Source organism: Nitrosomonas supralitoralis, from assembly GCF_003011925.2.
Lineage (GTDB): Bacteria > Pseudomonadota > Gammaproteobacteria > Burkholderiales > Nitrosomonadaceae > Nitrosomonas > Nitrosomonas supralitoralis.
In genome coordinates this window covers 1-57,671 of record NZ_PXXU01000014.1, presented here as the reverse complement: position 1 = coordinate 57,671, position 57,671 = coordinate 1, and the positions used below count along the sequence as shown (strand labels likewise).

General features: G+C 44.1%; 52 protein-coding genes (1 of these 52 running past the window's edge). 24 read left to right on the top strand and 28 right to left on the bottom strand.

What is annotated here, in order from left to right; all coding sequences use genetic code 11:
* From C7H79_RS06515 to C7H79_RS06505, 3 genes are all read right to left on the bottom strand, one after another.
* Positions 1-447 carry the 5' portion of a CbbQ/NirQ/NorQ/GpvN family protein gene (locus tag C7H79_RS06515; protein ID WP_106706490.1) on the bottom strand. It extends 360 nt beyond the left edge of the window, so 447 of the gene's 807 nt are visible here — the first part of the coding sequence; the start codon lies at positions 445-447; its stop codon lies off the left edge, out of view.
* Between the two features lie 106 nt (positions 448-553).
* A complete protein-coding gene (locus tag C7H79_RS06510; protein ID WP_106706489.1) occupies positions 554-910 on the bottom strand; it encodes a ribulose bisphosphate carboxylase small subunit in 357 nt (118 codons plus the stop codon).
* 79 nt (positions 911-989) lie between these two features.
* Entirely contained in the window at positions 990-2,411 is a 1,422-nt protein-coding gene (locus C7H79_RS06505) for a form I ribulose bisphosphate carboxylase large subunit (protein ID WP_106706488.1), read from the bottom strand.
* 186 nt (positions 2,412-2,597) lie between these two features.
* Between C7H79_RS06505 and C7H79_RS06500 the strand changes: the two genes are divergently transcribed.
* The 4 genes from C7H79_RS06500 to rimO all read left to right on the top strand — a co-directional run bounded on the left by C7H79_RS06500 (position 2,598) and on the right by rimO (position 6,812).
* Positions 2,598-3,515, top strand: a complete 918-nt coding sequence (locus C7H79_RS06500) for a LysR family transcriptional regulator (protein ID WP_106706487.1) — start codon at positions 2,598-2,600, stop codon at positions 3,513-3,515.
* Between the two features lie 884 nt (positions 3,516-4,399).
* Entirely contained in the window at positions 4,400-5,008 is a 609-nt protein-coding gene (locus tag C7H79_RS06495) for a DUF1003 domain-containing protein (protein ID WP_242447175.1), read from the top strand.
* A gap of 19 nt (positions 5,009-5,027) precedes the next feature.
* Complete coding sequence (locus C7H79_RS06490) at positions 5,028-5,252, top strand: hypothetical protein (RefSeq protein WP_106706485.1); 225 nt, start codon at positions 5,028-5,030, stop codon at positions 5,250-5,252.
* A 195-nt stretch (positions 5,253-5,447) separates the two neighbouring features.
* Entirely contained in the window at positions 5,448-6,812 is a 1,365-nt protein-coding gene (rimO, locus tag C7H79_RS06485) for a 30S ribosomal protein S12 methylthiotransferase RimO (RefSeq protein WP_106706484.1), read from the top strand.
* 159 nt (positions 6,813-6,971) lie between these two features.
* Here rimO and truB read toward each other — a convergent pair whose 3' ends face one another.
* From truB to rimP, 5 genes are all read right to left on the bottom strand, one after another.
* Complete coding sequence (gene truB / locus C7H79_RS06480) at positions 6,972-7,931, bottom strand: tRNA pseudouridine(55) synthase TruB (RefSeq protein ID WP_106706483.1); 960 nt, start codon at positions 7,929-7,931, stop codon at positions 6,972-6,974.
* A gap of 41 nt (positions 7,932-7,972) precedes the next feature.
* The gene (rbfA, locus tag C7H79_RS06475) at positions 7,973-8,356 is read right to left on the bottom strand and encodes a 30S ribosome-binding factor RbfA (RefSeq protein WP_106706482.1); all 384 of its coding nucleotides are present in this window, start codon (positions 8,354-8,356) and stop codon (positions 7,973-7,975) included.
* A gap of 25 nt (positions 8,357-8,381) precedes the next feature.
* Positions 8,382-11,045, bottom strand: a complete 2,664-nt coding sequence (infB, locus tag C7H79_RS06470; protein WP_106706481.1) for a translation initiation factor IF-2 — start codon at positions 11,043-11,045, stop codon at positions 8,382-8,384.
* 87 nt (positions 11,046-11,132) lie between these two features.
* A complete protein-coding gene (gene nusA / locus C7H79_RS06465) occupies positions 11,133-12,605 on the bottom strand; it encodes a transcription termination factor NusA (RefSeq protein WP_106706480.1) in 1,473 nt (490 codons plus the stop codon).
* A 23-nt stretch (positions 12,606-12,628) separates the two neighbouring features.
* Entirely contained in the window at positions 12,629-13,057 is a 429-nt protein-coding gene (gene rimP / locus C7H79_RS06460; RefSeq protein WP_106706479.1) for a ribosome maturation factor RimP, read from the bottom strand.
* Between the two features lie 288 nt (positions 13,058-13,345).
* Between rimP and acs the strand changes: the two genes are divergently transcribed.
* Both acs and C7H79_RS06450 read left to right on the top strand, forming a co-directional pair.
* Complete coding sequence (acs, locus tag C7H79_RS06455; RefSeq protein ID WP_106706478.1) at positions 13,346-15,316, top strand: acetate--CoA ligase; 1,971 nt, start codon at positions 13,346-13,348, stop codon at positions 15,314-15,316.
* Between the two features lie 50 nt (positions 15,317-15,366).
* Complete coding sequence (locus tag C7H79_RS06450) at positions 15,367-16,335, top strand: MBL fold metallo-hydrolase (RefSeq protein WP_106706477.1); 969 nt, start codon at positions 15,367-15,369, stop codon at positions 16,333-16,335.
* Between the two features lie 98 nt (positions 16,336-16,433).
* Here C7H79_RS06450 and C7H79_RS06445 read toward each other — a convergent pair whose 3' ends face one another.
* Together C7H79_RS06445 and C7H79_RS06440 are read right to left on the bottom strand one after the other, a co-directional pair.
* The gene (locus C7H79_RS06445; RefSeq protein ID WP_106706476.1) at positions 16,434-16,652 is read right to left on the bottom strand and encodes a C4-dicarboxylate ABC transporter; all 219 of its coding nucleotides are present in this window, start codon (positions 16,650-16,652) and stop codon (positions 16,434-16,436) included.
* A gap of 107 nt (positions 16,653-16,759) precedes the next feature.
* On the bottom strand, positions 16,760-16,954 hold the full coding sequence (locus tag C7H79_RS06440) for a C4-dicarboxylate ABC transporter (RefSeq protein WP_106706475.1): 195 nt from the start codon (positions 16,952-16,954) through the stop codon (positions 16,760-16,762).
* A 353-nt stretch (positions 16,955-17,307) separates the two neighbouring features.
* On the opposite strand from C7H79_RS06440, the gene C7H79_RS06435 reads away from it, so the two are divergent.
* Both C7H79_RS06435 and C7H79_RS06430 read left to right on the top strand, forming a co-directional pair.
* A complete protein-coding gene (locus C7H79_RS06435; RefSeq protein ID WP_106706474.1) occupies positions 17,308-17,547 on the top strand; it encodes a hypothetical protein in 240 nt (79 codons plus the stop codon).
* Between the two features lie 33 nt (positions 17,548-17,580).
* A complete protein-coding gene (locus C7H79_RS06430; protein ID WP_106706473.1) occupies positions 17,581-17,781 on the top strand; it encodes a DUF2905 domain-containing protein in 201 nt (66 codons plus the stop codon).
* Positions 17,782-17,792: 11 nt separating this feature from the next.
* Here the strand turns inward: C7H79_RS06430 and C7H79_RS06425 are convergent, their stop codons facing one another.
* From C7H79_RS06425 to C7H79_RS06410, 4 genes are all read right to left on the bottom strand, one after another.
* Entirely contained in the window at positions 17,793-19,271 is a 1,479-nt protein-coding gene (locus tag C7H79_RS06425) for a Ni/Fe hydrogenase subunit alpha (RefSeq protein WP_106706472.1), read from the bottom strand.
* A gap of 5 nt (positions 19,272-19,276) precedes the next feature.
* Positions 19,277-19,834 (bottom strand): NADH-quinone oxidoreductase subunit B family protein, encoded by a 558-nt coding sequence (locus tag C7H79_RS06420; RefSeq protein ID WP_197714598.1) that lies wholly within the window; start codon positions 19,832-19,834, stop codon positions 19,277-19,279.
* Between the two features lie 379 nt (positions 19,835-20,213).
* Positions 20,214-20,654, bottom strand: a complete 441-nt coding sequence (locus tag C7H79_RS06415) for a DUF2231 domain-containing protein (RefSeq protein WP_106706471.1) — start codon at positions 20,652-20,654, stop codon at positions 20,214-20,216.
* A 17-nt stretch (positions 20,655-20,671) separates the two neighbouring features.
* On the bottom strand, positions 20,672-21,010 hold the full coding sequence (locus C7H79_RS06410; RefSeq protein ID WP_106706470.1) for a hypothetical protein: 339 nt from the start codon (positions 21,008-21,010) through the stop codon (positions 20,672-20,674).
* Between the two features lie 120 nt (positions 21,011-21,130).
* Here C7H79_RS06410 and C7H79_RS06405 point away from each other — a divergent pair, with 120 nt between their 5' ends.
* Entirely contained in the window at positions 21,131-21,775 is a 645-nt protein-coding gene (locus tag C7H79_RS06405) for a helix-turn-helix transcriptional regulator (RefSeq protein WP_106706469.1), read from the top strand.
* Between the two features lie 54 nt (positions 21,776-21,829).
* Here the strand turns inward: C7H79_RS06405 and smbP are convergent, their stop codons facing one another.
* On the bottom strand, positions 21,830-22,183 hold the full coding sequence (gene smbP, locus C7H79_RS06400) for a small metal-binding protein SmbP (protein WP_106706468.1): 354 nt from the start codon (positions 22,181-22,183) through the stop codon (positions 21,830-21,832).
* A 511-nt stretch (positions 22,184-22,694) separates the two neighbouring features.
* Between smbP and C7H79_RS06395 the strand changes: the two genes are divergently transcribed.
* Positions 22,695-25,751 carry a bifunctional diguanylate cyclase/phosphodiesterase gene (locus C7H79_RS06395; RefSeq protein ID WP_106706467.1) on the top strand — a complete coding sequence of 1,019 codons (3,057 nt, stop codon included), beginning with the start codon at positions 22,695-22,697 and terminating at the stop codon, positions 25,749-25,751.
* Between the two features lie 284 nt (positions 25,752-26,035).
* On the opposite strand, the gene C7H79_RS06390 is transcribed toward C7H79_RS06395, so the two are convergent.
* The 3 genes from C7H79_RS06390 to C7H79_RS06380 all read right to left on the bottom strand — a co-directional run bounded on the left by C7H79_RS06390 (position 26,036) and on the right by C7H79_RS06380 (position 29,279).
* Positions 26,036-26,773, bottom strand: coding sequence for a 2Fe-2S iron-sulfur cluster-binding protein (locus C7H79_RS06390; protein ID WP_106706466.1), 738 nt, complete (start codon positions 26,771-26,773; stop codon positions 26,036-26,038).
* 3 nt (positions 26,774-26,776) lie between these two features.
* The gene (locus C7H79_RS06385; protein WP_106706465.1) at positions 26,777-28,540 is read right to left on the bottom strand and encodes an NAD(P)H-dependent oxidoreductase subunit E; all 1,764 of its coding nucleotides are present in this window, start codon (positions 28,538-28,540) and stop codon (positions 26,777-26,779) included.
* Positions 28,541-28,610: 70 nt separating this feature from the next.
* Positions 28,611-29,279: a DUF1614 domain-containing protein gene (locus C7H79_RS06380; RefSeq protein ID WP_106706464.1), complete on the bottom strand. Its 669-nt coding sequence runs from the start codon at positions 29,277-29,279 to the stop codon at positions 28,611-28,613.
* A 326-nt stretch (positions 29,280-29,605) separates the two neighbouring features.
* Between C7H79_RS06380 and C7H79_RS06375 the strand changes: the two genes are divergently transcribed.
* Together C7H79_RS06375 and C7H79_RS06370 are read left to right on the top strand one after the other, a co-directional pair.
* Complete coding sequence (locus tag C7H79_RS06375; protein WP_106706463.1) at positions 29,606-30,196, top strand: cytochrome P460 family protein; 591 nt, start codon at positions 29,606-29,608, stop codon at positions 30,194-30,196.
* Between the two features lie 339 nt (positions 30,197-30,535).
* Positions 30,536-30,796, top strand: a complete 261-nt coding sequence (locus C7H79_RS06370) for a DUF5062 family protein (protein ID WP_106706462.1) — start codon at positions 30,536-30,538, stop codon at positions 30,794-30,796.
* Between the two features lie 418 nt (positions 30,797-31,214).
* Here C7H79_RS06370 and C7H79_RS06365 read toward each other — a convergent pair whose 3' ends face one another.
* The 3 genes from C7H79_RS06365 to C7H79_RS06350 all read right to left on the bottom strand — a co-directional run bounded on the left by C7H79_RS06365 (position 31,215) and on the right by C7H79_RS06350 (position 34,217).
* Complete coding sequence (locus tag C7H79_RS06365) at positions 31,215-31,658, bottom strand: nitrosocyanin (protein WP_106706461.1); 444 nt, start codon at positions 31,656-31,658, stop codon at positions 31,215-31,217.
* A 784-nt stretch (positions 31,659-32,442) separates the two neighbouring features.
* Entirely contained in the window at positions 32,443-33,498 is a 1,056-nt protein-coding gene (locus C7H79_RS06355) for a metal-dependent hydrolase (RefSeq protein ID WP_106706459.1), read from the bottom strand.
* Between the two features lie 8 nt (positions 33,499-33,506).
* Positions 33,507-34,217: a ubiquinone biosynthesis protein COQ9 gene (locus C7H79_RS06350; protein WP_106706458.1), complete on the bottom strand. Its 711-nt coding sequence runs from the start codon at positions 34,215-34,217 to the stop codon at positions 33,507-33,509.
* A gap of 645 nt (positions 34,218-34,862) precedes the next feature.
* Here C7H79_RS06350 and C7H79_RS06345 point away from each other — a divergent pair.
* The 6 genes from C7H79_RS06345 (at position 34,863) to C7H79_RS06315 (ending at position 41,553) form a co-directional block, all read left to right on the top strand.
* On the top strand, positions 34,863-35,699 hold the full coding sequence (locus C7H79_RS06345) for a class I SAM-dependent methyltransferase (RefSeq protein ID WP_106706457.1): 837 nt from the start codon (positions 34,863-34,865) through the stop codon (positions 35,697-35,699).
* Positions 35,700-35,933: 234 nt separating this feature from the next.
* Positions 35,934-36,350, top strand: a complete 417-nt coding sequence (locus tag C7H79_RS06340; protein ID WP_242447174.1) for a GNAT family N-acetyltransferase — start codon at positions 35,934-35,936, stop codon at positions 36,348-36,350.
* A 306-nt stretch (positions 36,351-36,656) separates the two neighbouring features.
* Complete coding sequence (locus tag C7H79_RS06335) at positions 36,657-37,265, top strand: MotA/TolQ/ExbB proton channel family protein (protein WP_106706455.1); 609 nt, start codon at positions 36,657-36,659, stop codon at positions 37,263-37,265.
* Between the two features lie 651 nt (positions 37,266-37,916).
* Positions 37,917-38,723: an MlaA family lipoprotein gene (locus C7H79_RS06325; protein WP_106706453.1), complete on the top strand. Its 807-nt coding sequence runs from the start codon at positions 37,917-37,919 to the stop codon at positions 38,721-38,723.
* Between the two features lie 113 nt (positions 38,724-38,836).
* Entirely contained in the window at positions 38,837-40,834 is a 1,998-nt protein-coding gene (shc, locus tag C7H79_RS06320; protein ID WP_106706452.1) for a squalene--hopene cyclase, read from the top strand.
* The gene (locus C7H79_RS06315; protein ID WP_242447173.1) at positions 40,825-41,553 is read left to right on the top strand and encodes a phosphorylase family protein; all 729 of its coding nucleotides are present in this window, start codon (positions 40,825-40,827) and stop codon (positions 41,551-41,553) included. Before shc ends, C7H79_RS06315 begins: the two co-directional genes overlap by 10 nt.
* 2 nt (positions 41,554-41,555) lie before the next feature.
* Here C7H79_RS06315 and C7H79_RS06310 read toward each other — a convergent pair whose 3' ends face one another.
* The 4 genes from C7H79_RS06310 to C7H79_RS06295 all read right to left on the bottom strand — a co-directional run bounded on the left by C7H79_RS06310 (position 41,556) and on the right by C7H79_RS06295 (position 46,265).
* Positions 41,556-43,328, bottom strand: coding sequence for an ABC transporter transmembrane domain-containing protein (locus C7H79_RS06310; protein WP_106706451.1), 1,773 nt, complete (start codon positions 43,326-43,328; stop codon positions 41,556-41,558).
* A 353-nt stretch (positions 43,329-43,681) separates the two neighbouring features.
* Positions 43,682-45,109 (bottom strand): calcium-binding protein, encoded by a 1,428-nt coding sequence (locus C7H79_RS06305; RefSeq protein WP_106706450.1) that lies wholly within the window; start codon positions 45,107-45,109, stop codon positions 43,682-43,684.
* A gap of 311 nt (positions 45,110-45,420) precedes the next feature.
* A complete protein-coding gene (locus tag C7H79_RS06300) occupies positions 45,421-45,939 on the bottom strand; it encodes a toxin-activating lysine-acyltransferase (RefSeq protein WP_106706449.1) in 519 nt (172 codons plus the stop codon).
* 41 nt (positions 45,940-45,980) lie between these two features.
* Positions 45,981-46,265, bottom strand: coding sequence for a peptidylprolyl isomerase (locus C7H79_RS06295; protein WP_197714599.1), 285 nt, complete (start codon positions 46,263-46,265; stop codon positions 45,981-45,983).
* A 278-nt stretch (positions 46,266-46,543) separates the two neighbouring features.
* Here C7H79_RS06295 and C7H79_RS06290 point away from each other — a divergent pair, with 278 nt between their 5' ends.
* The 5 genes from C7H79_RS06290 (at position 46,544) to C7H79_RS06270 (ending at position 53,963) form a co-directional block, all read left to right on the top strand.
* Complete coding sequence (locus C7H79_RS06290; RefSeq protein WP_106706447.1) at positions 46,544-47,209, top strand: ABC transporter ATP-binding protein; 666 nt, start codon at positions 46,544-46,546, stop codon at positions 47,207-47,209.
* Positions 47,206-49,755, top strand: a complete 2,550-nt coding sequence (locus C7H79_RS06285; RefSeq protein WP_106706446.1) for an FtsX-like permease family protein — start codon at positions 47,206-47,208, stop codon at positions 49,753-49,755. The genes C7H79_RS06290 and C7H79_RS06285 overlap by 4 nt, the downstream gene beginning before the upstream one ends.
* Positions 49,755-50,849, top strand: coding sequence for a lipocalin-like domain-containing protein (locus tag C7H79_RS06280; protein ID WP_106706445.1), 1,095 nt, complete (start codon positions 49,755-49,757; stop codon positions 50,847-50,849). The genes C7H79_RS06285 and C7H79_RS06280 overlap by 1 nt, the downstream gene beginning before the upstream one ends.
* A gap of 1,047 nt (positions 50,850-51,896) precedes the next feature.
* Positions 51,897-53,129: an AI-2E family transporter gene (locus C7H79_RS06275; RefSeq protein WP_106706444.1), complete on the top strand. Its 1,233-nt coding sequence runs from the start codon at positions 51,897-51,899 to the stop codon at positions 53,127-53,129.
* A 201-nt stretch (positions 53,130-53,330) separates the two neighbouring features.
* Positions 53,331-53,963 carry a DedA family protein gene (locus tag C7H79_RS06270; protein WP_106706443.1) on the top strand — a complete coding sequence of 211 codons (633 nt, stop codon included), beginning with the start codon at positions 53,331-53,333 and terminating at the stop codon, positions 53,961-53,963.
* 62 nt (positions 53,964-54,025) lie between these two features.
* Here C7H79_RS06270 and C7H79_RS06265 read toward each other — a convergent pair whose 3' ends face one another.
* Positions 54,026-55,597 carry an amino acid permease gene (locus C7H79_RS06265; protein ID WP_106706442.1) on the bottom strand — a complete coding sequence of 524 codons (1,572 nt, stop codon included), beginning with the start codon at positions 55,595-55,597 and terminating at the stop codon, positions 54,026-54,028.
* A 376-nt stretch (positions 55,598-55,973) separates the two neighbouring features.
* Here C7H79_RS06265 and yidD point away from each other — a divergent pair, with 376 nt between their 5' ends.
* Complete coding sequence (yidD, locus tag C7H79_RS06260) at positions 55,974-56,213, top strand: membrane protein insertion efficiency factor YidD (protein ID WP_106706441.1); 240 nt, start codon at positions 55,974-55,976, stop codon at positions 56,211-56,213.
* A 576-nt stretch (positions 56,214-56,789) separates the two neighbouring features.
* Here yidD and C7H79_RS06255 read toward each other — a convergent pair.
* Together C7H79_RS06255 and C7H79_RS06250 are read right to left on the bottom strand one after the other, a co-directional pair.
* Positions 56,790-57,104 (bottom strand): HPF/RaiA family ribosome-associated protein, encoded by a 315-nt coding sequence (locus C7H79_RS06255; protein WP_106706440.1) that lies wholly within the window; start codon positions 57,102-57,104, stop codon positions 56,790-56,792.
* Positions 57,105-57,148: 44 nt separating this feature from the next.
* Positions 57,149-57,586, bottom strand: a complete 438-nt coding sequence (locus tag C7H79_RS06250; RefSeq protein WP_106706439.1) for a host attachment protein — start codon at positions 57,584-57,586, stop codon at positions 57,149-57,151.
* Positions 57,587-57,671: the final 85 nt, after the last annotated feature.

The following is a 57,671-nucleotide window of genomic DNA, read 5'->3' as shown; positions in this document are numbered from 1 at the left end:
AGAAATGACAATTTGGAAGTCGGCGTGGGCATGAATGAGTTCGCCTTTTTTTTCTAATGGCAGCACACGACGATTGTCCGTTAACGGATGAATGACGACCGTAGTGTCTTGACGTGCTTCGACCACTTCATCCAGATAGCAGATTGCGCCGTAACGTGCAGCTACTGCCAACGGCCCATCCTGCCAGCTTGTGCCATTAGCATCTAGCAGAAAACGTCCCACCAAATCTGAAGCTGTCATGTCTTCGTTACAAGCAACGGTAATCAGTGGTTTTTTTAATTTCCAGGCCATGTACTCAACAAAACGAGTTTTTCCACAGCCGGTTGGGCCTTTCAGCATCATGGGCATGCGTACAGAATAGGCCGCTTCATATAATTTCACCTCATCAGCTACAGGATGGTAATAGGGCTCAGTGGTTACATGGTATTGATCAATGATTTTGCTCATGATGAACTCCTGTTATTGCTATCTGAAAAGTATTTTATTTTGATCAAAAAAAAACCCCCGATCCTGTTACAGGTGAGGGGGCTCCTGGGTACGAAACCCGTTGTGTCTAAACAGTCTTGCCGCGATATATCACCATGGCCGTGCCTTGTGACTGGTTGAAATTGTTGTAGCCAATCAAGCGCACATGATTATTCGGATTAGCTTTATGGCACGCGGCAGCCTCAGCCAGCACCCGCTCCACATCAGTTTCACCAAACATGGGCAGCTTCCACATATACCAGTAAGAGTCCATTATATATTCAGGCTCTGTATGCTCAATGGCTGGATTCCAGCCTTTACTGATTAAATACTCCACTTGTTTCTTAATATCTTTGTCAGCCATGGCAGGCAGGTATGAAAATGTTTCGAACTTGCGGCTTGCTGGATCACTGACTCGTGATTTGTAATCTATTACTTCGGTCATAATTTATTCCTCATTTTTAGAGAGATGAAGAAGAAAAGCATGGTGAACCATCAGCCCTTCTCCTTCAGTTATGCATTGCTTACTTGTGGGCTACATCTAGCTTGTCAACAGTATCAAACTCGAACTTAATCTCTTTCCATGTTTCCATGGCAATTTTTAGTTCAGGACTGCTTTTGGCTGCCTTGGTCAGAATAGTTTTGCCTTCTTTTTCGATTTCAACACCTTGGTTACGTGCTTCTACGCAGGCTTCTAATGCGACCCGGTTAGCAGCAGCACCAGCAGCGTTACCCCATGGATGGCCCAAGGTACCACCGCCAAACTGCAAGCAGGCATCGTCACCGAAGATCGCGACCAGTGCAGGCATATGCCAAACGTGAATACCACCTGAAGCAACCGGGAATACTCCTGGCATAGATCCCCAGTCCTGGTCGAAGAACAAACCGCGACTGCGGTCTTCCTTGATGAATTTATCGCGCATGGTATCGATCCAGCCAAGAGTTGCTGCGCGGTCACCTTCCAGTTTGCCGACCACAGTACCTGAATGCAGGTGATCGCCACCCGATAAACGAAGCACCTTGGTTAAGACGCGGAAGTGAATACCATGATGCGGATTGCGATCGAGCACAGCGTGCATAGCGCGGTGAATGTGCAGCAGCATTCCATTGTTGCGGCACCAGTTTGCCAGACCCGTATTGGCTGTCAAACCACCCGTTAAGTAGTCATGCATGATGATTGGCGCGCCTAATTCCTTAGCAAACTCTGCGCGTTTATACATTTCTTCTGGAGTGGGCGCGGTTACGTTAAGATAGTGGCCTTTACGTTCCCCGGTTTCTCGCTCGGCTTTCTGGCAAGCTTCCACCACGAATTCAAAACGATCGCGCCAGCGCATGAAAGGTTGGCTGTTAATGTTCTCATCGTCCTTAGTCAGATCCAAGCCGCCGCGCAGACATTCGTATACGGCACGGCCGTAGTTCTTTGCAGATAGACCGAGTTTAGGCTTAATGGTACATCCCAATAGCGCGCGGCCATACTTATTAAAGCGATCGCGTTCCACTTGAATACCTGCAGGAGGTCCACCGCAGGTTTTGACATAAGCAATCGGGAAACGGACATCTTCCAAACGCAATGCACGCAGTGCTTTAAAACCAAATACGTTACCTACGAGCGAGGTTAATACGTTAACTACAGAACCTTCTTCAAACAAATCGATTGGGTAAGCTATGAAAGCATAAAAACAAGTGTCGTCTCCAGGCACGTCTTCAATCTTATAAGCACGCCCTTTGTAGTAATCTAAATCGGTCAGCAGATCGGTCCATACCGTAGTCCAGGTGCCTGTAGAAGATTCTGCAGCTACAGCGGCTGCTACTTCTTCACGAGGTACTCCGGGTTGTGGCGTAATTTTAAAACAAGCCAGAATATCTGTATCTAATGGGGTGTAATCAGGGGTCCAGTAAGTTTGTCGATATTCTTTTACACCTGCATTATATGTTTTTACTGCCATAATTTTTCTCCAGTTAAATTCCACTCAACTTCAGTCAACAGCTCGGACAGAAACGAGAGGAGGTTGCGTTACAAACAACACATATGACTACTTAAAACGATGGATCAACTATAACGTTATTTATATATAAGGACAAATCAATAATATTGATATGTATAATAAGGTTTTACTTATATTATTCTATACATGCTGCATCTTACATTACGTCAATTGCAAGTATTTGAATCGGTTGCTCGGCACCTGAGTTATTCGCGTGCGGCTGATGAGCTTTATTTGACCCAACCTGCTGTTTCTATGCAGATTAGACAATTGGAAAACAACATTGGCGTACCATTATTAGAGCAACTTGGTAAACGAATTTATCTGACCGAAGCAGGGCGTGAACTGTATCATTACAGTCGATTAATTGCCCAGCAATTATCGGATATGGAAGTGGCATTAGATGAATTAAAAGGGATGGAGCGTGGCAAGCTAAATATTTCAGTTGTCACTACGGCGAATTATTTCGCGCCACATTTATTAGCTAAATTCTGCCAGCGTTACCAAGGTGTTACAGTGAGTTTAAATGTTTCTAATCGTGAAGCAGTTTTAAAACAATTGGCGGATAATTTGATTGATCTTGCGATCATGGGGCAGCCTCCCGAGAATCTGGATATTGACAGTGAATCTTTCATGGAGAATCCATTGGTTGTTGTGGCGCCACCGGATCATCCATTGTGTAGTGAGCGATTTATTCCGGTAGAACGATTGGCCGAGGAGATCTTTTTAGTGCGGGAATCCGGTTCCGGCACACGCAGTGCCATGGAACGCTTTTTCGCCGCACATAAAATCACGATCAATAAAGGCATGGAAACAGACACGACTGAAGCTATCAAACAAGCTGTGCAAGCAGGCATGGGTTTGGGCATTATGTCGCAGCATACTGCGGAACTGGAAATTGAAACGAATCGGTTGAAAATTCTGGATGTTCAAGGTTTTCCCATTGTGCGTTATTGGCATGTCGTAAATCGGAAAAATAAACGTTTATCCAGTGTTGCAAATGCATTTAGAGTGTTCTTGCTGAAAGAAGCAGAAAAACTGATGCTAGCTTCAAAGCGATCATAATATTTTATGGCTCTATGTCATTTGCAGTTTAATTAGGGAATGAATCAAACTTGTATTGATTAATCCCGAGAGTAGTTCGATTTTCCTTATCTGTCGGTTGAAACATTAGCAAAATTCATTGAGTTACAGGTGTAATATATTGTGACGATACGCCGTGCTATATACCCGACAAATAAGCCTTGAGGTTGCCGATGACTATTTTATAACCAAGGTAATCATTGCCTGCTTTTTTCGGGAGGGGTCACATGTGCGGGATGACCCTGCGTTTCACTAATCTCTGCTACTAAACGCAATGCACTGCTGCGCATCTGTTGATCAGGAGAAAGATGTTGTTTGACAGGCCGTTGAAAACCATCTGCGTTTCTGATACGGTGTTATAACAGGCCCAAAATGCCCGTTTATTAAGTACAAACTGCGCTTTTTTGCCTGTTTCTGCCTTGTATCAACTGTTTCGAAAACGTTTTTCCTACGGCCTGTTAACTGTAGTTCATGATATGTTGATTTGTTAGGATAAACGCAGTGAAGACAACGGAAATCTTGAGACCAGTGTTACCAAAACAACGGGTTAGTGCACAGGCCCACTCTGTTTTATATCGCTTTTGCGAATCCTGCAAGTTAGTCTCTTTCCTTTTCATTACCAGAATTAATATCTTATTCAACTTTATAAAGAGGTGAGAAAAACTGAAAATGGCTCGTCAGCATATAATACTTTGACTAAAGATGAATTATCGCTCATTCTTAAGACGTACGAATTTTCCGGCTATTAGTTAAGTATAGTGCTAATGATTAATCTACCCTAGATTGATAAAACTGCTTTCGACGTGAGTAAATCTACTACAGTAATTGTTAATTTGTGGTGCGGGTTAAGTGCACTATTGATTTTAATGGTTGATTTTATAACCCCACTGGGTATTGCCAGTGGAGTCCCCTATATCATTGTAATCTTAATTTCATTAAAATCACCTTACAAACGCTTCACCATAGCGGCCGCAATGCTATGTACCGTACTAGTTTGGATCGGATATGTAGGATCGCCGCCAGGTGATGTCGATACATATCAAATTTATATCAATCGTTTTCTGAGTATTTTGGCAATCTGGGTCACAACCATTTTGACATTGTCGCAGCGCGACAGCATTAACCAATTACATCAAGAGCGACTAAGAAACTTACAGTCGAGAATAGAAACAGAGATTCAGCAAGAAAAATTAAAAATGCTCAAAGCGACTATGAGAACGGTACATGATATTATTGGCAATTTCTTGAACAATCTACATTTCTTCAAATTGGAGATTGATAGAAATAGTACGCTGTCAGCCGAGTCAATCAAAAAGCTTGATCAATTGACTCAGGAAACAACGCAGCGATTAGACAAATTAGCAAGTGTGGATGAAATACGCGAAAAAAAGATGGCGGGAGATATGGTTGGTATCGATTATGAACTCACACCTAAAGGTGAAGAAACGACTGGTACGCAAAATAAGCTGGTGTAATAAATAAAGAGGATGAATAATGGCAGGGCAGGGATCGGGTGGAAATGTTATAGCTGCAGTATGCAGTTTTTTTATACCGGGATTAGGACAGTTAGTACAGGGGCGTTTGCTGCCAGCTTTTTTGTTTTTTGTTATTTGTGGTACTGGCTATTTTTTTGCGGTACTGATTATTCCCGCAGTAATTGCCGGAATTTTTCATCTCTGGTCGATTATTGATGCAGCCAGATTTATCGGATCTAGGTAATCAATCCTCGTTGAAGCTCTAATTAGTCTCTCGATGGCTCTTTTCGAGTCTGTAGCATGTATGACTCAATTGTCACCCCTTTCTAAAAGATTATATGGTTACTTTTTATTGCGGAATGACAGAAAAGAATTGTTTTAATTCGTATTCAGATACAATTCGATGTTTTCACAATAGCTATTCCAAACTAAATATTTTATGTCGTCAGCTAAGCAGGTTTCACAGAAAGTTGGTTTCGTCTCTCTAGGGTGTCCCAAGGCCCTGGTTGACTCCGAGCAAATATTGACTCAGTTACGTGCCGAAGGTTATGAAATATCGGCTTCATACCAAGATGCCGATCTGGTCGTGGTCAATACGTGCGGGTTTATTGATAGTGCTGTTGAAGAATCTCTGGATGCCATTGGTGAAGCTCTGGCAGAAAATGGTAAAGTGATAGTGACAGGCTGCCTCGGCGCTAAAGAAGATGGTGATGTGGTCAAAAAAGCGCACCCTCAAGTGCTGGCAGTTACCGGACCTCATGCATTGCCGGAAGTCATGTCCGCTATACATACGCATTTGCCGCAACCCCATGATCCTTATATTAGCTTGATTCCACCGCAGGGAGTTCGGTTAACACCGAAACATTATGCGTATGTGAAAATTTCCGAGGGATGTAATCATCGGTGCACGTTTTGTATTATCCCGTCAATGCGTGGTGATTTGGTTAGCCGTCCAATTCATCAGGTGATGCAGGAAGCCGAACACTTAGTTAATGCCGGTGTTAAAGAATTATTGATTATTTCGCAAGATACCAGTGCATACGGCGTTGACGTGAAATATCGAACTGGTTTTTGGCAAGGGAGGCCAGTGAGAACACGCCTAACCGAGCTTACGCAGGCCTTGGGGTCGTTGGGTGTGTGGGTGCGGTTGCACTATGTTTATCCTTATCCGCATGTGAATGAAGTCATTCCGCTGATGGCCGATGGAAAAATTTTACCTTATTTAGATGTGCCGTTCCAGCATGCAAGTCCACGCATTCTGAAAATGATGAAGCGGCCGGCAAGTGTTGAGAATAATTTGGCGCGAATTCAACAATGGCGGAAAATTTGTCCTGATATTACATTGCGGAGTACCTTCATTGTCGGCTTTCCGGGTGAAACAGAGGCGGAATTTGAAGATCTTTTAGACTTTTTACAGGAAGCGCAATTGGATCGAGTCGGTTGCTTTACGTATTCTCCAGTTGAGGGTGCTGTTGCCAATCAATTGCCTGATCACATACCCGAGGCAATCAAACAAGAGCGTCGAGCACGTTTCATGCATAGACAGGAAGAGATCAGCCGCCTTCGATTGGCTGCGAAAGTAGGCCAAAAAATGACGGTCATGATTGACGAATTGACTGAGAATGAGGTGATTGCTCGTAGTAGTGCGGATGCGCCGGAAATTGATGGATTGGTTTATGTAAAAAATGCCGAACAGATGCAGCCCGGTGATTTCATCGAAGTTCAAGTTACTGGCTCGGATGCACATGATTTATTTGCTGTTGCGCTAGATAGTGATACTTCACGTCATAGCAGCGCTCACTAAATTAATAAATGTAATCTGATACCAGACTCAACAACTGAGCTTATGAATCATTAAGAGAAAATTATCGCACCTAAATACAAGTTGATTTTGAAGCTATCTTGTCACATCGGTAACGAGATTGCTGACGTAATTGATCTGTTAAGAACAAAAAATTTTACCTTATCCGGGAAGATTCTGTGCTGCATATTCTAGTAAATAAGCATCTGAAAGCAACCGCTTGGGTGCGATTGTTTGTTCTGTTGTAATTTCTCCCAGCCCCAAGAATTGATGCTGCTCGGTATATAATCGTACTAGTCTTTCATCCTTCTTCGTTATATGGATGTCTGATGGACATAAAATGTTGCGGCCCTGCTGTATATGTAAAGCACCTAATTGGTCTAAAATGACTGATGGATAATCTTGTAACAAATAATCGATAGGGAATAATGAATTGTCCCGCTCAGGTACGCTCATATTTTCAAGCGCGATTAAGGAGTGTGCTAGTGATAGATCAAAACGATTAATTACAGTACGGCGTAAACCAGTCAAATAAGCACCGCCGTATCCAAGTGCTTTGCCAATGTCTTCAGCAAGTACCCGGATGTAAGTGCCAGTGCCGCATTGAATTTCTAACTGCAATTCATTTTGGCTAAGTGACTGAATTTGAATTCCATGAATGACTATTTCGCGTTCCTGACGCTCAATGACTTCACCATTTCTTGCATAAGAATAGAGTGGTTTACCCTGATGTTTAAGTGCGCTAAACATAGGAGGTACTTGTTTTGTTTTGCCGATGAATTGCGTAAGTGTCTGTTGACACTCATGTAATGTCGGATTCTGAGCAATTGTTGTAACCTGAGTGATTATGCCTTCCGCATCCCCTGTAGTGCTTATATAGCCAACTTTCAATGTTGCTTCATAGGTTTTGTTGGCGTTCAGCAATATCGACGAGAACTTGGTGGCTTCACCAAAACAAATCGGGAGTAATCCGGTTGCCATAGGATCCAGTGTGCCGGTATGCCCACATTTGGCAGCAAAGAAGAAATTTTTTGCTATTTGTAATGCCTTATTGGATGAAATTCCATAGGGCTTATCCAATAATAAAACGCCACTAATATTACGTTTTCTTGGTTTACTCAAATTATTCAATGAAATGTTTACAACTAATCAATTGAAATTGATTAGTTGTCTGAATCTGTTTGATGGATGTCTTTTTCTTGAGCAATGGCTTCATCGATTAATTTTGACAAGCGGAAGCCACGCTCAACCGACTCATCATAAACAAAATGTAATTGTGGTACAACGCGGAGTTTCATACGGTGAGATAAGTTTGAGCGCAAAAAACCTTTAGCGTGCTCCAGACCTTTCTCTATCAGAAAATTTTCATCCCGCTGAACTAATGTGGTGTAAAAAATCTTGGCGTGACTATAATCACGAGTTACTTCGACGGCCGTAATTGTAATATGCTTGACGCGCGGGTCCTTGATTTCATTTTGTATTAAGTCAGCTATTTCGCGCTGTATTTGGTCAGCAATTCGTAAGCTACGGGAAAAATCTCTGGACATGTGCTATAGGTCGTATAAACGCTCGTTACAGGAAACGTGCAGTTTCGACAATTTCATAGATTTCCAATTGATCGCCTACTTGAATATCATTAAAATTCTTGAGCGATAAACCACATTCAAAGCCTTCTCTAACTTCTTTCACATCATCTTTAAAACGCTTCAGTGAATCCAGCTCGCAACTATGGATTACCAAGCCATCTCGCAGTACTCTGACCAATGAATTTTTTTTGACAGTGCCATCCAAGACGTAACATCCTGCGACTACACCAACTTTAGGTATGCGATAAACTTCACGAATGTCAATCAAACCCAGGATGCTTTCTTTACGTTCAGGCGACATCAATCCTGAGAGTGCCGCTTTTATCTCATCGACTGCTTCATAAATAATATTGTAATACCGCACATCAATGTCGTTGGACGCTATCAATTTGCGCGCACTTACATCCGCACGAACATTAAAACCGATAATCACAGCTTTTGATGCTAAAGATAGATTGACGTCTGATTCAATGATTGCCCCCACTCCGCTGTGAATGATATTGACTTTGACTTCATCGGTTGCAAGTTTTTGCAAGGCATATGCCAAAGCTTCACAGGATCCTTGAACATCAGCTTTAATGATCAGCGATAGAATTTTTACATCTTCTTGTTGATCAAAAACGTTTTCAAGTTTTGCGGCATGTTGTTTGGCAAATTTTACATCCCGGTATTTACCTTGGCGAAATAATGCAATTTCTCGTGCTTTCCGCTCATCGTCCAGCACTAGCACCGTCTCGCCAGCCTCGGGTACTTCGGATAAGCCTTGAATTTCAACTGGAATAGATGTTCCAGCTTGTTTTATGTTTTTGCCATTTTCATCGCTCATGGCCCGCACCTTGCCAAATACCGCACCCGCTATTAGTATATCGCCACGATTTAACATTCCTGATTGCACCAGGATTGTAGCGACGGGTCCACGCCCTTTATCCAAACGAGATTCAATCACAACCCCCTTGGCAGGCGTGTTGGTTGGTGCCTTGAGTTCCAATACTTCAGCTTGCAGCAATATAGCTTCCAGTAAGTTATCAATACCTTGACCGGATTTTGCCGAAACTTCAACGAACATTGTATCCCCCCCCCATTCTTCAGGCAGAACCTCGTGGGCAATCAATTCCTGCCGAATTCTTTCGGGATTTGCTTCCGGCTTGTCAATCTTATTAACTGCTACAATAATAGGCAGCTTTGCCGCTTTTGCATGATGAATAGCTTCAATAGTTTGAGGCATAACACCGTCATCTGCAGCGACTACGAGAATAACAATATCGGTAATTTTTGTGCCGCGGGCACGCATTGCGGTAAATGCTTCATGACCGGGTGTATCCAGGAAAGTAATCATGCCATGATCAGTTTCTACATGATAGGCGCCAATATGCTGGGTAATGCCTCCAGCCTCGCCCCCGGCAACACGCGTACGACGAATATAATCCAACAACGAAGTTTTTCCATGATCCACATGTCCCATAACAGTGACTACGGGAGCTCGGGCTACCAATTCGGACTCAGTTATCGAAGATTCATGATCAGTAAGGAAACTCTCTGGATTATCCATTTCGGCATATTTTGGAATATGCCCCATTTCTTCAACGACAATCATGGCAGTGTCTTGATCCAACATTTGATTGATCGTCACCATGCTGCCCATTTTCATTAATACCTTGATAACGTCAGCAGCTTTGACCGACATTTTCTGCGCAAGCCCACTCACGGATATGGTTTCCGGAACCATGATTTCGCGCACAATCGGCTCAGTCGGGGCGGAGAATCCATGAATATTTTGTTCCTCAGCAGCGTGTACAGGTTTACTATGCTTCTCTCTACGAGTTCTCCAACCCTGCCCACCGGAAAGATCGCCATGAGTTTTAACACCTCGCTTCTTGGCATTTTCATCTTTCCAAATGACTTGCTGTTTGGCTTGCTTCTTTTTCTTATCCGCTTTTTCTTCAGGCTTTACTATAGGCTTATGTAATGTGCCGTCAGTCGAGCTGGATTGTGAGTCTAAATTGCTCTGTTGCTCACTTTCATTGGTCTTTGCAGTGATTAAGTGCTCATCAGTTACAGACTTAGTCGAGTCTGATGGCTGTGATTTTATTGTAGTTGGAGTTTTATCAATAATTTTTTCCGATTCAGCTATTTTCTTTTGCGTTTGATCGGTCGTTTCTAAGTTTTTGCGTGCTCTTTTTTGTCTTACTTCTTCAGCCTGGCGAGCCATCAATTCCGCTTGTTTTCTTGCTTCTTCATTGCGTAACGCGAGTTGATCTTCATCAATCACAGATCCAGAAGCAGGTTGATTTGTAACATCTAGTGATTTGCTTGTTGTTGTCGGTATGGCATCGACATCTGCATCTGCAGCCATTGCTGGCTTCGTAAGGATGCGCCTTTTTCTGACTTCTACTTGAATGGTCCGTGCTCGGCCGGTACTGTCAGATTTTCGAATTTCAGAGGTTTGTCGGCGTGTCAGAGTAACTTTACTTTTGGTTTCGGTTGTGCCGTGTGTTTTTCTAAGATAATCAAGTAACAGTGCTTTATCTTGCTCGGTCAGACTGTCTTCGACTACCATTTTTTTTACGCCAGCAGCCCTAAGCTGCTCCAGCAGTACTGCTGGTAGCAGACCCAGTTCATTCGCAAATTGTTCCACACTCATTTGAGCCATTTATAACCTTTCAACAGTCAGAACTACAGACAGGTTTCACTATAAAATAAATAAACCGATCAATCCATTATCAACCAGTTATTAAAATTAAATAAACCATGGTTCACGTGCTTTGATAATTAATTGATTTGCACGTTCAATATCAATACCAGTTATCTCTACCAAGTCATCAGCAGCCAAATCAGCTAAATCAGCTTGAGTCTTAATACCTTTTGCTGCTAATTCTCGGATAATATTGATATCCATGCCTTCGATGGAAAGCAAATCCTCAGCAATATGTTCAACTTTTTCTTCATTAACAATAGCATCTGTTAACAATACATTTCTTGCTCGATTTCGTAACTCATTTACTGTTTCTTCATCCAAGGATTCGATTTCCAGCATCTCGTTTAACGGAACGTAGGCTACTTCTTCAATAGAAACAAAACCCTCTTGCACAAGTATTTCTGCAATTTCTTCATCAACATCCAGTTTTTGCATAAAAAGTTGACAGATTTGGGATGTTTCCTGTTCGTGTTTGGTTTTAGATTCCTCTACGGTCATGATATTGAGCTCCCAACCTGTCAGCTCGGAAGCTAATCGTACGTTTTGCCCACCCCGCCCGATAGCTTGAGCCAGGTTATCATCATCAACAACAATATCCATGCTGTGTTTTTCTTCATCAACCATGATGCTGCTGATTTCTGCGGGTGCTAGTGCATTAATTATAAAAGTGGCAGGATCATCAGCCCACAGGATGATATCAACACGCTCGCCAGCCAGTTCGCTAATAACTGCCTGCACTCGAGATCCACGCATACCAACACAGGTTCCGATTGGGTCAACACGCTGATCGTTCGATTTCACGGCAATCTTGGCGCGCGATCCGGGGTCGCGTGCTGCTGCTTTAATTTCTAATAAGCCTTCTTCAATCTCTGGTACTTCCAATTCAAATAACTTCATCAGAAATTCTGGAGAGATACGTGAGAGTTTTAGCTGAGGTCCTCTGGCAGCGCGATCAACTTTGTATAAATAGGCGCGCACACGATCACCGACACGCAAGTTTTCTTTCGGTATCATCTGGTCGCGCGGCAATTCCGCCTCAATTTTTCCTGATTCAATAATGGCATTGCCGCGTTCCATGCGTTTGATCGTGCCGTTAATTAAATAATCTTCTCGTTCAAGAAAGTCATTCAAAGTTTGTTCACGTTCCGCATCACGAATTTTTTGGAAAATTACCTGTTTTGCTGCTTGCGCTCCGATACGACCGAATTCAATGGGCTCCAGTGTTTTTTCAAGATAATCGCCGACTTGGATATTAACATCCGTTTTTATTGCTTCACTTAAAGCAATCTGACGTGCTGGATCTTCCACCGATTCGTCGCTTACAACCAGCCAACGGCGGAAAGATTGGTGATTTCCTGTTAATCTGTCGATAGCAATGCGTGTTTCAATATCTTCTTGAAACCGTTTCTTGGTAGCGGATGATAATGCAAGCTCCAGCGCTGTAAAAACAATTTCTTTTTCAACTGCTTTCTCACGCGCTAATGCATCAACTAACAGTAATATTTCGCGGCTCATAATCCTCCAGTCAAATCTCTATCCTACAATTTTGGAACCAAACGAGCTTTTCCAAGGTTACTTAATTCAATGTCTAATATCTTTCCTTCGGTTTCAAGTTTTATAATGCCATTATCCACTTCTCGTAAAATTCCAACAAAATTTTTTTGACCTTGTAAAGGGACACGCAGCTTTAATTTGACTGCTTCTCCTCTAAATCGAAGGAAATCTGCTTCTTTTCGTAAAGGTCTGTCGAGCCCCGGCGATGAAACTTCTAATCGACCATAATCAATATTCTCAACCACCAGTAATCGGCTCAAGTGATTGCTGATGGTCACGCAATCATCAATGCATATGCCTCCTGCCTTATCTACAAATATTCTTAGCAATTTGTTGTGTGCTGATCGCTCCACTTCAACCAACTCATAGCCCATGCCTTCCAGAGTTGATTCCAGTAATTCTTCCAGTGCCATAGCTCCACCACAAATAAAAAATGGGCTGAAAAAGCCCACCCCAACTACTACGTTAATTTTAACAAATATTTATAAAATATGAAACATAAACTTACTTCGAAAATGGCAGTGCCTTAGCGATTTTCGGCGTTATTGTTCGTGTTTCTGCTTTCAGCCAATTTGAGAGATTCCATAAGCTATGCGCAATTTGCTATCTCTAAAAATAAGAGTTCCGTATCGATTGGGAGCCAATGATACAATCCTGATCCACTATATTGAAATATTTAGTACTGAAACTGGAGATTAAGCATGTCGACCATTGAATCAATATTAAATGAGGCTCGAGTTTTTCCACCATCTGACGCGTTTGCCAGCAAAGCTAACATACCCAGTTTCCAGGCATATGAAGCTTTATGTGCGGAAGCTGAACAGGATTATCAGAAATTTTGGGCAAATCGAGCAAGAGAACAAATCGTATGGCATAAGCCTTTTACGCAAGTACTGAATGATCAGAAAGCACCGTTTTTTGAATGGTTCGGCGATGGTGAGTTAAACGTTTCTTATAATTGTCTTGATCGACATTTGGAAAAGCAAGGCGATAAAATCGCCATCATTTTTGAATCCGATGACGGTGAAGTAATACGAACAACATACCATGACCTTCATCAACGAGTTTGTCAGCTTGCCAATGCATTGAAATCACAAAATATCAGAAAAGGTGATCGAGTTGTCATATATATGCCAATGCGCACTGAAGCGGTTATTGCGATGCAGGCTTGCGCGCGCATTGGCGCAATTCATTCGGTGGTGTTTGGTGGTTTTTCGGCCAAAAGCCTGCATGAACGCATCCATGATGCCGGTGCAGTTGCAGTTATTACAGCCGATGAGCAGATACGCGGCGGTAAACGAAATCCACTCAAAGCAATTGTTGATGAAGCCTTGAGTAAGACTGACGATATTTCTGTGCGATTGGTTGTGATTTATCAACGAACAGGTGCGGACATAGAATTTAATCCTGCGCGTGATGTCTGGTGGCATGAGCTTACGAAAAATGCCAGCTCCCAATGTGAACCCGAATGGGTAAGTGCTGAACATCCATTGTTCACACTGTATACCTCTGGATCTACTGGCAAGCCTAAGGGTGTTCAGCACTCCAGCGCAGGGTATTTACTTGGAACTAAGGTAAGTATGCAATGGGTTTTTGACTATAAACCTACAGATGTATTTTGGTGTACTGCCGATGTTGGTTGGATTACCGGTCATAGTTATGTTGCTTATGGGCCTCTGGCGATGGGTGCTACCCAAGTGATTTTTGAAGGAATACCTACCTATCCTCATGCCGGACGTTTTTGGGAAATTATTCAGAAACATCAAGTCACGACATTTTACACGGCGCCTACTGCAATTCGGTCATTGATTAAGCTGGGTGCTGATTTGCCGGAACAATTTGAACTTTCATCATTGCGTTTGCTGGGCTCAGTAGGTGAACCGATTAATCCAGAAGCATGGATATGGTTTTATGAAAAAGTGGGGCGGTCACGTTGTCCGATTGTGGATACCTGGTGGCAAACGGAAACAGGTAGTCATACGATTGCGCCAATGCCAGGAGCGGTCGCGCTCAAACCCGGCTCATGCACTTTTCCTTTGCCAGGAATTTCCGCGGCTGTTATTGACGAAACTGGGCAGGATGTTGAAAACGGCAAGGGCGGTTTTCTAGTGATCAAAAAACCTTTTCCTTCGCAAGTACGTACTCTCTGGAGTGATCCGGAACGTTTCAGAACGACTTATTTTCCAGACGAAATTTGTCACGGAAAATATTATCTGGCGGGTGATTCCGCGTATCGTGATAAGGAGGGTTATTTCTGGATCATGGGGCGTGTTGACGATGTGCTGAACGTATCAGGACACAGGTTGGGAACGATGGAAATTGAATCGGCGCTAGTAGCGCATCCATTAGTTGCGGAGGCCGCTGTGGTTGGCAAGCCGCATGAAGTTAAGGGAGAGTCCGTAATAGCTTTTGTGGTGTTAAAAGGTCAATATCCGCATGGAAAGGAAATTGAGCAGATTGCCCATACTTTGCGCGAATGGGTAGCCAAAGAGATTGGCCCAATTGCGAAACCTGATGAAGTTCGCTTTGGAGAAAATCTACCAAAAACCCGATCTGGTAAAATTATGCGCCGACTGTTGCGCACACTTGCCAAAGGCGAAGAAATTACTCAGGATATTTCCACGCTGGAAAATCCAGCGATTCTGGAACAATTAAAATATCCAACAAAATAACGTTCTAAATCGCAATGTACGCGTAAGTTTTACGAAAAAACCGGAGAGATATGTCATTATCACTTGTTACCGATTATAAATATGGGATCAGTGCCATTGATGCACAGTTTCACCGTCCTGGACGAGCAGCGATACATTTGATTGTCGAAAAGGGAGTGGCCGCATTAGTGGACACAGGCACATCTTTTTCCATTCCAGGTGTGGTTGCAGCACTCAAGCAAAAGAATATTGCTACTGAAGACTTGGCCTATGTAATTTTGACACATATTCATCTCGATCATGCTGGCGGCGCAAGTGAATGCATGCGACTTTTTCCGCGTGCCAAGCTAGTTGTCCATCCCCGTGGAGCAAGCCATATGGCAAATCCGGCACGACTCGTTGCCGGTGCAATGAGTGTTTATGGAGAAGCTGAATTTAAGCGTGTGTATGGTGAGATTATTCCGATTGATGTCGAACGGATTGTGGAAGCGCCTGACGAGAGTCGAATTGATCTCAATGGGCGCTCGTTATTGTTTCTCGACACGCCGGGTCATGCACGTCATCATAATTGCATCTATGATGAACGCAGCCAGTCTTTTTTTACGGGCGATACTTTTGGAGTTTCGTATCGTGAGTTCGATGTGGATGGAAGAGAATTTGTCTTTCCGACTACCTCGCCTGTGCAATTTGATCCTGTAGCGGCACATGCATCAATTGACCGCATTATAAGCTATCAGCCGCATTATGCGTATTTGACGCATTACAGTCAGATCGGTAGTTTAGAAAAACATGCGCAATCACTGCATGATTTGATTGATGCGCACGTTGAAATTGCACAACGCGCAAAAAATAATGGAACTGATAGAAAGGCAATCATTTCCAAAGCATTAAGCGAATTGCTGTTGAAAAAGTTGTCAGAACACGGTTGTCAATTACCGTTGCCTGAAATCAATGAGCTTCTGAGTTCGGACATTCGGTTGAATGCACAAGGATTGATCCATTGGCTTGATCAGCCATCTGAAAGATTCAAGCAACTATGATTCATCCAACTTAATTGATGTTCAGGGTTCTGAATAAATTAAAGAGATGGGGTTAATGCAAAATATTCAATTGCTTTAGCCCCATTAAATTGGAGAGTTTATGCAATAACTTTTTTGCTCGGGTAGTATGTTCTGGTTTTTGATGTGTTACTTAGCATGACAATTACCAGATAATTGATGTACAAAATTGCGCCGAGAATTATATCAGAAATAACCCACTGCGTCATAGATTCCGGTAAGTCAAACACCGACAGAATACCGAAAAATGTGGCTGTAATGACTACTGCTGAAATTGCAAAAATTTGACTTGTTTTCATAAAATCTCCTTTTAGGTAAAGATTATTAAAATTGCGTGTTAAGCGAATCTCACACTAGGTGTAGTGTCGTTATTCTCTTAACACGCTTTCTTGTGCCGATTTTTAAATCAACGCATTCTTGGCTTGGAAGGTCCTTGGAATACACCTATTGCTAGGTAGCTTATATAAAGGATGATTGCAAGCGCACCATCAGTGATTATCCATTCCAGAATTGATTGTGGTAATCCAAGCATCGCTACGATTCCAAAAAATATCCCGACAATGACTAAAGCCGTGATAGCAAAAACTTGATTGGTAGTCATGAGCATCTCCTTGCTTAAAAATTATTGAAATTGAAAAAATATATTGTACTGCTTATGACGGATAACTTCACAAAAAGTTCACACATATTTCACACTTATTTCACAATAATTTTTGAAAGGCTTGAACCTAACAGGCCGTTGAAAAACTATCTGCGTTACTGTTACGGTGTTAACAACAGGCTCAAAATACTCATTTATTAAGCATAAACTGAGCTTTCTCGCCTGTTTTTGCCTTGTATCAGTCGTCTCGATAACGTATTTCAACGTCTTGCTAGTTTGGCCATGTAACGATTCGTTGTTGAATTTGATAACGAAAGACTTATATCAATTAACTCAAGTATTTTATTAAAAACATGATTATCTTCTGGAACGCATCTGCAATTGACTTTACCCGTGCAAAGTTCTCGGCACGTATGTTGTATTTGAACTGGACCGGGAAGACTATCCGCTTTCGTGACGAGCTATGGCAAATCATATCTATGGTTGTTAGGAAGCACAGCCGGGGTTACGAAGAATTGAACGATTGGTTTGAGCAACAATCCGATGCATTGAGTTTTTCAACTGATCAGTTGATCTTTCCACAACAAGATTGAATCGATTTAATTAATTTGATTACAATATACGCCATGCAACAATTATTTATTTCCCTAGGAATCCTGCTACTTGTTTTGGGCTTATTGTGGCCTTGGTTGTCGCAATTGCCATTAGGTCGCTTGCCTGGCGATATTCATATTGAACGCGAGAATTTCAGCTTTTATTTTCCGTTAATGACAGGATTGTTGTTCTCGGCAGTGTTGACATTGATATTGTGGTGGATACGCAAGTAAGAAATTTCCGGTTATCGGGTTATTTCTCCCGCCATTCCTTTGGTTAATTGATCGACTACACTGCCGTTCATATCCTGCAACGTGACTTGCAACGGCATTTTACCCAGTGCATGTGTGGCACAGGAAAGGCAAGGATCATATGCGCGTACCGCTACTTCGAGATGATTTAATAATGCTTCGGTGATTTCCTGGCCATCCAGATATTGATTCGCAACGGCGCGTATCGATTCATTCATGGCTTGGTTGTTGCTGGTGGTTGATACGATAAGATTGGCTTGGGTGATCAAGCCTTCTGCGTTGACCTGATAGTGATGGAACAGCGTGCCGCGCGGTGCTTCGATGACACCGATGCCTTGCGACTGGTGTTCACCTTTGTCAACCATTAATTCGGTGTCGGTGATGTCTGCATCGTGTAGCAAAGCGTGTATTGATTCGGCGCAGTGCAGTGCTTCAATCATGCGTGCCCAGTGATATGCGAGCGTATCGTGCACTAATCCGCCTTGGCCAAATGCCTTGAAACGCTGGCGGGCATTTTCGGCCAGCGGGGTAGAAATGCTATCGCAGTTATTGATGCGAGCCAGCGGACCAACGCGGTACCAGCCTTGCTCCGTGCCTAATGCGGTGAAGTAGGGGAATTTCATGTAGCTCCACGGACGCACTTCTTCACGCAGGATGTGCTGATAATCGCAGTAGTTGAATTGGTCGAAAATAACGCTGCTATCGGCGGTACGCGCGCGCAATCCTCCATGATAGAACTCCAGTTCGCCGCTGGTTCCGGTCATGCTGAGGAAATGGCTATGCAGCGTGGCGAAATCGCGATGCTCCGGGTGCTCAGTGTGAATGTGTTCGTTCAGCGACAGCGCTTCCCCGCTCCATTGCAGAATATTATCGACATCTGCGAGTAACGTATCACGTTCGGTGGGCGTCAGTGGTTTGTTCATGCCGCCTGGTACGGTGCCGGTGCCGTGAATGCGCTTGCCGGTAATGGCTTCGATGACTTGCTGGCCGAATTTGCGCAACTTGACGCCTTTCAATGCGATTTCCGGATAATGTTCCAATACACCGGCGATATTACGCTGTGCCGGGTTACTGCCGAAGCCGAATAGAAAATCAGGAGAGGAGAGATGGAAAAAATGCAGTGCATGCGATTGCAGAATCTGGCCAAAATGCAACAATCTGCGCAACTTGGTAGCTGTTGGCGTGAGTTGCTGCATCCCCACGATTTGATCCACCGCTTTGGCTGCTGCCAATTGATGGCTGACTGGGCAAATGCCGCACAACCGTTGCACAAGAAACGGAACTTCCCAATACGGACGGCCTTGGATGAATTTCTCAAAACCACGAAACTCGACAATATGCAACCGTGCCTCGACGATGTGATTGTTTTCGTCCAGCATCAGTGTGATTTTGCCGTGTCCTTCGACGCGAGTGACCGGGTCGATGGCGATGCGGCGGGTGACCGGTGGTGATGAGGATTTATCTGGTTCCATAACGATTAATCGTAATGCAACTGCGATTTTTGAATGATCGGTTTCTGTCCGGCCAATAGCGACTCCAGCAGTTGCAAGAAAGCATCGGCGGATGGTGGGCAACCGGGCAGAAAATAATCGATGTGCACCACTTCGCTGATGGGGTAGACCTTGTCCAGCAGCAGCGGCAATTCAATATCGTCGGGAATTTGAGGGTTCGTGACACCGACTCCGTTCAGATAGACTTCCTGAAGGCATTCCTGCAAGTCAAAATAATTGCGCATCGCGGGCACACCGCCATTGATCGCGCAAGCGCCGACAGCCACTAGCGTGGTGCAGTTGGCACGGAATTCGCGTAACACGTGCACATTTTCGGTTGTGCATACGCCACCTTCGATCAAACCAATGTCGCATGACCCACATTTCTTGATATCAGTGAACGGCGAACGGTCAAATTCAATTTGCTCAAGCAAGCCAGCCAAGCATTCATCCATATCCAGAAAAGACATGTGACAACCAAAGCAACCGGCCAGTGATGTGGTCGCGATTTTTATTTTGTGTTTGATGGCGTATTCAGTCGTCATTGTTCATCTTGCTGCTCGGCGATGTGTTCTTACAAACCGGTTTCCAGGATCTGTGCTATCACAACTGCACTGCTAGTTTGCCCAGCATGCTCAGATCTTAAATAATAGCATGGCAATCAAAAAGAGCTATGAAGAACTTTTCATGAATGGACTTAAAAGGGGTGGATAATCTGGTAGAGACCGCTATGTATCAATGAAGATAATCTTTCGGTCATGACGAGCAACTGATAAATTGAGAGAAAGTATAGTCTTGATCCTCTTGTTTAACCAAACTCAGAAAACCGGATGAAAGGCTATGCTGTATGTATTACAATTAGACTCTAGCGGAGCAGTCAATAAACCAGATCACAAGTATTACAAGGAAAAGTGCATTGTGCAGCTACTGATTTAATTTTTCTTTGTTTAGATAATGGATGCCAACACCATGCTCATAGACAAGTTTTCCTCCCATCCATCCTGCATAACAAAGAAAAATGAATCCAATAATGGAAAAAGAAATGGCAATTAAACCGGGCTGTTCAAGATTTGTGCCATTCAGCCGCAGAAACAAGCTGACCGCATAAAAAGACCAGCTGATCATGATAAGTATCATGTGTTGATTCGCTATCTTGATTGCAGGGCTTTGTGGGTCAATTTTTCCAAGTTCTAATAGCCCGGTCATCATAGCAAACAACGCCGTGACTGTTCCAGTGACAAGTAACACCCCAGCGACCCAACCTACTTGTTCATTTGTAAATAGACTGGCAACGTCTGCTATTGTTGCAAGAAACCAGGTTGCTATTGGAAAATGAACTAGCATCGGATGGATGGGGTGTTTCATGTTTTTACCTTTATTTATTAAATAAACAAACTCAGGAGCGTAAGGAAGCCTGCCACTGCTACGCCCGCATGGATGAGCACTACATTTTTTGGTGCAACGCTACCTTTTACATGTATTGAAGCAAGATAGAATCCACCTAATGCAGCGACAACAAGCAGGCCAAGTGCAGCCGTTAAACGCGCATCTCCTGAACCTTCCAGAACCAGCATAATCAACATGACCAAGCCTGTTGCACCTAATAAAGCATGAATAATGGATAAAGGCCACGGCGCCAACTGACCGGAAAATACTTTCATGGCTAATGCAACACCGCCGACAGCCGCAATTGCTAAAACTATGATTAAATATGTAAGCATGAATTTTCCCTCTTTCCCTATAATTAATAATGTAAGGACTTATACTTTACTTTATATTTTGAGACTTTTGCAATAAAAATATGTCAAAACTGCCAAGATCAATTTTTACAAAAATTTAAAATGTCCACTCTATCGTTTCTGGGTCAGAGTCAGCAATCATTAGTCACGGCTTTACTTCGGCACCGTAATGGACTTACGGTGGATGAGTTGTCACATTTATTATCTATCTCTCGTAATGCAGTAAACCAGCATCTATCCAGTCTTGGAAGTAGCGGTTTTATTCAGAGCGCAACACTGGAAAGTACAGGAGGCAGGCCAGGTAAAATTTATTCATTGTCTCCCAGTGGCTTAGAACTTTTCCAAAGACGCTATTCGTTTATTGCAAAGTTACTTCTTTCCTGGGTTGATAAAAATCTGGGCGAGCAGGAATCACAGCAGTGTTTGCGGTCACTTGGAGAACAAATGGCTGGAGAGTTTGAGAATCGAATGTCGAAACAGCTATCATCTGCAGACAGGCTTGGTGAAGTGGTGGCCATCATGTGTGAGCTTGGCTATGATGCAAGTGTGAAAAGGATTTCGGAGAATTATGCCGAGATTGTTGCGAATAACTGTATTTTTTATAAACTTGCTGAGGAGCACCAGGGATTTTGTGCTCTCGACCTGAGTTTCCTGGCTGCTTTGTTAAAAACTGATATTCAGCATAAAGAATGTATTGTCAAAAAGGGAAATTACTGTTGTTTTTCGATTGCGAACCATGCCGATTAGAAATTTACATATGTACCCCCGGTGATGCCGGGGGCACATGGTTTGTTGCCAAAATTAATAACTGTGTGTTCTGCCACCTGATTCATGCATATGACTGTGCGCTTCTTCCGCGTGTTTCGTTGCTTCATCGGCATGTCCCATTTCAGCATGTTTTATAGCTTCATCTAAATGTTTGACAGCTTGTTCCATATGAGCATCTGCGCCCGCTGCCAGTGCAGCTTTGGCATCATTTCTGCTTTCCTTGGCATGTTCGAGCAACTCTTTGGCATGCCCCATTTTTCCGTGCTTGATAGCTTCATCAATATGCTCCATTGCTTTCATCTTCTCAGGCGCATCCGATGCAGAGGCTTGAGCGCTCAAGAATAACGCCAATATTCCCATTGCAATAATAGTTGATATCGCTTTCATGACCATTCTCCTTATTTTGTAAAAGATAAATAATGTCAAATCATACTCGAAAAGATCGTACTAGCAAGCTAGCTGCGTATGCAACTGCTATGTAAAAGTAATCCGGTCGGTTACATCTTTTACATAACATGACTCTTAACACGCATACTCTTTATATCATATATCGCAGAAAAACAATAACGCTAATAATCGAGTTACAGTTTTGAACCTAAATTCGCGCGACACATGCTTATTTCCTTCAGCGCACGCCTACCTCAATCAGATTCATCGTTGTTAGCAGAGTTATTTTAGTTTGCCGTTCGATGAATTGAAGATCAAAGATGATGGCAGGAGCTGCGTACCAAAATTGTTAAAATAACCTAAGTTTATCAGTGCATGATGACTATTTTATTAAAGCTTCATAGTCTGTATAGTTCGCACTGGAAAAAATAATGCCTGGGCATCATTAAATATATAAAGCTAATGGCTTTATTGTCGAAATGTTGTGATATGAGATTTTATAATTAAACAGATGAACAAAAAGAAAATTGCAACATTGGGGGCGCAGGCGTTAGGAATTGTTGTATTGGCCGCGGCATATTTTATAACTGGAAAATTGGGGTTGATGTTTCCCTATATGGGATCGAACATCACCTTATTCTGGCCTCCAACCGGAATAGCTCTTGCAGCCCTCATGATCTGGGGATGGCGATATTGGCCTGGCATCTTTTTTGGTGCACTCCTAGTCAATCTGACCACGGGCGACCTTATGTTATCCACTGCTAGCATTATTGCATTAGGTAACACGCTAGGGCCGATTTCATGTGCGTTACTCCTTAAAAAAGCGGTGGGTTTTCACCATGACTTTACACGCGGTCGCGATATAGTGGCTTTTATCTTCATCGTGCCGCTTAGCATGCTTCTGTCCTCTAGCTTTGGTGTGTTGGCTTTATTTACTAGCGGTAACCTGATAGCAGATCAGATACAGCAAGCCTGGCTTAGTTGGTGGTTTGGCGATATCGTGGGCATACTGATTTTTGCTCCGTTAATACTGGTCTGGGCGGCTCATTTTAAGAATAAGTCTATTCGCCAAGAAGCTGCGAATGTGGAATCCGTCTTAATTATAACTATCTGTGCCGTTATTGCGTGGTCAGTATTCGGAAGTGTTCTGTCAATCGGAGAATTTAAATTATCACTGGCTTTTATGGTATTTCCCCCATTAATTTGGGCAAGTTTGCGCTTGGGTCTATTTGGGGCTGTGCTGGCGGCAACGATCATTTCCATGATTGCAGCCTGGGGTACTGCCCAGGGTTTGGGACCCTTTGCAAAAAATCCTACTTCATTAGGTCATTTGATTCTGTGTATTTTTGTCGGCACCATTATGCTGATGTCATGCGCGATCACCGGTATCCAGATTTTGCGCAAGAGTGCCGATCGAGAGTTGCATGCGAGCGAATCGCGTCTGCGTCTGGCGCTAACTGCGGCCAATCAAGGCTTGTGGGATCTCAATGTGCAAAACGGTGAGGTCTTAGTAAGCCCAGAATATGCTTTGATGCTAGGCTATGTCCCGGATACATTTGTGGAAACCCACAGTAAATGGAGAGATCGGCTGCATCCGGATGATCGTGAGCGGGTATATAAAATCTTTCAGGATTACATCAACGGTTTGAGTGAAAATTTTCAGGTGGAATTTCGGCAACTTACTCAACAAGGTACCTGGAAATGGATATTGTCGCTTGGCAAGATGGTTGAATACGACGACCAAAATCGCCCGTTGCGCATGTTGGGCACACACGCTGATATTGAAGAACGCAAAACCCGGGAAATCGCTTTACAGCGAAGTGAAGAAGCACTGAGCCATTCTTTGGAAGACTTGAAGTTGTCCGAAAAGCATCAACGTGACCTACGCATTCTGGCGGAACGCGAACAACGCCGCATGGGTGCACTGCTTGCAGCCATGAATATTGGCATTCTGTTTGAAGACAACGAGCGCCGTGTTGAGTACGTGAACCCGGCTTTCTTGAAAATGTGGTTAATCAACGAACATGACGATCTGACAGGGTTACCCACAAAAATCGTGCTGGAGCGATCCACCGAACGATTTGCACAGCCGACGCATGCTTCTAAGTTTGTTCTTAACATCATGAATACTCATGAAATTAGCGAGCGCTTCGAGCTCGAACTAAGCGATGGTCGCATGCTAACTCAGCTTTCCTATCCGGTTACTGATGCAGAAGGGAAGATCCTGGGACGATTATGGATTTATGAAGATATTACTCAAGAACGCCAAACTGCTCAACAACTGCTATATCTAGCCGAGCGTGACCCTTTAACCGGTCTATACAATCGGCATCGTTTTCAGGAGCAACTTGAATCTCTGATCGCGAAGTCTCTGCGTAACAAGGGTAAGTTTGCTTTGCTGTATTTTGATCTGGACGACTTCAAATATATCAACGACACTTTCGGACATAGTGCGGGCGATACAGTGCTTGTTAGAGCCGCCGGAGAAATAACCAGCATAATTCGGCAAATCGAAATTTTCGCTCGTTTGGGCGGTGACGAGTTCGCCATATTAAGTCTTATCAATCCAGGCGAAGATATCAGTGCTTTACCATCTCGTATTGTCACTGCGATTGCATCAATTCCATTGCGTTTTCACGGCACCAATATTCGTCTGACGAGTAGCTTGGGTGTGGCGATCTTTCCAGAACACGGGGAAACCACCGAAGATTTGATCGCGCATGCGGATACCGCCATGTATCAGGCTAAAACTCAGGGCAAAAATACATGGGCAATCTATGATTCGTCACGTGATGATTCGGAGGCTATGTTACGACGAATGACGTGGCGTAACCGGATTGCCCAGGCTTTAGAACAAGATCTGTTCGAGCTGCATTTTCAAGGCGTATATTTAACGAGTGATAAAACGCTCAGCCATGCTGAAGTGCTGATCAGAATGCGCGATCTGGAGCAACCGGATCACTTGATCATGCCAGGTCAATTCATTCCGATCGCAGAGAAAAGTGGTCAAATTTTGGATATTGATCGCTGGGTCGTGAAACAGAGTATCGAGAAATTGGCCAATGACTCCAATATGCCGTCACTGGCGATCAATATTTCCGGGCGAACATTTGATGAACCTTCTTTGCCGCAGTATATCCGGCAGTTGTTGGTGGAGCGAAACGTCGAGCCAAGTCGATTGATTATTGAATTGACCGAAACGGCAGCCGTTTCCGATATTCAGGATGCTCAACGTTTTATTGAATCGATTCATCAAGCAGGTTGTAAAGTCTGCCTGGATGATTTTGGCAGCGGTTTTTCTACCTTTGGTTATCTGAAGTATTTAGGCGTGGAAATCTTGAAGATAGATGGCTTATTCATCAGTGATCTACATAATAATCGGGACAACCAGGTTTTTGTTAAAGCTATGGTAGATGTAGCACATGGGCTAGGTAAAATAACCGTGGCGGAATATGTTGAAGATGAAGATACTTTTAAAATGATTAAAAAGCTGGGTATAGATCTTGCGCAGGGGTATAACTTCGGTAGACCCAGTAAAATTTTACCTAAATTAAAATATCCCACTTAAAAATGGAAATTAACCCGAATAGTTCAAAGTTTCTGTGTTTCGATGTGAAGATACACATGTGTGAATAGATTTAAATGACTGATCGCTCGTTTGAGTAAGTTTTTCCTCGCAACCGCAGAATCTGGCCGCAATGCAACCAACGACCTAGTTTGTCTGCTATCGGCTTGAATTGCTGCACACCAACTCAGTGTTCATGCATGTCGAGCAGTGCATGTAGTAACGAAAGCAACTGGCTAGCGACGAGGTCGTGATTTTAATTTTCTGTTTGGTCGCGTATTCAATCGTCATTTTTCATCGTGTTGCTTCGTGATGTTTTCCTGCAAACCGGTTTCTCGAATCGTTTGTTGATCATAAATGCGTTGACCAATTGGGATTTGATAACCTTGTTCTTTGATCAAAATCGCACCAACCGGGCAGATGGTCGCTGCCAGATCGGTCTTCGCTATCGGGCTGTCGACCAGTTTACCGCTCGGGGAATTGACGATTAAATGGGCCTGTGTGCCGCGTCCGGCAATAGCAAACACATTTTTTCCGTCCACTTCGCTGCTGGCGCGTACGCATAAATCGCACAGGATGCAGCGTCTGCGATCAAGCAGGATATCGGGGTGTGATGCATCGATTTCGCGGCGCTGATAAAACGGTGGGAAGTGATCGTCCAGCAAGCCGAGATAATAAGCCATAGCCTGCAGTTTACAATTACCGGTTTTTTCGCACGATGGGCAAATGTGATCGCCTTCCACGAATAGCATTTGCGTGAGCGCTTTGCGTGCTTGGTTCAATTCCGGTGTGTTGCTGTGGATTTCTTGACTTGCTGCCGCTGGTGTAATGCATGCGGCGACGCTGCGATTTCCAATTTCCACTATGCATAAACGGCAATTGCCGCTCGGCGACAAACCGGGATAGTGGCATAAATGCGGAATATAAAGCTTAGCAGCTAATGCGGCATCCATGATCGTTTGTCCCGGTGTGAACGGAATTTCCTGACCGTCAATGCGAAGCGTGTTTTCGATTACTGACATCATGATTTAATCCAGATGAGCTGCAGCATCGTCGCGGTGCGTAATCTGCCGAGCATTTTTAAGTGCCTGATCAAGATCGAATTGTGCGGTGAAATGCTGTTTCAGATGGGCTGTAAAAGCTTGCGGAAAATGCTGCAAACTGTCCATTACATGATTGGCGGCAGTATGCCCCAGGCCACAGTGCGAGTGATGCTGAATCAAAGAGCTGAGTTGTTTCAGTTCTTCGATATCATAAGTTGTGCCGCGTCCTTCGGCGATTTTATCCAGATTGTTTTTCAGAAGTTGAGTGCCGACGCGACAAGGAGCACAAAAACCGCAGCTCTCATGTGCAAAAAAATGCGCAAAATTACGATGAATTGTCAGCAAATCACGTGGCTGTCCAAAGACTAGAAACGATCCACCGGTGGATATATCTTCAAAACTGATAGTGCGGTCGAATTCAGTCACGTTGATCAGTTTTCCAGCAGGACCGCCTATTTGCACCGCTTGAACATTCTGCGCGCCACAATCATCCAGAATTCGTTGAATGCGTACGCCAAACGGATATTCGTAGATTCCCGGTAACTGGCAATCACCACTGACGCTGAGAATTTTGGTCCCCTTTGATTTCTCGGTGCCGACGGAATTGAACCATCCACTGCCATGCTCGACGATATGTGCTGCAGCAATCAAGGTTTCAACATTATTAACTACTGTGGGTTGCCCTAAATAACCATGAGTGACTGGAAACGGCGGACGGATACGTGGGATGCCGGGCTTGCCTTCAAGTGATTCGATCAGCGCCGATTCCTCGCCGCAAATATAGGCACCTGCACCCACGACAATGTCAATGTCAAAGTGAAAATCCAAATGATTCAGAATGTGCCTTCCCAACAATCCTTGAGTTCGCCGACGTGCAAGAACAGCTTGCAGGTGAGATTGCAGATAGCGGTATTCCGCGCGCAGATAGACAAAGCCCTTTTTTGCGCCGATAACAAAAGCACACACAGACATGCCTTCAAACAGTGCTTCGGCGTGATCGCGAAGTAACACGCGATCTTTAAACGTGCCGGGCTCACCTTCGTCGGCGTTGCACACGACATAATGTGTATCACCGGGCGCCTCGCGGCACAACTGCCATTTCTGACCTGTATTGAATCCGGCGCCGCCGCGACCATTTAAGCCGGACTGTTGGATGATTGCCAATGTTTCCGCTGCACCGTGAATTATTGCCTTTTGTAGCGCGTCATATGGCACAAGCGGTGCTGTCAGCAAAAGGTTGCGTTGATAGATTGTGTCATTTATTTCAAACCACTCAACTGGCCACTCAGCCGTCGGTATATGGGCTGTAATCCGCTGCGCGATTTGTGCAATTTTGTCCGGACTCAAATGAGTAAGAGGTATGCCATTGACCAGCAACGATGCGCCCTGATTACATAACCCGATACAGGAAGTTTCGTCAATGCTGACCAATCCATCCGCGCGCGTTTGGCCGGGAGTGGCATGCAACTGCTGGCTCAACAATTGCATCAGGTTTTGTTCATCTGACAGATAGCCGCAACTGGTGCAATTACTGAACAGTATGTGAAAACGGCCACATGGTTGTGTGGAAAAGAACGAATAAAACGCCACTACCGCAGCTACTTGACTGAGCGGCAAATTAAATTCTGTCGCAACCTGTTGCATGGCCTGTGGTGAGATATGCAGAAATTCCTGTTGCAACGCATGCAGTCGATGCAGAAAGTGCTCCTGCGGTAAATGTAAAGAACTGTGCTGGCATGAATTCTTCATGTCAATGAGTATAGCGGGATTGACCTTAAAGTAACAGGAACAGAACAGGGAATGCCTAATGATGAGGGCTTCAAGCCAGCAGAGCCGCTACAATACCGGTGATAAAAATTCCGTCAAATGTACCTGCTCCTCCGATCGAAGCAAACGGTGTGCCAAGTCGGTAAATATCTTTCATGCGTAGTAAATCTGCGCCAATCAATACTCCTAAGGTGCCGCTTATATACGCCAGCGGAGCGCTTTGTTCCGGACTGATTGATAATCCCACTAACGCCGCACAGATTGGAGCAATCAAAATCGGCATGCCGATGCCAAGTCCTTGAATCGGGCGACTGAAAACATAGCTCACACTGCTGATAATAGCGATCCCCAGCAGAGTGGAAGATAAGCTCAGGGCGCTATTGGAGAATAAGTAAATCGATAGTGTCACCGGTATCAAGCAACCACCTAGATTGATGAAAATCTGCGTTTCATTATGGATCGGTTGCACGGGTATTCTAAGCAAGCCTCTATAAACAGGCTGTGTGGAGGACTGCCCCGTTGCACTGTTTTTAATTCTTGTAACCGGCAGATTTACGGCGCTGCCGAGTAAGGAAAGAAACAGTATCATCAATCCGAAATCAGGCGGCAATCCAAGTTTTACGAAAGCAAAGGATAATAGCTCTACCTGGATCAATATTACTAAGATGCCAAGCAAAGCAATAAAAAATAACAGGTGAATCGGGGAAAAATAATTTTTCATCACGTATTAGTATGAGATATGGTATCAAGTGGTAATTATTTATCAAATACAGTAAGAAAACATTTGATTATGCTGTTCTTGTAAAGGCTAGTTTAACCTGAATTTATGATTAATAAATTGAGAGCGATCAGGAATTTAGCTGTACTTCAATTAGAATTAGACTAAACAATGATCGTTCGCCCTTAAGTATTAAGGAGCTATGCTCATAGCATCGAAAGGATAATACCTTGACGAAGATACTTTGTCTGACTACCATAAAAAAGGAAGGCAGTACAAGTGTCATTGCTGTTTTCTTTATGTTTCTTTAACCAATTTAAGGGCTTATTATGTTACTTTTTAAGAAAGCGTTATTAAGCAGTATCGTCCCAGTATTGTTGTTCATTGCGCTGGCAAGCCCAGCGATTGCTTCTGATGCTCATCATGCACACAAAGGGCTTAATTATGGTCACTTTACTAAAGAGAATGTATTGCTAACTCCAAAAGATTATCGTGAATGGGTTTTTATTGGCGCAGCCGTGACGCCCAATGAATTAAATGATGATAAGGCAGCCTTTCCGGAATTTCATAATGTCTATATTGATCCTACAAGCTGGTTTCACTGGAAAAAAACAGGTGAATTTCGGGATGGAACCGTTATCGTTAAAGAATTAGCTAGCATAGGAAGCAAAGAAGCTCCTAGCGGGCATGGATATTTCCCAGGGGAATACAATGGCATTGCCGCTATGGTGAAAGATTCCAAACGCTATCCTGAAAGACCCGGTAACTGGGCATTCTTTGGTTTTGAATCGTATGAAGCCAAACAAGGCATTATCCAGGATGATGAGTCATGTGCTGCCTGCCATAAGGAACATGCTGCACACGATATGGTATTTACCCAGTTTTATCCCGTTTTACGTGCGGGTAAACCCAGTAAATAATAATGAGTAACCGGCCCTGAGTCGGCAAGTTTTGTTATAAGGCAATTTGGTGTATTTGCTATGCCAAATTGCCTTTTTGCTGCCAGTAGACCGTAAAAGTTGTTTCGGTTTTTATTTTCCTTTTATCAGGTTACTCCTGAACTCCGTTGTTTTTTTACTTCGGCCGCAGTATCCCATTCATTATACCTTTGCTTGTCCAATTTTATCTCCTGCAGCAGACCCCTTTGTTACTTGTCTGTATACTGTTATGTCTCCATTGCAATGGACAGCTAGCAATCAAAGCACGAGAGCATTTACAGGTCTGAAACACTGGATGAGGATCAATTGAAGAGGATCGGCATGAAAAAATTGAAAAATGAAGCGGCCTTATTTAAAGAAGCTATGCTGGCCGGAGTGAAATATGCCGAAGGACGCGGTGTGGTTCAGTTTGAAGCCACCGATTCGGCGAGTGAAAAGTTGCTTTATATCTATCGACTACTGGTTCACGATAAAGTCATGCAACCCTTACCGGAGGATCAAGTCGCTGAAAAATCCATGCGGCATAAGCTGGCCATGTGGTACGCCAAGCAATTACCAAAAGATCATCCGCTGCTGAAATAAAAATAACATAGGCGTCACTCGAACAAAGCGCATTATTACTGGATGTTTGAAGTGACCTGTCGATTTTCCCTATTTTTGCGAGCATTATTTCAATTGATGCAATTAAGATTTTTCCTGCGAGGATTAGGGAAAGTAAAACCCAAGCGATGAAATGGGTGCGGAAAATTTCTGGGAATGTTGGCAATTTGACGTGCGATCAATGAAGCTTGTCAAATTGCCTTTTTATTTCTTTCGCTGGCTTTCTGCGAGGTTAAATATTATTCCATTCCAAATCCTGCCCTTGATCACAAATCACAAAGAACAAATATGATTTAATTATTAAAGACAGGAGAATCATTCAGTCGAATTCTATTTAACCAAGCCGATGCCAATGCATTGTGAAGTTTAAAGTAACTACCTCTCAATGCATCAAGGCTCTTTATTCAATAACATTCAAAGAGCCTGGTAAATGGATATTCTTGGGGTGAAGTTGACACCAAATAGTAAAGGCGCCAGCTTTATCTGCTACGAAAGAAATGACTTTTGTTTCGCCTGCTTTAATTATGTCTTTAATTTCGTATTCATCAATGGTAAATCCTTCGCTGATGGGCGATTTATTTTCTACAGTGATGTTAACTTTGGTTCCCTTTCGGACTGTTAATGTTTCTGGTTCGTTGAGAACATTAAAAGCACGGATGTTGGTGACTGTTACGCCTTCCACTTTGAGTTCTGGAATTGTGGTGTCATATGCATTCATAATTACTTTGAAATTTTGCTCCGCAGCATGATGCTTTTCGCCTGCTTTTTGCTCCCCAGCGTGCGTAATGCCTGTTAATAGCAATCCCAGAATAGAGCTTACGAACATGATTTTGGTTATTTTCATAGTAGATTTTCCTCTTGAATTATATATTTTAGTATTATGGTGCTTGCTCCGCACTTTTTGGTACGTAAGCAACACTTACTCTAGATGGGCTGATTCCATATGTCAATATCGAATTCTCCAATACCGCGAGTGGGCTGTTAGAATTTAATTAAGGAAGAACTCCTGGTTAATGAGAAGTTGGATGTTCTGAGTTCATCAGTTATTTTTTTATTTTACTGTATTATATGCCGCGCATTGCGGCAAGAACAATAACAGGCAATAAAATCAAGCAGTCGATTTATCGTTTTCGCAGGATTGAGAAACCAAAGAGGTGCATCCTAAGCGATAATCGCCGTAATGAAACTGAAGATTGCAGCAGCTATTATTTAATACAGGCAATGTTGTTACGTGTGAAGTATGCTGGAGAATCGAGCATACTTCACTTTAAGCAACTGATTACACGACTGAGAACAACTTTGTGTCTGATCGTTTGTCGATATGCGATTATTATTAATTTGATCAAGTGAAATCACAAGTTATTTTTCTTGATAAAATTTCTCCAAAGCTAATACAGGGATATGCTTTTTAGTTTATTAGTAGCTTACATATATATTAAAGCTAACTATGCTGATGACTTCGGAACTTCTTTTTTAGGTTTCTTCGTTTCCTTGTTTTTGCGTTGCTGTCCTTTGGCCATGATCGTTCTCCTTGTGTGGTCAATTACATCATAAAATGAAATAAAATTCTTGTGTCGTCTGGCTTTTAATGCATTTTATCTTGAAATTAGAGTTTTTACACTGTTCTCTCAATCTATATAGAATAATCCACGATGCCGAATAATCTGCCAGTCAGAATGATCGTTTCGACGACATACACCGTAACGAAAAGAGGGAGGTAACTCCGGAAATTTGAAGCGTAAATCGTAGAACCAGACACACAGTCCTTGTTCCGAGGTATCGATGCGTTCCAGTATCGGGAATTGGGTGAAAGTGCGAAAAGGCTCAAAAGCAGGGCTAAGCCACGCTTCACGGATGTGTGGACTATTTGCTGGATCACCGCCGAATTGCTGTTGTACGTGCCAATTAATTTCTGAAATCGGGCGGTAAGTAGCCGCCATTTTCGGTAGGAGCCAGGTAGTTTGGTATTGATCGATGGATTGTCGCAGATTAACATCAGCAAGATGATAGGTTTCATCGTGCCGGATGATGATTTTCCAGTGAAACGGGGATAGTGGCTGTGGCAGCACGCTAATGTGTGCTTGCGGCATGTCTTGAGCTACGGCATGATGGAAGGCGATTCCGTTGGCCTGCTGCTGCAGAGTCCATAAAAAAATTACATATCCGCACAAACTTGCCAAAGCCGTGACGGCTGCGACTCTTTGTCGTGGATAGCGCCACGAAATGATCAGACCGGCAATGACGATCAGGCTGAACCAGGGGTCAATGACAAATACCAGCGGCAGTGAGAAGCGTTTGGTGGAGAAGGGTGCAAACAGCATCAATCCATATGAAGTGATCAAGTCTCCCACGATATGAATGGTAATGCCGAGGCATGCGGGCAGGACAAACAATTTCCAGACATAGCGCTTTTGAGTAAGCCATGAAAACAGCCATGACAACAAACATGTCCATAGCGGTAAAAGAACCAGCGAGTGCGTGGGGCCCTGATGCCAATTCAGATACGTGAGCGTGTCAATGAATCGAAGCGCAAAATCCACATCTGGAAATGCTGCTGCGGCAAAGCCGGCGGCAATTTGCAGACGAAGTGGCAATGCATTTTGTTTCGGCTGGGTTTGCGGCGGAGCGCGCGCCGCAGCTCTTGCCAGTAAAGCGCCGCTTAACGCATGCGTGAGCGGATCCATGGCCTGTTTTAGCTCGATTTAGCGTGCATTCTGGGCGTAATCGGGTCTGTCAGTGGAGAAGACTTGTCTACCGTGGAAATTTCACTTGCGGACTCGGACTGCTCAGTGGAATCGGTTGTGGCTGCTTTGTGCGAAGCCCCATAAATCCTATTATCAAGCGATTCAGCCAGCAGCAGTTTGTGTTCCAGAAAATCACGCGTGCGTTGTGAATTTTCTGATGTGTCCTGCATCCAGTAAGTAAACGTGGCTAAATAAATCGTGGTCAGAGCAGTTTCTTCCAGCGCGCGTCGCACAAAGGTGGCATCACGTTGTGCGGCTTCGCGCATCCATTGCACCGTACGGCTAATGCGCATGATGGCAGGAATTTGGATATGCAGGTGACCGGGCTCCAGCTTAGCGCCGATCATCTGCCGCGTAACCATGCGGTGTGCAGCCAGCGCATCCAGCCAAGCCATGATGAGATGCTGCAGACGTTCGCGGGATGATAAAGATTGAAACTCCACGGTTTCCGCTGCATTAAGCATTTGACCGTCAGCACGGTCAAACCAGGCGTCAACCAGATCTTCTTTTTCGCAGAAATGAATGCGGATATCATCCAGAGAAATATTCAATTCAGTGGCTACATCAAACAAACGTACCGCTTCCCAGGATGAACGTTCGGCGATTTCAATAGCCTTATCTACAATCATCTCGCGTACTTCCGGTTTACCTTTTTTCATCTTGATCCTCCTTATGACGTTAACAGGAGTGGCGTTATCAATGCCGTTTTTAATATAACATACAAGGAGAAAGCTGGCATGTTTCTAACAAGCTTTACAAAAGCGATTCGTGCGACGATTGAAGATTAAACATGATTTCAGACGACAATTTATCGCACATAAATTAGTCATGATTTAGATACATTGATAGTTTTCCAGGATGTGCTTCACGAATGCAGTAAAAGTAAGGGCCTCTGCGCCTGCAACTTGTGCGGCTAAAAAAATTTGTACCTCAGACATATAGCATTTTCATGCATTAAACTGCCATGGTTATTGCGGAATTGTAGTACGTGCCTGAAATGTGCCTTTCTGCCTAAACCATATCCATCAACACAGAAGCATTTGCAAAAAGAGTATTATCCTGCGCACTTCTTAAAATTTGCTTTATTTCTCCGGGAACTTTAGGAATCAGTCAGAATGAGAGAGAGGAGACGGTAAATTAAGATAAGGATTCCGTGGTTTATAAAGCAGAAATCAATGTTGCAGTGTGCGTGCAGTTTTTCAAAGGGATAATCGATTACCCGGAGATTTTGTAAGTTTATGTTAAAGTTTCTTCAATCGAAAGATTGATCTTAATGAAGATTAATAAAACAAAAGGGGAATGGGATGCAGCGTACTGAGCAAGGGAATGTGTTTGATCGGCTGATCTGGAAAACCGATGACTGTTTGCTCCTTGATGATCTCGTGTTTCGGATAATGCATCAGAACACTGGCGATTGGACTGGTGGCGAGCATTTCATTTTTTATAAGATTCAACCCTTAATTGATCAGTATGCGCATTATTTTCGGCGACGTTGCGATTTCCAGCCAAAGAATATCTTTGAACTAGGCATTTATGATGGCGGCAGTATTGTATTCTGGCATGAGTTGTTTAAACCGCACAAACATGTCGCGGTGGATTTGGCGGATCGCATCGATGGTTCCTATTTTCAGAAATACTTGATGTCGCGTGGTTTATCGGATCGAATTCAAACTGTCTGGAAAACCAATCAAGCAGATAAATCAAAACTTTCGCATCTGATCAAAACCCTGTTTGAAGCTCCACCGGATCTCATCATTGATGATGCGTCGCATTTATACGAACCAACTCTTGCCAGTTTTGAAGCTTTGTTTCCACTCATGGCGCCAGGCGGTTTATATATTATCGAAGACTGGGCCTGGGGTCATTGGCGGGATTTCGTTGCACCTCGTGAATGGGCGGGAAAGAAACCGCTTACGCAACTGGTCACTGAACTGACTGAATCCGTCGGATCGTGGACCAATATCATCAGTGATATTGCTATTTATCAAGGTTTTATAGCTGTTGAGCGGGGATCGCGTATTATCGACAATCCATCGTCATTCCGGCTGGAGGAGCATATCTATCGACGCCCATCCGATCAGCTCCTCGCACATATTCCAAGCTATCAAAGAATTGTCAATTATTTGAAGCGTAAGTTGTGATTTTTTGTTTTATTCTTTTAACTCGCTTTATCGTTGTCGAGGAAGTGATTAGTTCGAAATGTGGACAATACAAGATAATTCGGTATGCAAGTGCAGCAAGTGGTTTCGTGCAGGAGTAATCACTCCGATGTCACGAGCGTGAGTCAGGCTTATCGTGACAAGCTCCAGAATGCTTTGCGGCTGGGCAGCTCTTTTAATACTTGCTGATTTTCAATGAAAATCCGGATACGGTCCGTGCGAGATTCAGATTATCAATGGCTGCTTGAATTGCACCATACCGTGTACCATGATCTGATAACGAAAGAGTTCGGTTATTGGGATAATGACGAGGAATTGGGTTTGTTCAAGAAGGCATGGGAATCAAAAAAGATCGAAATTATTTTACAGCATGACATGCCTGCTGGCATGTTCATTGTCGATGAACATGCGGATCATATATGGCTGGATGAGATTCAGCTTGACCATCATTGTCAGAATCAAGGCATCGGCACGACAGTGATCAGACAATTGATTGCCAGAGCCCGTGCACGTTATTTGCCATTGCGCTTGAGAGTTCTGCATGCAAATCAGAGCGCATACCGACTATATCAGAAACTGGGTTTTCTGCGGATTGGCGAAGCAAAGCATCATCATGTGATGGAAATCAAATGATGCTTTTTAAGAGGGTCTTCAAAATTGTATTCTTTCGATTCGTTCATTGGCGCTATTCGGTGTTGTGCTTTATCAAGGATTGTCACATAACTTATGTGCAAGGTTGTTTATGGGACACGATTCATTTAGATAATGAACATGGGGCAGAGAGGAATGTTTATTAACCGACCGCCAGAATTACATGCATTCAGATGCAGCTCATATTGAATTAACTGCTTGGTAATAATATATGTAAATCAGGTAATATATCAGGTTACGGAATATTACCTTAATACCTGGATCTAAAGTGAGTAAGGAGATTGTCGCGTGTTATCTTTAATTCAAGCAGCAGGTTGGCCAATTTGGCCAATCATAATTGCTTCCATAGTTGCCCTGGCCATTATCGGAGAACGGATGTGGACATTGCGTTTGAGCATTGTTTCGCCTAAAGAGTTGTTACCCAGGGTGTTAAGTGAATATAAACGCAACGGTGTGAACCCAGAGATGCTGGCGCGATTGCAAATGCATTCTCCGTTAGGGCAAATTTTTGCGGCCGGACTTAGAAATGTCAAAAGCACACGTGAGGTAATGAAGGAGTCGATTGAGGAATCAGGTCGAATAATTGTGCATGATTTGAGTCGTTACCTGACTACCCTAGGAACCATTGCTGCATTGAGTCCTCTGATGGGCTTGTTTGGCACATTGGTGGGTATGATCGAAATCTTCGGATCAAATTCTCCTACTGGAAGCAATCCGGCTCAGCTTGCTTACGGGATTTCAGTTGCGCTATATAATGCTGCATTTGGCATACTTGTGGCTATCCCTAGCATGATTTTTTATCGCCACTTCAGAGCAAAAGTTGATGACTTCGTGATCGAAATGGAATTGCAAGCGTTAAAATTAGTAGAAATCGTGCATGGAGAGAGAGAAAATTAATTTTCTGATTGGGCTCTCAGTTGATAAGATATTTGCAGGAAAACGGAAAAATAATAGTCATGAGAGCTATTGAGGTTGCGGCTAATGTCGTGAGCGAGTGAGTAGTTTGATTTGCGATGCTTGTGTGCTTTTTTATAGCGATTGAAGGCATTCAAAGACTTTAACATTGCGCAGCAAATCTCAATTTATGGGTGATACGGAATAAAAATGACTCTAATCTTGTAAACTTTGAAGGATACAAACAATTCTTAATTGAAGTAACAAAGTATGATCCTGAGGTAGTGTATACTTCGGCTGAATCGATTTTGACAGGGAATGAACGTTGGAAAAGGCAGGTGGCCATAGTTATAAGTGGGATGCTGGGCATTCTTTCCGCCGTTGAAAAATGCTTGTTGCACAAGGAGTATTTCAAGCGATTTAGATGGAATTGTTTGAAGTGATGTTGCACTTATCTTAACTGTCCACTAGGGAGCGCCCATCTATCATTTTGAGAGCATATTAAAGAATTTATGAAATTGGTTTGTCTGTAAACGCAGTACATCAAGCAACAGTCGATGAAATTAAATGACTGTTGAACCGGGATTGATGAGCCTGTTGAATGGCATCTGCACTTGCAAAAGGAAACATGAAAGCTGGTGATATTAAAAGTAAATGAATGAGAATACTGGAATCTTGAGAAGTACTGATTATCATTGTCTGATTTTTATATTTTTTCTTTGTATGACAATCTTGCAGGGGTGTGCGACAACGCCAGAGAGTGGTGATACGGATTTTGATCCAATTGATCCACATGAGAAAATAAATCGTGCTTCTTATGATTTTACGGACAGTGTCGATCGGAAAATTTTTGTACCCATTGTGAATGTATACGCTGATTATGTACCTACTGCCGCACAGCGATCAATTGGAAATTTCTACGATAATCTGGCATATCCGAATGTCGTCCTAAATTCTTTTTTACAAGGAAAGGTAAAGCAGGGTGCCGGGGATACGCTACGCTTTCTTGTTAACTCGACAATTGGTTTATTTGGGTTTTTTGATATGGCGACCCATATGGGGCTAGAAAAGCACGATGAGGATTTTGGTCAGACGCTAGGTGTATGGGGAGTTGATCCGGGTTCTTATTTATTTGTTCCACTATTAGGGCCCAGTAGCGAGCGCGACGTAACCAATATTCCAATGAGCATTGTTACCAATGTGCTTTTTTATGCCGGTCTTGCGGTAGGAACGTATTTTGCTGCGCCGCTGACCATCTTGGGCGCTATTGACAAGCGTGCTCGTTTAATTGGTCCGATGCGGGTGCGAGATGAAGCTGCACTGGATCCGTACCTGTTTGTACGTGAAGCATCCTTACAACAACGTGAATTCTTGGTACATGATGGCAAACTACCCCTAGACCTTTATTATGATCCTTTTCAGGACAATCCCTTTGATAGTGATGTAAAAAAGAAGAAATAGTGTTTTTGATCTTGATTCGATAGCCATCGAGTATCTGATTAACCGTGAAGTCAGTTTTGTTGAAAATGCACCATTTTTTAGAATTATAAATAGATATAATCGCTTAGGAATATATGGACGGGCTACAGAGAATATCAAATGTATTGCAACAACCGGGTGGGTTTTCTGTGAGTGATGAAACGCCATTAGCGCATTCAGCCCTTAATCAGAATGAGATCAATGTCGATGAGCTGGAAAATAAGTATGCTCAAGCTCGTTCGGCTATGTTATCTCTGCAGAAATCTGATGGGCATTGGTGTTTTCCGCTAGAGGCGGATTGTACAATCCCGGCAGAATATATTCTAATGATGCACTTCATGGATGAAGTCGATGTCATTCTGGAAAATAAGATTGCTCGTTTTATTCGTGAAAAACAGGATATGACTCATGGTGGATGGCCTCTGTATTATGGTGGAGCGCTTGATATCAGCTGTACCATTAAATCCTATTATGCCTTGAAGTTGGTGGGTGACTCACCCGACGCAGCACACATGATACGCGCCAGAGAAGCTATTCTGGAGCGCGGCGGTGCAGCCAAAGCCAATGTTTTTACTCGTTTGCTGTTAGCGATGTATGATCAGATTCCATGGAGCGGAGTGCCGGTTGTGCCTTCGGAATTGATATTATTACCTAGCTGGTTTCCATTTCATATCAGTAAGGTTTCTTACTGGTCGCGTACGGTAATGGTTCCGCTCTCTATTTTGTGTACGATCAAGGCGCGTGCAATCAATCCTCGTAGTGTCGATGTTCGCGAGTTATTCATCGTTCCGCCAGATCAGGAAAAGAATTATTTTCCGAAAGCAGATACTCTGTTGAAGCGTGTTTTCATGCTGGTCGAACGAATTTTATCACGCGTGGAACCCAAGCTTCCTCAATCGATACGTCAATATTCGATACGCAAAGCAGAAAATTGGACGCTTGAGCGGTTGAATGGAGAATGTGGAATTGGTGCTATTTTCCCTGCAATGGTCAACGCGCATGAATCACTGGCATTGCTGGGCTATGCCTATGATCATCCCAATCGAGTGCAATGTCGTAATGCGTTGCGAGGCTTGTTAATTGACGAAGGAGAGCGCGCATGGGTTCAGCCATGTACCTCACCGGTTTGGGACACGGTATTGACAAGTTTGGCGTTGCAGGAAGATCCAACGACAGATCAAGCCCCTGTGCTACAAGCACTGGATTGGCTGGTTGAGCAACAGGTCTTGGATGAGCCGGGTGATTGGCGCGACAAACAATCCGATTTGCCAGGAGGTGGTTGGGCATTTCAGTATGCGAATCCGCATTATCCGGATCTGGATGATACCGCTGCTGTGGCCTGGGCATTGGATCAAGGAGATGCGCAACGTTACCAGAAACCCCTGGATCGCGCAGCAAATTGGCTAGCAGGCATGCAATCACGTAAGGGTGGATTTGCGGCCTTTGATATTGATAATACTTATCACTATTTGAATGAAATTCCTTTTGCCGATCACGGTGCGTTGATTGATCCCCCAACGAGCGATGTGACGGCGCGTTGTGTCGGTTTGCTGGGAAAATATGGGAAGCATCAACGCGAAGTCTGGCGTGGTATTAGTTTTCTGCTGCGTGAACAGGAAAAAAATGGATCCTGGTTCGGCCGCTGGGGTACCAATTATATTTATGGCACATGGTCCGTACTGGAAGCCTTTCGGTTGACCAAGTTCGATATGCAACATACATCGGTGCGTCGGGCAGTGAAGTGGTTGGAATCAGTACAAAGAGTCGATGGCGGATGGGGTGAAACGAACGATTCCTATCTGGACACACAGCTAGCCGGAAAGTTTTCCGAGACCAGTACTGCATTTCAAACCGCCTGGGCCGTGCTGGGCCTCATGGCAGCCGGAGAAGTCAACAGTGAATCGGTACGCAAGGGAGTCAACTACTTATTGCGTAATCAGACGGATGATCATTTGTGGGAAGATCCTTGGTTTACTGCTCCTGGTTTCCCGCGAGTTTTTTATCTTCGCTATCACGGGTATTCAAAATTTTTTCCGATCTGGGCGCTGGCACGTTACCGTGTACTGACCAGGACAGAAGCTGGATGTGTGTAACTGGCTTAGTGACAGCTTTAAGAGCTGAAGCCGGTTGTGTATCATCGAGGCGGATTCCGTTCAACGAAATGGTGCAGATTGATGATCAGGCTATTTTGTGGCTGAGTGGCATGGGCGCTCAGGCGGCACGAACAGGGGCAGAAGGGTTGCTTCAACAGGGCGTCACAGGATTGGTAAGTTTTGGTGTTGCCGGCGCATTGAGTTCTCATTTGAAGCCAGGTGATTTGGTGTTGCCGGAGGCTATTCATTCCACTGAGCAGTTATCCGTAAATATGAGTTGGCGCAACCGGTTGCAACAATTATTACCAGTTGATATTGTTGTGTTTGGCGGTTTATTGGCTGATAGTCCGGTACCCTTGACAAGCGAAAAAGCAAAAATGGAATTGGCTCATGCTACAGGTGCCTGTGCGGTGGATATGGAGAGTGGCGCAATTGCAGCGATAGCTGCAAAAGCAGGTGTTCCTTTTATTGCCGTGCGTGCTATTGTCGACCCGATTCAATTCTCTCCGCCGCAAGCGTTGTTTGGTGCGGTGTATCCAGATGGCAGTGTGGATCCGTTGCGTCTAATGACACTTTTGTTGAAACGCTCCGTGCATCTGCGCACACTTATGCAGATGGGAGTCGGTATGCGCGCAGCTCGGAAAACATTATCACGAGTGATCCAATCTGCAGGTGTCGGTCTGGATAGTCAGGAAATTGATCGATTGGCAGTAGCGTAGGTTTATATTTCTGAGTGTGGCTGTAGTTGCAATGCTGCCAGTTGCGCGTATAAAGCGCTCGATTGCAGCAATTCAGTATGCGTTCCCAGTGCGTCCAAATGGCCATGATCGAGTACTGCAATCCGATCGGCAGACTGCACAGTAGCCAAACGATGGGCAATGACCAAGGTTGTGCGATTGCGCATCAGATGTTGCAACGCTTGCTGCACCCAAAACTCACTTTGTGCATCCAGCGCACTGGTGGCCTCATCCAGTAACAAAATGGGTGTGTCGGCTAACAATGCGCGTGCTATTGCCAGTCGCTGTTTCTGGCCGCCGGATAAACCTAATCCTGAATCCCCTAGGTGTGTTTGATAGCCTTGCGGCAGCATGCGAATGAAATCGTGCGCATAAGCTGTCTTGGCAGCTAACTCGACTTCAGCATCAGTTGCATCGGGGCGAGCATAGCGAAGATTTTCGCTAATCGTACCGTAAAATAGCGACGGATTTTGCGATACCAAGGCGAAACAATGTCTTAATGCAAAAAGATCCAATTGTCGAATATCAATGCCTTCTAACTCAATACTTCCGGATTGACTATCAAAAAAGCGTAGCAGCAGATCAAACAACGTCGATTTTCCTGCGCCGGAAGGACCTACCAGCGCCAATGTTTCGCCTGCATGAATCGTGAGTGATAGCTGGCTGATAGCCAAAACTTCGGGGCGGGACGGGTAGGCAAAGTTCAGTCGATCAATGGTTATATTTCCGAATACTTCTGGCAATGGATGGGGTTTTGCTGGAGATTGAATCAGATTAGGTGCATGTAATAATTCTATTGTCCGTTCGGCGGCACCGGCAGCACGCTGCAACTCGCCGATGAGTTCCGAAATGGACGCAACGGCGGAGCCGACAATAACGCTATAGAAAACAAAAGCAGCCAATTCGCCGGCACTGATGCGGCCTTCGATTACATCCATACCGCCTACCCATAGCATTAATCCGACGGCGCCGAGGACCAGGATTATGACGATAGTGATGAGTAACGCACGTTGTGTGGTGCGTTGTTTGGCAACAGCGAATGCTTCTTCGACCTGATCGTGGAACGTGGATTGGTCGATGGATTGGTGATTGTAAGCCTGTACGGTTTTTATTTGTCCAAGCACTTCGCCGACATACGCGCCGACCAAAGCAATTTTGTCCTGGCTTTGACGCGACAAATGCCGTACCCGGCGGCCGTATATTAAAATAGGTGCCACGACCAACGGCACACATACCATCACCAGCGCGGTGAGCTTGGCATTGGTGATGAATAGCCAAATAATGCCCCCTATCATCATAATCAAATTGCGCAGCGCGAATGAAACGGAAGATCCGATCACGGTTTGTAGTAACGTCATATCAGCGGTCAGACGTGATTGAATTTCGAGACTGCGGTTCTGTTCGAAAAAACCGGGATGAAGGTAGATCAAGTGGTTGAATACTTTCCGGCGAATATCGGCAATGACCCGTTCGCCCAACCAAGTGACCCAGTAATAGCGAGTGAATGTGCCCACAGCTAAGGCAATCACCAGCAGCAGAAATATCCCCACATATTGACTCAAAAGCTCTTTTGATTGCGTCGCGAAGCCTTGGTCTATCAGCAAGCGGATGCCTTGTCCAATTGATAATGTAATTGTCGCTGTAAATAATAATGCCAGCAAGCTGTAGATGACCTGGCGCTTGTAGGGTGTAATAAAATCTGCTGCCATTTTGACTGCCTGCCAGCGTGTTTGAATGCCTTCCTGAGAGTTTTTCATAGATCTTTAATTATTTTCCAAGGAGAGCCAGTGCGTGTGCATTCGTTATTGCACCAGGAAATGATGTAATGTGCGGTATTAATTGTCGAGATCTATGTGTGTTTTTGGAGCAACTCAGAGTTATGCTGCACAAAGAACTTCTTCTGGTTTATCTAAGAGTGTCCTTGCTGCAATAGATAGAGATTTATGATTGTAACAAATGAGAAATGGAATTACTAACTGGGCTTGTGAATGGCTATCGACCCAAGCTTTTTAGTAAAGCGAGATGGTCTCGAAGTATTCGAAAAATCGATACAACGGAAATGAAAACCGGATCTGTTGGATTTTTCAACAGATCCTAATCTTAAAATTAGTTAGAGTATAAAATCGGTAGCAGCAAGTACGTGAAGTCCATTTAACTGGATTTCCATATCGACAACTAAATCGCCATCACCTTCGAACTCTGCCTGAACAAGAGTCATGTTATTAATAGTATCTTGAAAATATCGAACCTCACCGCCACCGGCAAAATTACCTGTACCTTTGAAAATGAAAGCATTGTCACCTCCCCCCGTCACGGCATCGATGGATGACAGGTCAATTTTGTCAACCCCGGGAGTAAAATCATTGATCACATCCCGGTTAACGCCGACCGCACTTTCGTTTAGTGCATTAAAGTCAAAAGTATCGTTACCGCCACCGCCGGACATCACATCTCTGCCAGCGCCTCCAATCAAAGTGTCTTGCCCTGATCCACCAAAAATGATGTCATTGCCATCTTGACCGTAGATCGTATCATTACCATTTGCACCATTCAGCGTATCCGCGCCGCCACCGCCTTTGATCGTGTTATTGGAGGCATTGCCAGTGACATTGTCATTGCCATTCCCCATAAAGGCATTCTCGAAATTGGTATAGCTTTCATTGCCAAAATTTGTCAATCCGGTCGCCATATTGAACACATAGTTGCCATTAAAAACCGTATGATCGATGGTGTCGACACCCGTTCCGCCATCCATGGTTTCGCCACCTAAACCTGACTTCATGTAATCATTGCCCGCATCACCATTATAGGTTCCGCCGTCGCCATCAGAAGTAATTGTGTCATTACCTGCGCCACCGAATAACTTGTCAACGCCACCGCCACCTTCCAGGGTATCATTGCCTGCGCCGCCGAAAATCGTGTTGTCAGCATTATTGCCGGTTACGGTATCATTGCCTGCGCCCATTTTGGCTATTTCAAAATTAGTGTAAAGCTCGCCGCCAAAATTTGTCAGGCCGGTTGCCATGTTGAAGGTATAGTCTCCACTCCAGATAGTATGGTCTATGGTGTCGATGCCCGTTCCACCATCCATGGTTTCGGGACCAAGACCTGAAAACATCAGATCATTACCCGCATCGCCATTATAGGTGCCACCATCTCCATCGGAGAGAATGTTATCGTTGCCGCCGCCGCCATTCAGTTGATCAACTCCAGCATTTCCTCGCAATGTATCGTTGCCAAAGCCGCCAAATATAACGTCGTTACCATCATCCCCATTGATTGTGTCGTTGTCTGCTCCACCGTCGATGGTGTCATTGCCGGTGCCGCCATTAAGCGTATCATTACCTCCGTTTCCGTAAATTGTATCGTCGCCACTGCCGCCAAAAACAGTATCGGCACCGCCAGCGCTGCTGATGTTGTCGTTACCGCCGAAACCATTGATGGTGTCGGCCATTTGTGTTGGAAACCCGGAAACACCCGCTGAGATGAGTGCCACCGAAATTGTGTCATTATTATTTGTTCCATTGACTATAGCCATTTTGAAGCTCCTTGAAATAGATGAATCGCTTTGTCTGTCAGTTGATGAATAAAGATCATCAAGCGCTAGATTACTGAACACAGACTATATCGCTTGTGAGAAAAGTCACAGAGCTGGAATGATTTCCAGCTTTGACACAATGAGATAAATTGTGATCAGGTTGCAATTCTGAGTGATTGGAACGTTGAAGAGCTGCCTGCTAATTGCTAGTAAAGTGATTTACCTTCTAGTTTTGTTAGGGATAGCACATTCGTATGTTATTGAGGATATCTGGTATTAATGGGATTCAACTATCCCTGCTATGGGGAAGTTTAGATGATGGATTTTTCTTCCGATTGGGCAGCGTGAATATGTGCATCGACGAAAGCATTGACGCTGAGGCGGCCGGGGCGGGTACGACCATTTGGGTAATGACGCTTGAAATAGACCATTATCTGAGCGCGTCCAATCTCGCGTAAGCGCTCGAGGATGATGTGCGTGATATCGTTCGATTCCGACGCCCAGGCATTGATCAACAGTATTTCACCGGCTTGGCTATCCTCGAAGGAAAGTTCGCCCTGTTCCGCAAGCCACATTTCACCTTTTTTCTGAGTGGTTAGTGCCCAGCCGAGAAATCCGACAATGCGTCCATTGTCCGATGCGATGAGATAGTGGCCGCGGTTAATTTGTCCGACCAGTATACGGGACCAATGCCCGAATGGCAGGCGCGCGAACGCCGGTTTAGTCATCAGATAACTGACTGCGAATCCAAGCGCTTGCGCAGGGTTGATTCCCGTCAAAAGACGAATTTTGGAAGCATCAGTTTGTGTTGTTGATGTTTTTTCCGGCAAAGTCTGATTTTCGTAAGTCGTGGTGAACTACGCCGCGGATTTTAATCGCTACGTTGAGTTACTTCCAATAGATGAAAGCCAAACTGGGTTTTAACCGGACCTTGTACTTCACCGACCGGAGCGCTGAAGACGACAGTATCGAATTCCTGCACCATTTGTCCGCGGCCGAATTCACCCAATTCCCCGCCTTGCTTGCCAGACGGGCATAATGAGTGTTGCTGGGCCAGAGTGCCAAAATCAGCACCACTTTCAATTTCTGCTTTCAGGTTGTTACATTGATCTTCGGTTTTAACCAGAATATGACGTGCACTGGCTCGTGACATGATTTTTCTCCTATTTTTAACGGACTCTTTTAGAAATTACAGCACCTTTGCAATGTTAGTTTGCTCACGAAAACTACTTGAATAATATATAAAATATATGTGGCGTTCCTATTTTATGCTTGTGTTTTACTTGGTTCAGGATTTTGGATTTCTAGAAGTGCCCTCGATTAATTAATTATCGTGGTACAGTTAAAGCATACCTTGGTCGAGCGATACTTGCACTGCTTTTTTCAGTACCACTGGCCAACTATTTTCAATGAATTGCCGGAGTATTATCGAATATGCTGGAGATACGCAACCTTACTAAAGGTTATGCCGAAGATCGGAAAGTGCTGGAAAATTTAAGTTATACGCTGAATGTGGGCGAGTACGTCGCGATTATGGGTGAATCGGGAGTGGGCAAATCGACGCTGTTGAACCTTATTGCTGGTTTGGATTCGCCTGATTCCGGCGAAATCCGGATTAACGGAATTGCCATTTCATCAATGCAGGATGATGCCGCGACGCAATTGCGGCGAGAACAATTTGGTTTTATCTTTCAGGCATTCCACGTGTTGCCTCATTTGACTCTGGCACAGAATATTGCGTTGCCATTGTTGTTGAATGGTGTGACGACGGATTGCGTGGATCAGATGTTGGAGCAAGTAGGGCTGTTTGGTCGCGGGCATCACTTTCCGCGTCAGTTGTCCGGCGGTGAATTGCAGCGCGTTGCCATTGCTCGTGCATTGATACATCGACCCAAACTGGTTCTTGCAGATGAGCCTACGGGTAATCTTGACCCGGACACCGCTCACGAAATTCTTCAGTTGATGCGCAAAGAAATCAAAGCGAATGGTGCGATCGGTATTATCGTGACGCATTCCCATGTGGCGGCTGCTACGGCGGACAGGGTGCTGAATTTGACCAAGGATGGATTGCATCCGGCGCAGTCAGAGCATCAGCCATGAAAGCAGCATCGATATTCCGTTGGATGCTGGTCAGTGAATGGCGTGCACATACACTACAATTAGTTGTTGCACTTATCGCTATAGCCATCGGGGTTGCTATGGCATTTACAATTCATCTGATCAACAGCGCGGCTTTTAATGAATTTTCCGCGGCTAGCAGGAGTCTTTCAGGTCAATCGGATTTGCAGGTACGTGGACGGAAAACATTTCTTGATGAGGCGCTTTATCCCGTACTGGCTGAACACCCAAGCATTGCGTTAGCAAACCCTATCCTGGAATTGGAGGTGTCGGTGCCTGGGAAACAGCAGGACAGGAATGATTACAAGCTGAAAATCATCGGTATCGACCCGTTTAGGGCGGTACAGATTTCTCCCGATTGGCTGGGATTGCCTGAAGAAGGGGAAACACTGGACCGTATAGCCAGCGATACAATATTTCTATCCCCTGCTGCAATGGAATGGTTGCAGGTTGAACAAGGTGATGCGCTGCAATTACAGGCTGGATTGCAAACAATCATACTGCGTGTTGCGGGCGGTTTGGTGCGAGCGCGTGCAGGTCAACGCATTGCGGTGATGGATATAGGTGCGGCTCAGTGGCGCTTTGAACAGCTCGGACGATTGTCACGGATCGAACTGAAACTCAAGGAAGGCATTAATCACGCAGCATTTAAAGCCAAACTGACTGAGGAATTAGGTGAATCCTACTGGGTTATGGAAGCAGCGGATCAGGAAGCGCGGATTGCCAATATGTCGCGTGCTTATCGTATTAATCTGAATATGTTAGCTCTGGTGGCGCTATTTACAGGTACGTTCCTGGTGTTTTCCACTCAGGCTTTATCAGTAATACGACGACGCCAACAATTTGCATTGTTGCGCGTGCTGGGTTTTACGCGACAGCAATTGTTGCAGCAGATCATCACTGAGGGCGGGTTTTTGGGGGTAATGGGCTCAGTACTGGGATTGGGGCTGGGCTATGCTGTTGCAATGACTGTAATCCAGTTTTTGGGGGGAGATTTAGGGGCAAATTTTTTCCCGGGTGTTAAGCCGAGTATTTTTCTTGATCCTTGGGACGTTGTGATATTTTTTGCAATTGGTTTAAGTGTGACGCTGTTGGGAAGCATCGCGCCAGCATTGGAGGCAGTTCGTGCCAAGCCTGCATTGGCATTACGCTCAGGCGCTGAAGATACGGCCATGGCAAAATTGTCTCCACCGTGGTTTGCGGTGATTTGTTTATTGCTTGCACTGCTGTTCACGCAGTTGCCTCCTGTTTTCGAGCTACCGGTATTTGGTTATCTCGCGATTGCATTATTGTTGGTTGGTGGTATCGCGTTGATGCCGCGATTTGCTGCATGGGTATTTTCTTTTTTATTGATCCGTTTGCGCCATGTTCGGATCGGTGCTGTTTTTACCTTGGTGCTGGCTCGTTTGGCGAATGCGCCAAATCAGGCTGCAATTGCATTGGGTGGCATACTGGCCAGCTTTAGCCTGATGGTGGCAATGGCGATTATGGTGACAAGTTTTCGCGTATCAATCGATAATTGGCTTGGTTACGTATTGCCAGCCGATTTGTATGTGCGTGCTGCTGCCAGCGGTGATCAGGGTGGTTTTCAACCCGATGCGCAAAATGCGATTATCGCGATGCCAGGATTTGATCGAGTGGATTTTTTTCGAACGCAGCAGTTGACACTTGATATCAATCGTCCGGATATCACTTTGTTTGCTCGGCCTGTGGATAAGATGGATCCACGCAATACGCTGCCACTAACGGATGACATGATTGCGCCAGGATCGTTGCCTGAGAATGTAATTCCGGTCTGGGTGTCTGAAGCGATGGTCGATTTATATGGTTATCGTGTGGGTGAAAGCGTGGTTTTGCCGATTGGTGCGGTATCCGTCGAGTTTCTGGTCGCCGGGGTATGGCGTGATTATGGTCGCCAGTTTGGTGCAATACAGATGCAGTTGACGGATTATCAGAGATTGACAGGGGATTTGAGCGTCAATAATGTGGCGTTGTGGCTGCGAGCTGGCACGTCATTGGACACAGTCATCGCGAACTTGCGGCAATTATCCTTTGGTGCAGCGCTTGAAATATCGAGATCAAGTGATATGCGCGCTTTAAGTCTGGAAATTTTTGATCGGAGCTTTGCGGTGACATATTTGTTGGAATTAGTAGCAGTGGTTATTGGATTACTCGGTGTGGCAGCTAGTTTTTCTGCGCAAATACTGGCGCGCGCTAAGGAATTTGGCATGTTGCGGCATATCGGCGTAATGCGTCGACAGATTCTCATCATGTTGGCTGCGGAAGGTGGTTTGCTGACTGCATTCGGTGTTGTGCTGGGTTTTATATTCGGATGGAGTATCAGTTTGATCCTGGTTTTTATCGTCAATCCACAGTCCTTTCATTGGACGATGCAATTACACATGCCATGGAGCTGGTTATTGGCGATTGCCGTGATTATGTTGATCTCGGCCACATTGACAGCCTTGTTTTTCGGGCATAAGGCAGTTTCTGTTCAGGTAATTCGCGCTGTACGGGAGGATTGGTGATGAAATGGAATAAATTCGGCAATGGTTTTATCGTTTTTGTAGGGCTGTTTTTTAGCTTGCTCGTCACCCTGGCATATGCCGAATCGAACCGATTAAAACCGGTGACCCCCGATTACAAGCTCTCCTTTCCTAAGGATTATGGCGCACATCAGGATTTTCGCCTGGAATGGTGGTATATCACCGGGTGGCTGGAAACAGAAGATAAGAAGCCATTGGGTTTTCAGGTTACTTTCTTTCGATATGCCACTGACCACAATCACGATAATCCAAGTCGCTTTGCTGCCAAACACTTAATTATCGCGCATTTGGCTTTGTCCGATCCCACGGTCGGTAAATTGATGCATTCAGAAAGAACCGCCCGGGAGGGTTTTGAACTCGCCTATGCCAAACTGGATAATACGGATGTTAAATTGGACGATTGGACGTTGGTGCGCGAGGAGGATGGGCGTTATCAGGTGGAGATGCAAGCCAGCGATTTTGGCTTGCAATTAACATTAACGCCCACGCAAAGCGTGATGCTGCAAGACATGAAAGGTTTTTCCCGTAAAGGCCCAAAACCGGAGCAAGCCAGTTATTACTACAGCGAACCGCATTTGAGCGTAACCGGTACAGTATTGAGAGAAAACAAACCAGTACCCGTTAATGGACGCGCGTGGCTGGATCATGAATGGTCGACCGTCTATTTGGATCCTGATGCCGCTGGGTGGGATTGGGTAGGCGCCAACCTGGATGATGGTTCAGCGCTGATGGCATTCCAAATACGAGCGAAGCAAGGTGGGAAAATATGGGCGTATGCGGCATTGCGAGATGCTGAGGGAAATATGACGATGTTTGATCCCGATCAAGTGGAGTTTACGCCGATACGTACTTGGCACTCACCGCATACTGATGCGGTTTACCCGGTTGCGATGCATATTCGTACCGGTGAGATTGAATGGAGACTTACACCATTGCTGGACGATCAGGAACTGGATTCGCGTCAATCGACTGCAGCAGTATATTGGGAAGGAGCCGTGACGTTGACCAAAGATAATCAGCCGGCAGGACGCGGTTATCTTGAGTTGACGGGCTATGTGAAACCTTTGTCATTATAATACTTAAGATAGATCCGATAATGTGCGGATATATTGGCAACCATGCGCTTTTCTGATAAATAATAAAGAGTACTTAATTTCAACACTTTCATTGTTGTTAAATGTGAGTTAGAATCCAATGGCGCAGTAATCTAAGTGGTACAAGATGATTGCGAATAAATTACTCGGCTCCACGCATAAAGATCGCTGCAGCAGTGAATCTGAGGGGCAGAGATAAGATTCACGATTACAAATTTTGTGATTGTGTGAGCAAGGGGAGTCGATAATTTATCGGCTTTAAATCTAAATCAAAGAAATGTACCTTAAATAAGGAGATAAATTATGAGCGAAATCAACAGAAGAGAAACAGATGCACAAGTTTTGAGATTGTTCTTTATTTCAGCAGCTGTTTTTATTGTTATCGGAGCAGTTGTTTACGGCATATTCTAGACTGAAAATCTTATCGCTGATCCTTGTTTGGTTTAAGTTTTGTTAGTTTTCTATCGAAACTTATGTCATCTCAAAAAATGAGAAATAAGGCAGTGACAGTCAATGCTACTAAAACAAAAAATGCCTATCTAGCGGACAAAAGTTAATCCTGCTAGATAGGCATTGTTTTATGTCATATACAGCCAAATCGCGGTTGTCTTCCATCTTCCTTATAAGCAATGATGATTGTTTGAGCTCGAATGTATAGAGATAATGTTATTCTTCTGTAACTCGGACTTATAGAGTGTTCTTTTGTACAACATAATCTTAAAGAGCCGCATCATCTGTTTCTATCCTATCGCTCTACCGTGTAGAGAAACTATTAATGGCATTAGCTAATGCCATGGGATAATATCACTGCTTTAGCTTAACCCATTGGAGGCTAAACCTGCAGGTTTAGGGATTTGTTAAAGATAGCTCATAGTTTTCATTAGATATTTTTTGCTGCATCTGAAAATAATATCTCATATGCGTTTGAGTAACATAATACCTTTGAAATACTCCCATAGTATTTGTCAAGTAACCTCTTGATACGGGTCAATAAATATAATTGTTAACAACACAGAGAATTTAAAAATAATGTCATTTAGCTTTGATAGTTTTTATGAGGCCAACCGTCGCATACTGATCTGGCTCATTCTGATTGGTATTTTATGGCTATTGCAAGACTTTTTTGGATTGATTTTTATAACATTTGTACTTACTTTTATTGCGACTCCGTTAGTGCATATTGGTCGGAACAAATTGAAACTACCGCATCGAGCATCTCTGGTGCTGGTATACATTTTTTTTCTAGCCGTGCTGGGTGGTTTTTTTCGTTATGTGACACCCAGTGTCATCGGAGAGGCCAATCGCTTCATCAATAACTTCAGTGAAGTGCAGTTAAAGCTGATAGAAATGAAACGAGACATAATTGGTAATTATCCAGGTATTGAGCGTCCTCTGCATGGTTATGCGCGCAGTATTCTGGATGAAGATAGTCTGCGAATAATTGACTCCAAACTTAATCGATTCCGTCAAAAGATCCACTTTTCTGATATCGAGCACCTGGATGACGTCAGTGATAGCGAGATTACTGAAGACACATATGAAAAACTGAGAAAGTATTACGACAGAGAAGCTGAGCTACTGGTAGATGTTCTCATGACAAAACAAATAAGTAAAGTTCGTGAAGAGCTGCCTAAGCTTATCAATTACCTTTATCAAGCGATTGGTACGATGTCGCTGGCTCTATTATTCAGTTTCTTGATTTTGTTTGACAATGTCCGCCTGAGTGGTTTGATGAAAAGTTTGCATGAGTCGCGGCTAAAGGATTTTTATCAGGAGACTGCACAGCCGGTAATCCGTTTTGCTTATGTCGTTGGTCGCGCCATTCAAGCACAAGCGATGATTGCATGCGTCAATACTTTTCTGACTATGATAGGACTGATCATGCTTGGAATTCCGTCGGTAGCATTGTTATCGTTAATTGTTTTTGTGTGCAGTTTTATTCCGGTACTGGGCGTATTTATTTCTACTACACCGATGGTGCTGGTTGCATTGAATACGGGTGGATTGACCTTGGCGTTAGGAATAGTCGGTATGATAACCATTATCCATATTATTGAAGCCTATGGCCTTAATCCGCTGATCTATGGTAAGCATCTCAAGCTCAATCCTGTCTTGGTGCTTATTATTTTACTTATTGCTTATCACAGCTTTGGTTTGTGGGGAATGATACTGGGCGTTCCAGTTGCATACTATTTTATCCATGATGTGTTTGGGGTGCCTTTATGGGATAGGCACCGATTAGAGCCAAGCATAACTGATTAATTGTTAATTGGGTTTATCTGTTATCCTGCAAAACCTTTAGGCAGAAGTGGCATAACTATTCAGAATAGTGCTACATAAAATATTATTCGCTGTCGTGAGGGAGCTTGTGGCTATTCATTTTAAGAAAAATCAGATTATGTAGTGAATGCAGAACAATCTCTTTCATGCAGTATTGATTTATAACGCTTACTTTTTATTTTCATGTTTCTTATCGATTTTATTCTTCACATTGACCGGCATCTTTATGCGCTGGCTTCAGAATATGGGCTATGGGTTTATGGCATTCTTTTTCTGATAATATTTTGTGAAACGGGGTTGGTTGTAATGCCTTTGTTACCTGGAGACTCACTTTTGTTTGCAGCAGGTACTTTAGCCTCATTTGAGGATTCGCAACTCAATCCCCATGTTCTTTTTGTTGGGCTATGTATTGCAGGTATTTTGGGAGATAGCGTAAATTATTGGATAGGAAAAAAGACCGGGCCTAGAGTTTTTACTTCTCAGGAATCTCGTTTCTTTAAACGCGAATACTTGGATAGGACGCATGCTTTTTATCTTAAATACGGAGCCAAAACGATAATTATTGCGCGATTCATTCCGATTATCCGAACCTTCGCTCCCTTCGTTGCTGGGATTGGAACGATGCCTTATCGCACTTTTATAACCTATAATATTATCGGTGCCATATTGTGGGTTGGTATATTTATTTATTCCGGATTTTACTTCGGGCAGCTTCCGATGGTTCAACAAAACTTCAAGCTGGTTATTTTGGCTATTATTATTTTATCGATAACTCCTCCAATAATAGAATATCTGAAGCATCGATACAAAAAATAGGATGATTGCCATACGATCTATTTGCCCAGGAATCAGCAACTCCTTCCTGGGAAATACAGATCTCAGTCTTTGCTTTTGCTCTTTGATGCTATGGAATCTTGGCTGCGATCGGTTAGTGATCGAATCGGTTTGATAATATCTTCACCGCCCGACGAACTATCGATGCCGAGGGCGAGATGACTTTTTCGATAACCGTATAAAAAATAGAAAATCAATCCGATTCCAGACCAAATCGGGAATACCAGTTTCGCATCATTCGGCAGAAACCAAAAAAGTGTGATGCAACCAATCACTGCAAGTGGCCCCACTAGCCAGATTACCGGTGCCCTGAAAGGCCGCACGCGATGCTTATCTTTGGTGCGCAGTATCATTACCGACAATGCAACCACCATGAAAGCGAACAACGTGCCGGAATTGGAGATGTCTGCTAGCTTCCCAACTGGAAAAAAAGCGGCAGCAACTGTTACGCCAATACCAGTTACGTAAGTCACAATATGGGGTGTTTTGAATCGTGAATGCACTCGACTCAATACTTCTGGAAGCAATCCATCGCGTGCCATAACAAAAAAAATGCGTGTCTGCCCAAATAACATCATTAAAACAACCGAAGGCAATGCCAGGAATGCAGTCAAGCCGAGTAAATTGCCAAATCTTTCCCATCCAATCTCACGTAAAACCAGCGCCAGAGCTTCACGCGAGCAAACGAGTGGATGCTGTCCAACAGCAGCAAGGGTTTGACATTGTTCAGCCAAGGCTATTGAGCCAGGCATTAGACCTTTGCCAGTTTCGTCGAGTATTGGCTGTGCGCCGATAGAGCCGACCGCACCCGCTGAAACCAATATATAGAAGATGGTGCAAATTACGAGTGAACTGATGAGTCCAATCGGCACATTGCGTTGAGGATTCTCGGTTTCCTCAGCAGCAGTCGAAACTGCATCGAATCCGACATAAGCGAAAAAAATGGAGGAGGCTGCAGCGACTACGCCTGTCTCTCCCAAAGGCAAAAAAGGATGGAAATTTTCGAGTTCAGTAACGGGTAGTGTCAGTGCAATAAAAAGTGTCAAAGCTGCAATCTTGATTGTGACAAGTACAGCATTAAACGAGGCACTTTCGCGCGTGCCAATAACCAATAGTCCGACAACGAGGATGCAGACAAAAACTGCCGGCAGATTGATGATGCCGCCGGCGAACGGGCCATTGGCTAGTGCGATAGGGATTTTTATTCCAAGCGAGTTATCGAGCAAACCGACGAAATAGCCTGACCATCCGACAGCAACCGCACTCGCAGCGACTGAATATTCGAGTATTAACGCCCAGCCTACCATCCAGGCCACCAATTCCCCTAGTACAGCATAGGAATAAGTATAAGCAGAACCGGAGACTGGAACCATTGAAGATAATTCGGAATAACAAAGAGCAGCCACCATACACACAAAACTGGCAATAATGAAGGAGAACATCATTCCGGGCCCGGCTTTCTGCGCAGCTTCGGCCGTTAGTACAAAGATACCTGTTCCAATGATTGCACCTACGCCCAGGAGAGTTAACTGCAATGCCCCTAAAGATCGATGAAGGCCTTTCTTTTCTGCTGTAGCCAGAATGGCGTCAAGTGGTTTTACGCGCCAGAAAATCATGTATTCTTCCTTTTGTTTAATGCGATTGTCTTCGATAAGCCGTAAATTTTGCGGGAATAGTGTACAAGAATTTTTGAGATTGAAAACTTATGTTGTATCAAGCAAGAACTTAGAACTTAAGAAAATGCCTGTTCAGGTTGAGTTGTGATCTATTACCTGGTACCTGAATTAGCCAAACGTGTTTTTTCAAGAAAATAATACCTAGAGACTAACAACTTCTTGAATATACCATATCTTGCTATTATGAGGAATGTGATAGCTTTTAGTATAGGTAGTGGTCATGTACTGAAAGCATTTTTAATTTTTCCCAGATACATGCTCTGGATAACATGAATAGCATGCGATGCCGGGTGGAGAAGACTAAAGGAATTTGAGTGTGAGTGCATTTTTTCGACTAATCCTGATTGGAATCATTAAACTTTATCAATATACGATTAGCCCATTTTTAGGCTCTCGTTGCCGTTTTTATCCGACGTGCTCAAATTACGCCATAGAAGCGCTTGAGCTTCATGGCGTTTTGCAAGGTGGTTGGTTTGCAGTGCGACGTATTATGCGATGCCATCCTTGGAATCCGGGCGGCATTGATCCGGTGCCGCAGGAGAAAACAAAGCATTAGTTTTCGATAAGATATTGCCAGGCTGTTTCGTCATATGGCTTATCGTTAGGCTATCGAGCGCTGTCCTCATCGTGACAATAATTTAAGCAGGGTATTGTGCAGTCATTACCGTCTGGCCAATAATCTCCAATCTGAGCTGTAATGACAACAAGATACCGCATTTTCAATTGAAACTCAGTGCAGGCTTTGGTATGAAGCAAATGGTTTATATTGATTGGAACAAGCAATACTGGGAAATTTTGAGTGAATCGTGGATGATACCTTCAGAAGAAACGGCGAGGCAGACATGATTATCCGATCGCCTCAAAGCAGCTGGCATTGCTAAGCTGCTGGCGTTTGATTTTGCTGCAGTTGGCGTAATAATTGCTGGAATGCTGAGTGATACAAGGGAATCGCTCATGCCTAATCAAATTAAAGAGGCGAGGTACATAGCCGAGAGGGCGTTCAGATTATATCAAGCACTCTATCAATGTTGATAAGAGAACCCATGGAGTGTTCTTCAGTCATGCGATGCTTAGCATGACTGATTGGGATATTTTCGCATCAATCATCACTTATCACTTGTATTCTGATTGATTAACGATTATCCAATTTTCCGAGAGTACTCTCGATCACTTTCTTCAACTTATCCACAGCACCCTGGACTGCTGCATCCAGGTTTTCTGCTTGGTGAGTAACTGCGATAGGTTGGCGACCTTCCAAACGTGCTTCCATCAGGCAACGTTTGTCATTAATACCACCCTTGTCGCTATTTTCGTCGCTGATATGTACTTCAACTCGAGTGACATGTGCGCTGAAACGATTCAGCACACCCTCAATCTTGGTTTTGACTTGCTGGGAAAATTCCTCGTGACCTTCAATATTACGGTCAGTATTAATTTGTATCTGCATGATTTTTCCTTTGTAAAATTGTGATTAACTCGATCTGACAGTATTTAAAGTCGTTCTGGTAGACGAGCGCGCAACTCTTCAGGCCGGAGCGACGAGTAGTCCTTGTCTATTTCCAGCGACACCAGAGAACTGAGTGGAGCACTGAAGTTAGAGCGTAGTAGGCCAAGAAACGCAGGTGCTGCCACTATTACGAGGCGTTCAAACGCGTTCTCCACGCGTTCTTGTTCGAGCCGATCAACAATCAATTTGGCGAAGCGAATTTGTTCCTGTTGCTTGGGTTCCACTTCGACCGCCATCGCATGGCGGCCTTCGCCGTGGCTGTCGAAGCTGCGTCCCGGACGGTCACTGCTCAGTTCCATCTGTTTTACGCGTGCGTCAGGATTATTAAAGGTCTCAAGCTCGGTCAAGGTCGCAATCGGTGAGTCTGCAGTATATAGTGTGGCATTGCCGCTGTTTGCGGTGAGAACCCAGATTTTAGTCATCGTGTTTACCCTCTCTATTTTACTTGATAGTTAAGTATATAACTTATTTGTGAAAAAACGATATAAAAGCAGCATCATAACTAAT

Excerpts from the sequence above, each read along its gene's own strand:
- C7H79_RS06270 (WP_106706443.1), top strand. The coding sequence starts at position 53,331 with ATGTTTCTTATCGATTTTATTCTTCACATTGACCGGCATCTTTATGCG.
- C7H79_RS06380 (WP_106706464.1), bottom strand. The coding sequence starts at position 29,279 with ATGAAAAATTATTTTTCCCCGATTCACCTGTTATTTTTTATTGCTTTG.
- C7H79_RS06255 (WP_106706440.1), bottom strand. The coding sequence starts at position 57,104 with ATGCAGATACAAATTAATACTGACCGTAATATTGAAGGTCACGAGGAA.
- C7H79_RS06415 (WP_106706471.1), bottom strand. The coding sequence starts at position 20,654 with ATGAAACACCCCATCCATCCGATGCTAGTTCATTTTCCAATAGCAACC.
- C7H79_RS06285 (WP_106706446.1), top strand. The coding sequence starts at position 47,206 with ATGAAAGCAGCATCGATATTCCGTTGGATGCTGGTCAGTGAATGGCGT.
- C7H79_RS06430 (WP_106706473.1), top strand. The coding sequence starts at position 17,581 with ATGCAACAATTATTTATTTCCCTAGGAATCCTGCTACTTGTTTTGGGC.
- C7H79_RS06305 (WP_106706450.1), bottom strand. The coding sequence starts at position 45,109 with ATGGCTATAGTCAATGGAACAAATAATAATGACACAATTTCGGTGGCA.
- C7H79_RS06250 (WP_106706439.1), bottom strand. The coding sequence starts at position 57,586 with ATGACTAAAATCTGGGTTCTCACCGCAAACAGCGGCAATGCCACACTA.
- C7H79_RS06310 (WP_106706451.1), bottom strand. The coding sequence starts at position 43,328 with ATGAAAAACTCTCAGGAAGGCATTCAAACACGCTGGCAGGCAGTCAAA.
- C7H79_RS06375 (WP_106706463.1), top strand. The coding sequence starts at position 29,606 with ATGTTACTTTTTAAGAAAGCGTTATTAAGCAGTATCGTCCCAGTATTG.
- C7H79_RS06350 (WP_106706458.1), bottom strand. The coding sequence starts at position 34,217 with ATGAAAAAAGGTAAACCGGAAGTACGCGAGATGATTGTAGATAAGGCT.
- nusA (WP_106706480.1), bottom strand. The coding sequence starts at position 12,605 with ATGAGCCGCGAAATATTACTGTTAGTTGATGCATTAGCGCGTGAGAAA.
- rimO (WP_106706484.1), top strand. The coding sequence starts at position 5,448 with ATGTCGTCAGCTAAGCAGGTTTCACAGAAAGTTGGTTTCGTCTCTCTA.
- C7H79_RS06420 (WP_197714598.1), bottom strand. The coding sequence starts at position 19,834 with ATGACGACTGAATACGCCATCAAACACAAAATAAAAATCGCGACCACA.
- rbfA (WP_106706482.1), bottom strand. The coding sequence starts at position 8,356 with ATGTCCAGAGATTTTTCCCGTAGCTTACGAATTGCTGACCAAATACAG.
- C7H79_RS06405 (WP_106706469.1), top strand. The coding sequence starts at position 21,131 with ATGTCCACTCTATCGTTTCTGGGTCAGAGTCAGCAATCATTAGTCACG.
- C7H79_RS06395 (WP_106706467.1), top strand. The coding sequence starts at position 22,695 with ATGAACAAAAAGAAAATTGCAACATTGGGGGCGCAGGCGTTAGGAATT.
- C7H79_RS06385 (WP_106706465.1), bottom strand. The coding sequence starts at position 28,540 with ATGAAGAATTCATGCCAGCACAGTTCTTTACATTTACCGCAGGAGCAC.
- C7H79_RS06505 (WP_106706488.1), bottom strand. The coding sequence starts at position 2,411 with ATGGCAGTAAAAACATATAATGCAGGTGTAAAAGAATATCGACAAACT.
- C7H79_RS06445 (WP_106706476.1), bottom strand. The coding sequence starts at position 16,652 with ATGAAAACAAGTCAAATTTTTGCAATTTCAGCAGTAGTCATTACAGCC.
- C7H79_RS06435 (WP_106706474.1), top strand. The coding sequence starts at position 17,308 with ATGATTATCTTCTGGAACGCATCTGCAATTGACTTTACCCGTGCAAAG.
- C7H79_RS06500 (WP_106706487.1), top strand. The coding sequence starts at position 2,598 with ATGCTGCATCTTACATTACGTCAATTGCAAGTATTTGAATCGGTTGCT.
- C7H79_RS06345 (WP_106706457.1), top strand. The coding sequence starts at position 34,863 with ATGCAGCGTACTGAGCAAGGGAATGTGTTTGATCGGCTGATCTGGAAA.
- C7H79_RS06315 (WP_242447173.1), top strand. The coding sequence starts at position 40,825 with ATGTGTGTAACTGGCTTAGTGACAGCTTTAAGAGCTGAAGCCGGTTGT.
- C7H79_RS06280 (WP_106706445.1), top strand. The coding sequence starts at position 49,755 with ATGAAATGGAATAAATTCGGCAATGGTTTTATCGTTTTTGTAGGGCTG.
- C7H79_RS06365 (WP_106706461.1), bottom strand. The coding sequence starts at position 31,658 with ATGAAAATAACCAAAATCATGTTCGTAAGCTCTATTCTGGGATTGCTA.
- C7H79_RS06490 (WP_106706485.1), top strand. The coding sequence starts at position 5,028 with ATGGCAGGGCAGGGATCGGGTGGAAATGTTATAGCTGCAGTATGCAGT.
- C7H79_RS06290 (WP_106706447.1), top strand. The coding sequence starts at position 46,544 with ATGCTGGAGATACGCAACCTTACTAAAGGTTATGCCGAAGATCGGAAA.
- infB (WP_106706481.1), bottom strand. The coding sequence starts at position 11,045 with ATGGCTCAAATGAGTGTGGAACAATTTGCGAATGAACTGGGTCTGCTA.
- rimP (WP_106706479.1), bottom strand. The coding sequence starts at position 13,057 with ATGGCACTGGAAGAATTACTGGAATCAACTCTGGAAGGCATGGGCTAT.
- C7H79_RS06355 (WP_106706459.1), bottom strand. The coding sequence starts at position 33,498 with ATGGATCCGCTCACGCATGCGTTAAGCGGCGCTTTACTGGCAAGAGCT.
- C7H79_RS06275 (WP_106706444.1), top strand. The coding sequence starts at position 51,897 with ATGTCATTTAGCTTTGATAGTTTTTATGAGGCCAACCGTCGCATACTG.
- C7H79_RS06410 (WP_106706470.1), bottom strand. The coding sequence starts at position 21,010 with ATGCTTACATATTTAATCATAGTTTTAGCAATTGCGGCTGTCGGCGGT.
- smbP (WP_106706468.1), bottom strand. The coding sequence starts at position 22,183 with ATGAAAGCGATATCAACTATTATTGCAATGGGAATATTGGCGTTATTC.
- C7H79_RS06425 (WP_106706472.1), bottom strand. The coding sequence starts at position 19,271 with ATGGAACCAGATAAATCCTCATCACCACCGGTCACCCGCCGCATCGCC.
- C7H79_RS06265 (WP_106706442.1), bottom strand. The coding sequence starts at position 55,597 with ATGATTTTCTGGCGCGTAAAACCACTTGACGCCATTCTGGCTACAGCA.
- shc (WP_106706452.1), top strand. The coding sequence starts at position 38,837 with ATGGACGGGCTACAGAGAATATCAAATGTATTGCAACAACCGGGTGGG.
- C7H79_RS06495 (WP_242447175.1), top strand. The coding sequence starts at position 4,400 with ATGGTTGATTTTATAACCCCACTGGGTATTGCCAGTGGAGTCCCCTAT.
- C7H79_RS06325 (WP_106706453.1), top strand. The coding sequence starts at position 37,917 with ATGAATGAGAATACTGGAATCTTGAGAAGTACTGATTATCATTGTCTG.
- C7H79_RS06440 (WP_106706475.1), bottom strand. The coding sequence starts at position 16,954 with ATGACTACCAATCAAGTTTTTGCTATCACGGCTTTAGTCATTGTCGGG.
- C7H79_RS06370 (WP_106706462.1), top strand. The coding sequence starts at position 30,536 with ATGAAAAAATTGAAAAATGAAGCGGCCTTATTTAAAGAAGCTATGCTG.
- C7H79_RS06510 (WP_106706489.1), bottom strand. The coding sequence starts at position 910 with ATGACCGAAGTAATAGATTACAAATCACGAGTCAGTGATCCAGCAAGC.
- C7H79_RS06390 (WP_106706466.1), bottom strand. The coding sequence starts at position 26,773 with ATGATGTCAGTAATCGAAAACACGCTTCGCATTGACGGTCAGGAAATT.
- C7H79_RS06450 (WP_106706477.1), top strand. The coding sequence starts at position 15,367 with ATGTCATTATCACTTGTTACCGATTATAAATATGGGATCAGTGCCATT.
- acs (WP_106706478.1), top strand. The coding sequence starts at position 13,346 with ATGTCGACCATTGAATCAATATTAAATGAGGCTCGAGTTTTTCCACCA.